The organism is Phenylobacterium sp., from assembly GCF_036723115.1.
Taxonomy (GTDB): Bacteria; Pseudomonadota; Alphaproteobacteria; order Caulobacterales; family Caulobacteraceae; genus Phenylobacterium.
The window spans coordinates 1-53,418 of record NZ_DAIMHV010000002.1 but is presented as its reverse complement, the minus strand read 5'-3'; the positions used below and the strand labels follow the sequence as shown (position 1 = coordinate 53,418).

The 53,418-nt window shown below is 70.0% G+C and carries 61 protein-coding genes and 1 riboswitch (1 of these 62 only partly in view); of the genes, 31 read left to right on the top strand and 30 right to left on the bottom strand.

Annotation, left to right across the window (positions count from 1 at the left end; all coding sequences use genetic code 11):
- The 7 genes from V7D28_RS00665 to V7D28_RS00635 form a co-directional block, all read left to right on the top strand.
- A protein-coding gene (locus tag V7D28_RS00665; protein ID WP_333585419.1) for an arsenate reductase ArsC crosses the window boundary here: on the top strand, positions 1-499 show its 3' portion. Its footprint begins 5 nt before the window's first position; the window shows 499 of its 504 coding nt (coding positions 6-504); the start codon falls outside the window, past its left edge; it ends in the stop codon at positions 497-499.
- Positions 500-525: 26 nt separating this feature from the next.
- Positions 526-1,590 (top strand): ACR3 family arsenite efflux transporter, encoded by a 1,065-nt coding sequence (gene arsB / locus V7D28_RS00660; RefSeq protein ID WP_333585418.1) that lies wholly within the window; start codon positions 526-528, stop codon positions 1,588-1,590.
- Between the two features lie 72 nt (positions 1,591-1,662).
- Positions 1,663-1,756: riboswitch (glycine riboswitch) on the top strand.
- 168 nt (positions 1,757-1,924) lie between these two features.
- On the top strand, positions 1,925-3,034 hold the full coding sequence (gene gcvT, locus V7D28_RS00655; RefSeq protein ID WP_333585417.1) for a glycine cleavage system aminomethyltransferase GcvT: 1,110 nt from the start codon (positions 1,925-1,927) through the stop codon (positions 3,032-3,034).
- 18 nt (positions 3,035-3,052) lie between these two features.
- Positions 3,053-3,418: a glycine cleavage system protein GcvH gene (gene gcvH, locus V7D28_RS00650; RefSeq protein WP_333585416.1), complete on the top strand. Its 366-nt coding sequence runs from the start codon at positions 3,053-3,055 to the stop codon at positions 3,416-3,418.
- A 5-nt stretch (positions 3,419-3,423) separates the two neighbouring features.
- On the top strand, positions 3,424-4,770 hold the full coding sequence (gene gcvPA, locus V7D28_RS00645; RefSeq protein WP_333585415.1) for an aminomethyl-transferring glycine dehydrogenase subunit GcvPA: 1,347 nt from the start codon (positions 3,424-3,426) through the stop codon (positions 4,768-4,770).
- Complete coding sequence (gene gcvPB / locus V7D28_RS00640) at positions 4,767-6,350, top strand: aminomethyl-transferring glycine dehydrogenase subunit GcvPB (RefSeq protein ID WP_333585414.1); 1,584 nt, start codon at positions 4,767-4,769, stop codon at positions 6,348-6,350. Before gcvPA ends, gcvPB begins: the two co-directional genes overlap by 4 nt.
- 132 nt (positions 6,351-6,482) lie before the next feature.
- The gene (locus V7D28_RS00635; protein WP_442957881.1) at positions 6,483-6,887 is read left to right on the top strand and encodes a hypothetical protein; all 405 of its coding nucleotides are present in this window, start codon (positions 6,483-6,485) and stop codon (positions 6,885-6,887) included.
- A gap of 82 nt (positions 6,888-6,969) precedes the next feature.
- Here the strand turns inward: V7D28_RS00635 and V7D28_RS00630 are convergent, their stop codons facing one another.
- The 8 genes from V7D28_RS00630 to V7D28_RS00595 form a co-directional block, all read right to left on the bottom strand.
- Complete coding sequence (locus V7D28_RS00630) at positions 6,970-7,464, bottom strand: F0F1 ATP synthase subunit B family protein (protein ID WP_333585413.1); 495 nt, start codon at positions 7,462-7,464, stop codon at positions 6,970-6,972.
- 10 nt (positions 7,465-7,474) lie between these two features.
- A complete protein-coding gene (locus tag V7D28_RS00625; protein ID WP_333585412.1) occupies positions 7,475-8,068 on the bottom strand; it encodes a F0F1 ATP synthase subunit B family protein in 594 nt (197 codons plus the stop codon).
- Between the two features lie 95 nt (positions 8,069-8,163).
- Complete coding sequence (locus V7D28_RS00620) at positions 8,164-8,391, bottom strand: F0F1 ATP synthase subunit C (protein WP_293321260.1); 228 nt, start codon at positions 8,389-8,391, stop codon at positions 8,164-8,166.
- A gap of 56 nt (positions 8,392-8,447) precedes the next feature.
- Positions 8,448-9,200: a F0F1 ATP synthase subunit A gene (locus V7D28_RS00615; RefSeq protein WP_333585411.1), complete on the bottom strand. Its 753-nt coding sequence runs from the start codon at positions 9,198-9,200 to the stop codon at positions 8,448-8,450.
- Between the two features lie 3 nt (positions 9,201-9,203).
- Entirely contained in the window at positions 9,204-9,707 is a 504-nt protein-coding gene (locus V7D28_RS00610; protein ID WP_333585410.1) for an AtpZ/AtpI family protein, read from the bottom strand.
- 68 nt (positions 9,708-9,775) lie between these two features.
- Positions 9,776-13,219 (bottom strand): chromosome segregation protein SMC, encoded by a 3,444-nt coding sequence (gene smc, locus V7D28_RS00605; protein WP_333585409.1) that lies wholly within the window; start codon positions 13,217-13,219, stop codon positions 9,776-9,778.
- 29 nt (positions 13,220-13,248) lie between these two features.
- Positions 13,249-13,866, bottom strand: coding sequence for a DsbA family protein (locus tag V7D28_RS00600; RefSeq protein WP_333585408.1), 618 nt, complete (start codon positions 13,864-13,866; stop codon positions 13,249-13,251).
- Between the two features lie 108 nt (positions 13,867-13,974).
- Positions 13,975-14,520, bottom strand: a complete 546-nt coding sequence (locus V7D28_RS00595; protein WP_333585407.1) for a DUF721 domain-containing protein — start codon at positions 14,518-14,520, stop codon at positions 13,975-13,977.
- 68 nt (positions 14,521-14,588) lie between these two features.
- On the opposite strand from V7D28_RS00595, the gene mutY reads away from it, so the two are divergent.
- Positions 14,589-15,659: an A/G-specific adenine glycosylase gene (gene mutY, locus V7D28_RS00590; RefSeq protein ID WP_333585406.1), complete on the top strand. Its 1,071-nt coding sequence runs from the start codon at positions 14,589-14,591 to the stop codon at positions 15,657-15,659.
- A 9-nt stretch (positions 15,660-15,668) separates the two neighbouring features.
- Here the strand turns inward: mutY and V7D28_RS00585 are convergent, their stop codons facing one another.
- The 4 genes from V7D28_RS00585 to ygfZ form a co-directional block, all read right to left on the bottom strand.
- The gene (locus V7D28_RS00585; RefSeq protein ID WP_333585405.1) at positions 15,669-16,757 is read right to left on the bottom strand and encodes a site-specific DNA-methyltransferase; all 1,089 of its coding nucleotides are present in this window, start codon (positions 16,755-16,757) and stop codon (positions 15,669-15,671) included.
- A gap of 96 nt (positions 16,758-16,853) precedes the next feature.
- The gene (locus tag V7D28_RS00580) at positions 16,854-17,528 is read right to left on the bottom strand and encodes a ribonuclease HII (protein WP_333585404.1); all 675 of its coding nucleotides are present in this window, start codon (positions 17,526-17,528) and stop codon (positions 16,854-16,856) included.
- Entirely contained in the window at positions 17,528-18,118 is a 591-nt protein-coding gene (locus V7D28_RS00575; protein WP_333585403.1) for a DNA-3-methyladenine glycosylase I, read from the bottom strand. Before V7D28_RS00575 ends, V7D28_RS00580 begins: the two co-directional genes overlap by 1 nt.
- Before the next feature lie 37 nt (positions 18,119-18,155).
- Positions 18,156-18,995 carry a CAF17-like 4Fe-4S cluster assembly/insertion protein YgfZ gene (gene ygfZ, locus V7D28_RS00570; protein WP_333585402.1) on the bottom strand — a complete coding sequence of 280 codons (840 nt, stop codon included), beginning with the start codon at positions 18,993-18,995 and terminating at the stop codon, positions 18,156-18,158.
- Positions 18,996-19,054: 59 nt separating this feature from the next.
- Between ygfZ and V7D28_RS00565 the strand changes: the two genes are divergently transcribed.
- From V7D28_RS00565 to V7D28_RS00540, 6 genes are all read left to right on the top strand, one after another.
- The gene (locus V7D28_RS00565) at positions 19,055-20,038 is read left to right on the top strand and encodes a glycosyltransferase family 9 protein (protein WP_333585401.1); all 984 of its coding nucleotides are present in this window, start codon (positions 19,055-19,057) and stop codon (positions 20,036-20,038) included.
- Complete coding sequence (locus tag V7D28_RS00560; protein WP_333585400.1) at positions 20,022-21,356, top strand: dihydroorotase; 1,335 nt, start codon at positions 20,022-20,024, stop codon at positions 21,354-21,356. Before V7D28_RS00565 ends, V7D28_RS00560 begins: the two co-directional genes overlap by 17 nt.
- A gap of 120 nt (positions 21,357-21,476) precedes the next feature.
- Positions 21,477-21,818: a YciI family protein gene (locus V7D28_RS00555; RefSeq protein ID WP_333585399.1), complete on the top strand. Its 342-nt coding sequence runs from the start codon at positions 21,477-21,479 to the stop codon at positions 21,816-21,818.
- A 5-nt stretch (positions 21,819-21,823) separates the two neighbouring features.
- The gene (locus V7D28_RS00550) at positions 21,824-23,101 is read left to right on the top strand and encodes an RNA polymerase sigma factor (RefSeq protein WP_333585398.1); all 1,278 of its coding nucleotides are present in this window, start codon (positions 21,824-21,826) and stop codon (positions 23,099-23,101) included.
- Between the two features lie 6 nt (positions 23,102-23,107).
- On the top strand, positions 23,108-24,880 hold the full coding sequence (locus V7D28_RS00545) for a feruloyl-CoA synthase (RefSeq protein WP_333585397.1): 1,773 nt from the start codon (positions 23,108-23,110) through the stop codon (positions 24,878-24,880).
- Positions 24,880-26,424, top strand: a complete 1,545-nt coding sequence (locus V7D28_RS00540) for an acetolactate synthase large subunit (RefSeq protein ID WP_333585396.1) — start codon at positions 24,880-24,882, stop codon at positions 26,422-26,424. The genes V7D28_RS00545 and V7D28_RS00540 overlap by 1 nt, the downstream gene beginning before the upstream one ends.
- An 89-nt stretch (positions 26,425-26,513) precedes the next feature.
- On the opposite strand, the gene V7D28_RS00535 is transcribed toward V7D28_RS00540, so the two are convergent.
- Positions 26,514-27,848: a hypothetical protein gene (locus tag V7D28_RS00535; protein ID WP_333585395.1), complete on the bottom strand. Its 1,335-nt coding sequence runs from the start codon at positions 27,846-27,848 to the stop codon at positions 26,514-26,516.
- Between the two features lie 429 nt (positions 27,849-28,277).
- Here V7D28_RS00535 and V7D28_RS00530 point away from each other — a divergent pair, with 429 nt between their 5' ends.
- Genes V7D28_RS00530 through V7D28_RS00510 form a run of 5 tightly spaced genes read left to right on the top strand, consistent with a single transcriptional unit; the run spans position 28,278 to position 32,005 of the window.
- Positions 28,278-29,063 (top strand): enoyl-CoA hydratase, encoded by a 786-nt coding sequence (locus V7D28_RS00530; RefSeq protein ID WP_333585394.1) that lies wholly within the window; start codon positions 28,278-28,280, stop codon positions 29,061-29,063.
- Positions 29,060-30,025 (top strand): oxidoreductase, encoded by a 966-nt coding sequence (locus V7D28_RS00525; protein ID WP_333585393.1) that lies wholly within the window; start codon positions 29,060-29,062, stop codon positions 30,023-30,025. The genes V7D28_RS00530 and V7D28_RS00525 overlap by 4 nt, the downstream gene beginning before the upstream one ends.
- A complete protein-coding gene (locus tag V7D28_RS00520) occupies positions 30,022-30,879 on the top strand; it encodes an SDR family oxidoreductase (RefSeq protein WP_333585392.1) in 858 nt (285 codons plus the stop codon). The genes V7D28_RS00525 and V7D28_RS00520 overlap by 4 nt, the downstream gene beginning before the upstream one ends.
- A gap of 2 nt (positions 30,880-30,881) precedes the next feature.
- A complete protein-coding gene (locus tag V7D28_RS00515; RefSeq protein WP_333585391.1) occupies positions 30,882-31,364 on the top strand; it encodes a GNAT family N-acetyltransferase in 483 nt (160 codons plus the stop codon).
- On the top strand, positions 31,361-32,005 hold the full coding sequence (locus V7D28_RS00510; RefSeq protein ID WP_333585390.1) for a GNAT family N-acetyltransferase: 645 nt from the start codon (positions 31,361-31,363) through the stop codon (positions 32,003-32,005). The genes V7D28_RS00515 and V7D28_RS00510 overlap by 4 nt, the downstream gene beginning before the upstream one ends.
- Before the next feature lie 87 nt (positions 32,006-32,092).
- Here the strand turns inward: V7D28_RS00510 and V7D28_RS00505 are convergent, their stop codons facing one another.
- Genes V7D28_RS00505 through V7D28_RS00495 form a run of 3 tightly spaced genes read right to left on the bottom strand, consistent with a single transcriptional unit; the run spans position 32,093 to position 33,554 of the window.
- Positions 32,093-32,746, bottom strand: coding sequence for a glutathione S-transferase family protein (locus V7D28_RS00505; RefSeq protein WP_333585389.1), 654 nt, complete (start codon positions 32,744-32,746; stop codon positions 32,093-32,095).
- A complete protein-coding gene (locus V7D28_RS00500) occupies positions 32,743-33,216 on the bottom strand; it encodes an SRPBCC domain-containing protein (protein ID WP_333585388.1) in 474 nt (157 codons plus the stop codon). Before V7D28_RS00500 ends, V7D28_RS00505 begins: the two co-directional genes overlap by 4 nt.
- The gene (locus V7D28_RS00495) at positions 33,213-33,554 is read right to left on the bottom strand and encodes an ArsR/SmtB family transcription factor (protein ID WP_333585387.1); all 342 of its coding nucleotides are present in this window, start codon (positions 33,552-33,554) and stop codon (positions 33,213-33,215) included. Before V7D28_RS00495 ends, V7D28_RS00500 begins: the two co-directional genes overlap by 4 nt.
- 107 nt (positions 33,555-33,661) lie before the next feature.
- Here V7D28_RS00495 and V7D28_RS00490 point away from each other — a divergent pair, with 107 nt between their 5' ends.
- Positions 33,662-33,949 (top strand): DUF3175 domain-containing protein, encoded by a 288-nt coding sequence (locus V7D28_RS00490; protein ID WP_333585386.1) that lies wholly within the window; start codon positions 33,662-33,664, stop codon positions 33,947-33,949.
- Positions 33,950-34,002: 53 nt separating this feature from the next.
- Here V7D28_RS00490 and V7D28_RS00485 read toward each other — a convergent pair whose 3' ends face one another.
- The 3 genes from V7D28_RS00485 to V7D28_RS00475 form a co-directional block, all read right to left on the bottom strand.
- Positions 34,003-34,332 (bottom strand): hypothetical protein, encoded by a 330-nt coding sequence (locus tag V7D28_RS00485; RefSeq protein WP_333585385.1) that lies wholly within the window; start codon positions 34,330-34,332, stop codon positions 34,003-34,005.
- 115 nt (positions 34,333-34,447) lie between these two features.
- Entirely contained in the window at positions 34,448-35,383 is a 936-nt protein-coding gene (locus V7D28_RS00480) for an SDR family NAD(P)-dependent oxidoreductase (protein WP_333585384.1), read from the bottom strand.
- Positions 35,384-35,418: 35 nt separating this feature from the next.
- The gene (locus tag V7D28_RS00475) at positions 35,419-36,675 is read right to left on the bottom strand and encodes an MFS transporter (protein ID WP_333585383.1); all 1,257 of its coding nucleotides are present in this window, start codon (positions 36,673-36,675) and stop codon (positions 35,419-35,421) included.
- A gap of 266 nt (positions 36,676-36,941) precedes the next feature.
- On the opposite strand from V7D28_RS00475, the gene V7D28_RS00470 reads away from it, so the two are divergent.
- The 7 genes from V7D28_RS00470 (at position 36,942) to V7D28_RS00440 (ending at position 41,236) form a co-directional block, all read left to right on the top strand.
- Complete coding sequence (locus V7D28_RS00470) at positions 36,942-37,490, top strand: GNAT family N-acetyltransferase (protein WP_333585382.1); 549 nt, start codon at positions 36,942-36,944, stop codon at positions 37,488-37,490.
- A 32-nt stretch (positions 37,491-37,522) separates the two neighbouring features.
- Complete coding sequence (locus V7D28_RS00465) at positions 37,523-38,101, top strand: DUF1285 domain-containing protein (protein WP_333585381.1); 579 nt, start codon at positions 37,523-37,525, stop codon at positions 38,099-38,101.
- Complete coding sequence (locus V7D28_RS00460; protein WP_333585380.1) at positions 38,098-38,742, top strand: CoA pyrophosphatase; 645 nt, start codon at positions 38,098-38,100, stop codon at positions 38,740-38,742. The genes V7D28_RS00465 and V7D28_RS00460 overlap by 4 nt, the downstream gene beginning before the upstream one ends.
- Positions 38,735-39,013: a hypothetical protein gene (locus tag V7D28_RS00455; protein ID WP_333585379.1), complete on the top strand. Its 279-nt coding sequence runs from the start codon at positions 38,735-38,737 to the stop codon at positions 39,011-39,013. Before V7D28_RS00460 ends, V7D28_RS00455 begins: the two co-directional genes overlap by 8 nt.
- The gene (locus V7D28_RS00450) at positions 39,010-40,260 is read left to right on the top strand and encodes a CCA tRNA nucleotidyltransferase (RefSeq protein ID WP_333585378.1); all 1,251 of its coding nucleotides are present in this window, start codon (positions 39,010-39,012) and stop codon (positions 40,258-40,260) included. The genes V7D28_RS00455 and V7D28_RS00450 overlap by 4 nt, the downstream gene beginning before the upstream one ends.
- Positions 40,261-40,263: 3 nt before the next feature.
- A complete protein-coding gene (locus V7D28_RS00445; protein WP_333585377.1) occupies positions 40,264-40,971 on the top strand; it encodes a glutamine amidotransferase-related protein in 708 nt (235 codons plus the stop codon).
- A 133-nt stretch (positions 40,972-41,104) separates the two neighbouring features.
- The gene (locus tag V7D28_RS00440; protein WP_333585376.1) at positions 41,105-41,236 is read left to right on the top strand and encodes a hypothetical protein; all 132 of its coding nucleotides are present in this window, start codon (positions 41,105-41,107) and stop codon (positions 41,234-41,236) included.
- An 8-nt stretch (positions 41,237-41,244) separates the two neighbouring features.
- Here V7D28_RS00440 and V7D28_RS00435 read toward each other — a convergent pair whose 3' ends face one another.
- The 3 genes from V7D28_RS00435 to V7D28_RS00425 are packed head-to-tail and all read right to left on the bottom strand — an operon-like array spanning position 41,245 to position 43,272.
- Positions 41,245-41,880 carry a DUF1131 family protein gene (locus tag V7D28_RS00435; protein ID WP_333585375.1) on the bottom strand — a complete coding sequence of 212 codons (636 nt, stop codon included), beginning with the start codon at positions 41,878-41,880 and terminating at the stop codon, positions 41,245-41,247.
- Positions 41,881-41,930: 50 nt separating this feature from the next.
- Complete coding sequence (gene hemF, locus V7D28_RS00430) at positions 41,931-42,806, bottom strand: oxygen-dependent coproporphyrinogen oxidase (protein ID WP_333585374.1); 876 nt, start codon at positions 42,804-42,806, stop codon at positions 41,931-41,933.
- Positions 42,799-43,272, bottom strand: coding sequence for a tRNA (cytidine(34)-2'-O)-methyltransferase (locus V7D28_RS00425; RefSeq protein WP_333585373.1), 474 nt, complete (start codon positions 43,270-43,272; stop codon positions 42,799-42,801). Before V7D28_RS00425 ends, hemF begins: the two co-directional genes overlap by 8 nt.
- Before the next feature lie 235 nt (positions 43,273-43,507).
- Here V7D28_RS00425 and petA point away from each other — a divergent pair, with 235 nt between their 5' ends.
- The 3 genes from petA to V7D28_RS00410 are packed head-to-tail and all read left to right on the top strand — an operon-like array spanning position 43,508 to position 46,236.
- Positions 43,508-44,062: a ubiquinol-cytochrome c reductase iron-sulfur subunit gene (petA, locus tag V7D28_RS00420; protein ID WP_333585372.1), complete on the top strand. Its 555-nt coding sequence runs from the start codon at positions 43,508-43,510 to the stop codon at positions 44,060-44,062.
- A gap of 5 nt (positions 44,063-44,067) precedes the next feature.
- On the top strand, positions 44,068-45,387 hold the full coding sequence (locus V7D28_RS00415) for a cytochrome b (protein ID WP_333585371.1): 1,320 nt from the start codon (positions 44,068-44,070) through the stop codon (positions 45,385-45,387).
- 6 nt (positions 45,388-45,393) lie between these two features.
- Positions 45,394-46,236, top strand: a complete 843-nt coding sequence (locus V7D28_RS00410) for a cytochrome c1 (protein ID WP_333585370.1) — start codon at positions 45,394-45,396, stop codon at positions 46,234-46,236.
- A 113-nt stretch (positions 46,237-46,349) separates the two neighbouring features.
- Here the strand turns inward: V7D28_RS00410 and V7D28_RS00405 are convergent, their stop codons facing one another.
- Complete coding sequence (locus tag V7D28_RS00405) at positions 46,350-47,138, bottom strand: hypothetical protein (RefSeq protein ID WP_333585369.1); 789 nt, start codon at positions 47,136-47,138, stop codon at positions 46,350-46,352.
- Positions 47,139-47,222: 84 nt separating this feature from the next.
- Here V7D28_RS00405 and V7D28_RS00400 point away from each other — a divergent pair, with 84 nt between their 5' ends.
- On the top strand, positions 47,223-47,750 hold the full coding sequence (locus V7D28_RS00400; protein WP_333585368.1) for an adenine phosphoribosyltransferase: 528 nt from the start codon (positions 47,223-47,225) through the stop codon (positions 47,748-47,750).
- 177 nt (positions 47,751-47,927) lie between these two features.
- Here V7D28_RS00400 and V7D28_RS00395 read toward each other — a convergent pair whose 3' ends face one another.
- The 7 genes from V7D28_RS00395 to V7D28_RS00365 all read right to left on the bottom strand — a co-directional run.
- The gene (locus tag V7D28_RS00395) at positions 47,928-48,398 is read right to left on the bottom strand and encodes a VOC family protein (RefSeq protein ID WP_333585367.1); all 471 of its coding nucleotides are present in this window, start codon (positions 48,396-48,398) and stop codon (positions 47,928-47,930) included.
- Between the two features lie 75 nt (positions 48,399-48,473).
- Complete coding sequence (locus V7D28_RS00390) at positions 48,474-49,166, bottom strand: dienelactone hydrolase family protein (protein WP_333585366.1); 693 nt, start codon at positions 49,164-49,166, stop codon at positions 48,474-48,476.
- Entirely contained in the window at positions 49,163-49,834 is a 672-nt protein-coding gene (locus tag V7D28_RS00385) for a dienelactone hydrolase family protein (protein ID WP_333585365.1), read from the bottom strand. Before V7D28_RS00385 ends, V7D28_RS00390 begins: the two co-directional genes overlap by 4 nt.
- Positions 49,835-49,911: 77 nt before the next feature.
- Complete coding sequence (gene ychF / locus V7D28_RS00380) at positions 49,912-51,009, bottom strand: redox-regulated ATPase YchF (RefSeq protein ID WP_333585364.1); 1,098 nt, start codon at positions 51,007-51,009, stop codon at positions 49,912-49,914.
- A gap of 57 nt (positions 51,010-51,066) precedes the next feature.
- Complete coding sequence (gene pth / locus V7D28_RS00375; protein WP_333585363.1) at positions 51,067-51,681, bottom strand: aminoacyl-tRNA hydrolase; 615 nt, start codon at positions 51,679-51,681, stop codon at positions 51,067-51,069.
- Between the two features lie 39 nt (positions 51,682-51,720).
- Complete coding sequence (locus V7D28_RS00370; RefSeq protein WP_333585362.1) at positions 51,721-52,335, bottom strand: 50S ribosomal protein L25/general stress protein Ctc; 615 nt, start codon at positions 52,333-52,335, stop codon at positions 51,721-51,723.
- Between the two features lie 149 nt (positions 52,336-52,484).
- The coding region (locus V7D28_RS00365; RefSeq protein WP_333585361.1) for a hypothetical protein at positions 52,485-53,418 on the bottom strand (934 nt) is incomplete at its 5' end.

Sequence of the window (53,418 nt, the reverse complement as noted above, 5' to 3'; positions counted from 1 at the left end):
TCTGACCGATCCGGCGCCGCGGCGCGTCCTCTTTCTCTGTACGGGCAATTCGGCGCGATCCATTCTCGCCGAGGCCCTGCTCAATGCGCTGGGGGCCGGGCGCTGGATCGGCCATTCCGCGGGGTCCATGCCCAAGGGTCAGGTCCATCCCGAAAGCCTCAAACTGCTGGCCGCCCGGGGTCATGATGTTTCGGGCCTGCGGTCCAAGAGTTGGGACGAGTTCGCCCCGCCCGGGGCGCCGGAGCTCGATCTGATCATCACCGTCTGCGACAACGCCGCCGGAGAGGTCTGTCCCATCTGGCCCGGGCGCCCCGCGGCCGCCCACTGGGGGCTGCCCGACCCCGCCGCCGCCGAAGCCGACGCCGCCCCGGCGGCCTTCGCTAGGGCCTACGCCCAGCTGGAGGCGCGTATCGTCGCCCTGACCGCGCTGGACCTGACGCGGGACACCGCGCAGCTGAAATCCGCCCTGCAGCAGATCCACCAGGACGCCCCGCTGTGAGATCTTCGCAGGCCTCTCCCCCCAGAATGCCGGTCTTCGAGCGCTACCTGACGCTCTGGGTGGCGCTGTGCATCGTCGCCGGCGTGGCCCTGGGCCAGATCTTCGCCCCGGCCTTCCAACGGGTGGCGGCCCTGGAGGTCGCCCAGGTGAACCTGCCGGTGGCCGTGCTGATCTGGGCGATGATCATCCCCATGCTGGTGAAGATCGACTTCCGCGCTCTGGCGGGGGTGGGGCGGCACTGGCGCGGCATCGGGGTCACCCTGTTCGCCAACTGGGCGGTCAAGCCCTTCACCATGGCCCTGCTGGGCTGGGTGTTCATCGGCTGGCTGTTCCGCCCTCTGCTGCCGGAAGCGGAGATCGCCAGCTATATCGCCGGCCTCATTCTTCTGGGCGCCGCGCCGTGCACGGCCATGGTGTTCGTCTGGAGCAATCTGACCCGCGGCGATCCCCCCTTCACCCTGAGCCAGGTGGCGCTGAACGATGCGATCATGGTGGTCGCCTTCGCGCCCATCGTCGGCCTGCTGCTCGGCCTGTCGGCCATCGTCGTGCCGTGGGAGACCCTGCTGCTTTCGGTGGCCATCTACATCGTCGTGCCGGTGATCATCGCCCAGGGGCTGCGCCTCTGGCTGGCGCAAGGCGACGGGGTCGGCCTCGAGCGGTTCCTGCGCGGCGTGCAGCCGGTGTCGATCATGGCCCTGCTGGCCACGGTGGTCCTGCTCTTCGCCTTTCAGGGCGAGCAGATCCTGCGTCAGCCCGGGGTGATCGCCCTGCTGGCGGTCCCCATCGCCATCCAGACCTATTTCATTTTCGGCCTGGCCTATCTGCTCAATCGGGTGACGGGCGAGGCCCACTGCATCGCCGGGCCTTCGGCCCTGATCGGCGCGAGCAACTTCTTCGAGCTCGCCGTGGCCGCGGCCATCAGCCTGTTCGGACTCAATTCCGGCGCGGCCCTGGCCACCGTGGTGGGCGTGCTGATCGAGGTCCCGGTGATGCTGACCCTGGTGGCGGTCGTGAACCGGAGCAGGGGCTGGTACGAGCGCGGGGGTCGGGTGGCGCGCGTGTCAGGGGCGAACCCTCCGGCGCGCGACTGAGCACTTGGCCCCGCCCTGCCGCAGCGCACACTTTGCGCGTTGACTCCCGCCGGGGGATCGCGGAGTTTCCGAGCACTCCTCGCGGGAGAGACCGGGTCGGCGACGCCCCGGCGCCGAAGGCGCAACCGCCCCGGAAACGCTCAGGCAAAAGGACCGCGAAGGGCTGATGAACGCTGGAAAGAAGCTCGCCGAAAGGTAGGGCTCGCCGAAGGAGCAGTGGGTCGGATCCCCTCGCGGATCGCCCCTAAATCTCTCAGGCTCAGGGACAGCGGGGGCGCGGGTCGACGGGGCGGTCATGCGCCCGGACGCGCCGAATCATCAGCTGGAGATCGCCTTGGCCGACGCCGACCTGAAAAAGACCCCGCTCTACGAGGCCCATCTCGAGGCGGGCGCGCGCATGGTGCCCTTCGCCGGCTACCATATGCCCGTCCAGTACCGGGACGGCGTGCTCAAGGAGCATCTGTGGACCCGGGAAAACGCCGGCCTGTTTGATGTCTCCCACATGGGTCAGGCCCGCCTGCGCGGCGTCTCCCCCCTGTCGGCCTTCGAGGAGGTGACGCCCGGCGACTTCATCGGCCTCAAGCCCGGCAAGCAGCGCTACTCCGTCCTTCTGAACAAGAAGGGCGGGATCATCGATGATCTGATGGCCGGGCGTCCCGATGACGACGGCCTGTTCGTGGTGGTCAACGGCGCCTGCAAGGACAACGACTTCAAGGTCATCGACGACGAACTGGCCGGCCAGGTGCGCATCGACCGCCTGGAAGACCGCGCCCTGCTGGCCCTGCAGGGGCCCAAGGCCGCCCTGGTGCTGGCGCAACACGCTCCCGACGCCGCGCGCCTGGTCTTCATGGAGACCGCCGCCATGACCGCCTTCGGGACCGACGCCATCGTGTCGCGCTCGGGCTATACGGGCGAGGACGGCTACGAGATTTCGGTGCCCGGCGGCGAGGCGCCCCGAGTCTGGGCGACGCTGCTGGCCGATGAGCGGGTACGGCCCATCGGTCTGGGCGCCCGCGACAGCCTGCGCCTGGAGGCGGGGCTGCCCCTCTATGGGCACGACCTGGACGAGACCGTCTCTCCCATTGAGGCGGGCCTCGCCTTTGCGGTCTCGAAGAAGCGCCGGGACGCCCGCGATTTCCCCGGCGCGGCCCGCATCGCCCAGGAGCTGGCCGGCGAGGTGTCGCGCAAGGCCGTGGGCCTGACCATCACCGGCGCCCCGGCCCGCGAGGGCGCGGAGATCGCCGATGCTTCGGGCCAGGTGGTGGGGGTGGTGACCTCCGGCGGGTTTTCCCCCACCCTTGGCCATCCCATCGCGCTCGGCTTCGTGCCCCCGGCCCTGGCCCAGGTGGGAACCGAGTTGCAGGTGATCGTGAGGGGCAAGGCCCAGGCCTGCGTGGTCGCGCCTCTGCCCTTCGTCCCCCATCGCTACGTGCGCAAGATCTGAGAGAAGGAACTGCGAAGCATGCGCTTCACCAAGGATCACGAATGGGTCTCGCTGGACGGCGACGTGGCCACTGTGGGCATCACCGCCTATGCCGCCGAGCAGCTGGGCGATGTGGTGTTCGTCGAGACGCCTGACGTCGGCAAGGCCGTGAAGTCCGGCGAGGGCCTGGCGGTGGTGGAATCGGTCAAGGCCGCCTCCGACGTCTACGCCCCCCTGTCCGGCGAGGTCGTGGAGGCCAACGGCGCCCTGGGCGAGGCCCCCGAGACCGTCAACGCCGAGCCCGAGGCCGGCGGCTGGTTCGCCAAGATCAAGGTCGCCGACAAGGCCGAGTACGAGTCCCTGATGGACCGCGCCGCCTACGACGCCTTCCTGGAGACGCTCTAGACCCCATGCGCTACCTGCCGCTCACCCCCGCCGACCGCGCCCAGATGCTGGGCGTCATCGGCGCCGCCTCCATCGACGAGCTGTTCGTCGATGTTCCTGCCGCCGCGCGCCTTCCCGGCCCCGTGGACCTGCCCCTGCACGCCGGGGAACTGGAGGTCGAGCGGGAGCTGGCGGGGCTGGCGGCTCTGAACCGTTCGGCTGGGGCCGGGCCGTTCTTCTGCGGGGCCGGCGCCTATCGCCATCATGTTCCGGCCACGGTGGACCATGTGATCCAGCGGTCGGAATTCCTCACCAGCTACACCCCCTACCAGCCGGAGATCGCTCAGGGGACGCTGCAGGTCCTGTTCGAGTTCCAGACCCAGGTGGCCGCGCTCACCGGCCTGGATGTGGCCAACGCCTCCATGTACGACGGCTCCACGGCCTGCGCCGAGGCCGTGATGATGGCCCAGCGGGTGACCCGCCGGGAAAAGGCCATTCTCTCGGGCGGGCTGCATCCCCACTACGCCGCCACCACCCAGACCATCGCCCATGCCGAGGGCATGGAGATCGTCCGCCAGCCCGTGGCCATCGACGCCGAGGCCGAGGTCATCGCCGCGATCGATTCGGAGACCGCCTGCGTGGTGGTGCAGAGTCCCAACGTCTTCGGCGTGGTCACCGACGTGACGAAGATCGCCGAGGCGGCCCATGCGGCCAGGGCCCTGCTGATCGTCGTCACCACCGAGGCGGTCAGCTACGGCCTGCTGAAGTCTCCGGGCGAGATGGGCGCCGACATCGCCGTGGCCGAGGGCCAGTCCATCGGCAATGCGCTGAACTTCGGCGGTCCCTATATCGGCCTCTTCGCCTGTCGGGAGAAGCTGGTCCGCCAGATGCCGGGCCGCCTGTGCGGCGAGACCGTGGACGCCGAGGGCCGCCGCGGCTTCGTCCTGACCCTCTCCACCCGCGAGCAGCATATCCGCCGGGAAAAGGCGACCTCCAACATCTGCACCAATTCGGGGCTCTGCGCGCTCGCCTTCACCATCCACCTGACCCTGCTGGGCGAGGTGGGTTTGCGGCGGCTGGCGGAGATCAACCACGCCAAGGCGCGCCGCCTGCGCGACGCCCTGGGGGCGGTGAAGGGCGTCGAGGTGCTGACCCCGCGCTTCTTCAACGAGATCGCCGTGCGCCTGCCCATGAATGCCGCCCAGGCGGTGGACGATCTGCTGGCCGACGGCGTGGTGGCGGGGGTGCCCTTCTCGCGCCTGGACCCCAAGGCCGGCCTCGACGACGTGCTGCTGTGCGCCGCCACTGAGACCACCCTGGACGAGGATATTGACGCCTTCGCCCAGGCGCTTTCCCGGAGGACCTCCGCATGACCATGCAAAATGTCGGTCGGCCCACCCGGCCGGAGGATGTCCAGCCCCTGGAGCCCGGCTTCGCCTCCCTCACCGGCGGGCGCGCCCTGCTGCAGGACGAGGCGCTGATCTTCGAACGGGACGGCTGGAGCAAGACCGGCGTGGATCTGCCGGAGGCTTCCGCCGACGCCTCGGACCTGGGGGACCTGGTTCGCCGCGCCCCCATCGGCCTGCCGGGCCTGTCCGAGCCTGAGGCCATGCGCCACTATGTGCGCCTGTCGCAGAAGAACCACGCCATCGACCTGGCCCTCTATCCCCTGGGCTCGTGCACGATGAAGCACAATCCGCGGCTGAACGAGAAGATGGCCCGGCTGGCGGGCTTCGCCGACCTGCACCCCCTGGCGCCGGTCTCCACCACCCAGGGCGCCCTGGCGCTGATGGACCGCCTGGCCCATTGGCTGAAGACGCTCACCGGCATGCCGGCGGTGGCCCTGTCGCCCAAGGCCGGCGCCCATGGCGAGCTCTGCGGCCTCCTGGCCATCCGCGCCGCGCACGAGGCCCGGGGCGACGCCGCGCGTCGGCGCGTTCTGGTGCCCACCTCGGCCCATGGCACCAATCCGGCCACGGCGGCCTTTGTGGGCTATTCGGTGACCGAGATCGCCCAGACCGAAGACGGGCGGGTGGATCTGGCTGATCTGGCGGCCAAGCTGGGGCCGGACGTGGCCGCCATCATGGTGACCAATCCCAACACCTGCGGCCTGTTCGAGCGGGACATCATCGAGATCGCCCGTCTCACCCATGAGGCCGGGGCTTATTTCTACTGCGACGGCGCCAACTTCAACGCCATCGTCGGCCGGGTGCGCCCGGGCGACCTGGGCGTCGACGCCATGCACATCAACCTGCACAAGACCTTCTCCACCCCCCATGGGGGCGGCGGGCCGGGCGCTGGCCCGGTGGTCCTGTCGGAAGCCCTCGCCCCCTTCGCGCCCGCCCCCTGGGTGGTGCATGGGGCCGGGGGGCTGCATCTGGTGGAGGAGACGGTGGCCGAGGCCGCCCAGGCCTTTGGCCGCATGAGCGCCTTCCACGGCCAGATGGGCATGTTCGTGCGCGCCTACGCCTATATGCGCAGCCACGGCGCCGACGGTCTGCGGCAGGTGGCTGAGGATGCGGTGCTCAACGCCAACTACATCAAGGCGCGGCTCTCGGGTGTGATGACGGCGGCCTTCCCCGACGGCCCCTGCATGCACGAGGCCCTGTTCGACGACGCCTGGCTGGAAGGCACCGGGGTGACCACGCTCGACTTCGCCAAGGCGATGATCGACGAGGGCTTCCACCCGATGACCATGTACTTCCCTCTGGTGGTGCACGGGGCCATGCTCATCGAGCCCACCGAGACCGAATCCAAGCAGGAGCTGGACCGCTTCTGCGAGGCGCTCATCGCCTTGGCCGGCGCGGCCAAGGCCGGGGATTCCGAGCGGTTCAAGGCCGCTCCGCACCTGGCCCCTCTGCGCCGCCTGGACGAGACCTTGGCGGCGCGCAAGCCGCGCCTCACCTGGAAGCCCGAGGCGGGTGTGGCGCCGGCGCCGCTGGCGGCGGAATAAGCTGCGCGGGAGGCGCGATCAGCGCCTCCCGCCACCTTTAAGTCACTCAGGCGTGTTCACATATGAGGTGAGCGCGCGGGGGCCCTGCCTCCCCGAACGGGCCGGATCGCGCGCGATCCCAGGTTATTGCGCGTGTCCCTCGTCCCCAGCGCCCGGCTTGATGGCCGTCCCGCCTCGCACGATCTGTTCGGCCGTCTGGCCGGACGGGCCGCCCGGCTCGCCCTCATGGCGCTGGGCGGGCTGCTGGTGATCCTGGGCGCCCTGATCGCCCCCCTGCCGGGACCCATGGGGCTGCCGGTGGCGGTGGTCGGGATGATCCTCATCCTGCGCAATTCCTATCGGGCCAGGCGGGCCTTCATCCGCGCCCAGCGCGCCCATCCGCGCCTGCTCCATCCGATCCGGCGACTGCTGCGCCGGCGGCCGGAAGTGGCGCCGGTGGCCTGGCAGATGGTGCTGCGCCTCGAGCGGCTTCTCACGCCGCGCCGCTATCGCATGGCCGCCCGGGCTCGCCGGCCTTTCCGCCGCCGCAACGCCTGAGGCGCTGAAACAAAAACGCCGCCCTGGCGAACCGGGGCGGCGTCTTGAGGCTGGCTTTCGGGCCGTTCGTTCGGGCCGTTCGCTACTGCAGCTTGGCGGCCAGCTGGCCCAGGGCCTTGTCCACCAGGGGGTCGGAGGTCGCGCCAGCGATGCGGCCGGCCAGGACGCCGCGGGCGGCTTCGGCGGCCATTTCGGCGGCGGCGGCCTTCACCTCGGCCGCGGCCTGGGCCTCGGCGGTGGCGATCTTGCGCTCGGCCATCTGGGTGCGACGGGCGATCTGCTCCTCAAGCTTGACGGCGGACTCCTTGCGCAGGCGCTCGGCGTCCTCCTGGGCCTGGGCCAGCATGTCGCGGGCCATCTTCTCGGTCTCTTCCCGCTGGGTCTTGATCTCGGCCAGCAGGGCCTGGGCCTCGGCCCGCAGGCGCTGGGCCTCGTCCAGCTCGGCCTGGATCTTCCCGGCCCGGGCGTCGAGCGCCCGGCCCATGGCCGCAGGGACCTTCAGATAAATCAGCAGGCCGAAGAACAGCAGGACCGCGACGAGGACCCAGAATTCCGGGGCGATGAAAAACTCGGACATCGGCCTCTCCTTAGGCGGTCTGGGCCAGGGCGGCCTCGACCTCGGCGCGGGTCGCCGGCGTACCGCTCAGCTTCTCGACGATGGCTTCAGCGGTTTCGGCGGCCACGGTGCGAACATTGGCCATGGCCTGTTCGCGGCTGGCCTGGATGGCGGCCTCGGCGGCGGTCAGGCGTTCGTTAAGCTTGGCCTCTTCGGCGGCGTTGCGCGCATCGGCCTCGGCCTTGGCGGCGGCCTTGGCCTCGGCGGCGGTCTTCTGGGCGCGGGCGCGGGCCTGGGCCAGTTCGGCCGCGGCCTCGGCGGATTGGCGCTCGGCCTCGTCGCGCGCGGCGCGGGCCTCGGCGAGATCGCCCTCGATCTTGGCCGCGCGGGCCTCGATCGCTCCGCCCACCCGAGGCAGGAAGAGCTTGGAGAGAACGACATAGAGGATGACGAAGACGATGAGCAGCCAGAAGACCTGGCCCGGCCAGTAGCCGAACTCGAACTGGGGCAGGCCCGAGGCGTGCTCCTCGCCCGCCGTCATCTCGTGCAGGTCGTGGCTCGGGGTCGTGTGCGGGGTTTGCACCACCGCGCCGCCCGGATCGAGCTCAGGGGAAGTCTGGGCCATCACGGCGCTCCGTTAAGTCTGCGCTTCCGTCACGTGGGTTATGCGAAAGGCGGGCCGTGCGACAGCCCGCCCCCCAACGCACGGATGGTGTCGCCTTAGGCGGCGAACAGGATCAGCAGCGCGACCACGAAGGCGAAGATGCCCAGGGCTTCGGTCAGCGCCATGCCCAGGAAGAGCATCGGACGCTCGCCGGCCGAGGCCGACGGGTTGCGCAGGGCGCCGTTGAGGTATTGGCCGAACATGGTGCCGAGGCCGATACCGGCGCCGATCATGCCCAGCATCGCCAGGCCAGCGCCGATGTACTTAGCAGCAAGGGGATCCATCGAAGTGCTCCGTTTAAGCGATGGGGTCGGGTAACGGGGTGAGTTGTCGGTCGTGATCAGTGGCTATGCAGGTTCACGACGTCGTTCAGATAGACGCAGGCCAGCACGGCGAAGACGAACGCCTGCAGGAACGCGACCATGAACTCCAGGGCGGTGATGGCCACCGTGCCGGTCAGGGTGACCAGGGCGCCGACGACGCCCAGCGCGCCCAGCGCGCCCAGCGAGACGACGAAGCCGCCGAACACCTTCAGCACCACGTGGCCGCCCACCATGTTGCCGAACAGACGAAGGGCCAGCGTCACCGGGCGGACCAGGAAGGAGATGATCTCGATCACCACCACCAGCGGCAGCACGAAGAAGGGCACGCCGGAGGGGACGAAAAGCTTGAAGAAGCCCAGGCCGTTGCGGGCGAAGCCCACGGCGATGACCACCGCGATCACCAGGACGCCCAGGGTGGCGGTCACCGCCAGCTGAGAGGTCGAGGTGAAGAAATAGGGCACCATGCCCAGCAGGTTCATCGCCAGGATGAAGGCGAACAGGGTGAATATGAAGGGGAAGTAGCGCTTGCCTTCGTGGCCGATGATCGAGTCGGTCAGGTCGTGGATCAGCTCATAGAGCATCTCCCCCACCGACTGCAGGCGCCCGGGAACCACGGCGGCCTTGGCCGAGGCCGCGGCGAAGAACAGGGTCACGCAGGCCGCGGAAATCATCATCCACAGGGCCGAATTGGTGATCGACAGATCGAAGCCGGCAACGGTGGGAAGCTCGAGAACCTGCTGGATCTCGAACTGGTGCATCGGGTCGGCCACGCCTCAGTCCCTCTCGTTCTGGCCAGGCCCCGCGGGCCAGCCGTCATCTTCATCGTCTTCGTCGTCGAAGGGGACCGAGGAAACCGGTCCGGCCTTCGCCGCCGCCTGCGCGCTCATGCGTCCCGCCGAGCGCGCGATCAGAAACACCGCAAGGCCGGTACCCACAAGGACCCCCAGGAGCAAGCCCCAGGGAGAGGTTCCGACCCATTGATCGAAGACCCAGCCAAGGCCAAGTCCCCCCAGGACGCCCCCGATCAGCTCGGCCACAAGCTTGTAGCCGGCGCCGATCGCGCCCGTATCGAACTGCGCCTTCCGCGTCCTCGCCTCCCGCGCCGCCTTGACTGCATCCAGTCTGGCGTCGAGGCGTTTCAGCGCCTCATCGTGCGGATCGTGCGGTTGCGACATGAGCGGATGACGCCTTCCCGGGGGCGCGGGCGGCCCCGCGGCGCCCCTGGTTCGATCGCGGCGGAACCTAAAGGTGAGCAGGTGCAGCGTCAAGGCGCTCACGCCCCACTCTAATTGTTTGATTTCGCTCGCCTATCGGCCTAAAGGCCTGGATTCGTGGCCCAGGCCCTCTATTCGGCCGCCAGAGCTTCGGCCTGACGGAGGTCCACCGACACCAGCTGGGACACGCCCCGCTCGGCCATGGTGACCCCAAACAGCCGGTCCATGCGGGCCATGGTGACCGGATTGTGGGTGATGGCGATGAAGCGGGTCTGGGTGCGCCGGCGCATCTCGTCCAGCATGTTGCAGAACCGGTCCACATTGGCGTCGTCCAGGGGCGCGTCCACCTCGTCGAGCACGCAGATGGGGGCCGGATTGGCCAGGAAGACGGCGAAGATCAGGGCGGCGGCGGTCAGGGCCTGCTCGCCGCCGCTCATCAGGCTCATGGCGGCCATGCGCTTGCCCGGCGGGCAGGCATAGATCTCCAGTCCGGCTTCCAGGGGATCGTCGGATTCCACCAGCCGCAGCTCGGCCTGCCCCCCTTCGAACAGGGTTTCGAACAGGGTCTTGAAGTGGCCGTTGATGACGTCGAAGGCGGCCACCAGCCGTTCGCGGCCCTCGCCATTCAGCTCGTCGATTCCCTCGCGCAGGCGGGCGATGGCGCCGGTCAGGTCGGCGCGCTCGGTCTGGATCGTCTCCAGCCGGGCGGCGCTCTCGCGGGCCTCGTCCTCGGCGCGCAGATTGACCGCGCCGATGGATTCCCTCTGGCGTTCCAGTTGAGTCAGATGGGCCTCCATGCCCCCGGGCTCGCTGGGAATGGCCACCGCCTCGTCGGCCAGCCGCCGGGCCAGGGCCTCCGGCTCGCAGCGGGCGGTCTCGCGGATCTGGTCGGCGATCTCGATCAGCCGCTCGCGGGCGGCCTCGGCCCGGGCGTCCAGGGCCGCGCGGGCCTCCCGCGCCGCCGCGGCGGCCGATTCGGCGGCGCGCAGGGCCCGTTCGCCCTCGGTGCGGGCGGATTCTCCGGCCGCCAGGGCGTCTCGTGTCTGGCTGCGCCGGGCCTCGGCCGCCGCCAGCTGATCCAGCAGGTCCTGTCGCCGCGTCTCCAGACCCGCCGGCGCTTCCCGGGCCTGATCCAGGCTCGCCACGGCGCGGGTCCGCGCCCCCTCCAGCTCATCCAGGCGCCGGGCGGCGGCGTCGGCTCGCCGGCGCCAGTCGTCCCGGTCGCGGACGAGCCCCGCCAGGCGCCGGGCGCGGCTGTCGCGCTCGCGAATCTCCAGTTCCAGGGCCGAGCGGGCGCCCGCAGCGGCCTCGCGGGCGGGCAGGGCGGCCTCACGGGCGGCCTGAAGCTGCTCGGCCAGGCGGGTCTCGGGGGCTGCGGCGCCCAGTTCGGCCTGCACCTGGGACAGGGCGGCCTCGGCCTCCTGCGCCTCGGTCTCCAGCCGGGTGAGGGTTTCGGTCAGGGCCTGGCCCTGGGCTTCCCGGCGGGCGGCCTCCCGCGCCAGGCGCTCCGTCGTCAGGCGCGCCTGGGCCAGCCCCTGTTCGGCGGCGGGCAGGTCGCGCCGGGCGGCCTTGGCGGCGTCCTCGGCCAGCCGGACAGCGTCCTGCGCGGCCGCATGCGCGGCCTTGGCCTCGGCGGTGCGCGGCGCCAGGGCTTCGATCTCGGCCTCCACCTCGGCCAGCCGGGTCTTCTGTTCCAGGCGGACGGCGGCGGGCTTTTTGGCTTCGGCCTTGGCGGTGAAGCCGTCCCAGCGCCAGAGGTCGCCTTCCCGAGACACCAGCCGCGCGCCGGGCGCGATCTGCTGGCGCAGGCGCGGCCCGTCGGCCTGGCTCACCAGGGCCACATAGGCCAGGCGCGCGGCCAGCTCCGGCGGGGCCTGGACAAGGTCGGCCAGGGGCCTGGCGCCTTCGGGCCAACTCGCCGGCGGCGCCTCGCCCCCGGCCCAGTGAGCCGGGGCGGCGGGGTCCAGGGCGGCTTCCAGATCATCGCCCAGGGCCGCGGCCAGGGCCATCTCATAGCCGCGCTCTGGGCGCACCGCGTCCAGGGCCGGCGTGAAGCCGCCGCGCAGCTGCGGAGCCACGATCTGCGCCAGGGCGCGGGCCTCGGCGGTCAGGCGCGACAGCTGGTCCTCCAGCCGGCGGGCGGCCTCACGCCCCTGGGTTTCGGCGGCCTGGGCGGCGCCTCGGGCCTCATCGGCGGCTTCGAGGGCGGCGCGGGCCTCGGCCAGGCGTGCCTCGGCGCTCTCCAGGGCGGTCCTGGCGGGCGCCAGGGCGGGGTCCTCCAGAGGCCCCAGCCGCTCCAGCTCCTGCTGCGCCCGGTCGCGGGCCTGGGCGGCGCGGCTCGCCCGGCCCTGAGCCTCGGAAAGTCTGGCCGCGCCCGCCCGGCGCTGGGCCTCGGCGGCGGCGACGGCGGCGGCCAGGCGCTCCACCTCGGCGTCGGCGGCCTGACGCTGGGCCTCTGCGGCTTTCAGGGCGGCTTCCAGCTCCGGCAGGCGTTCGGGCGCCTGGGCCGCGCCCTCCTCCAGGGCGGCCAGCTCCTCAGCCAGGCGGGCCAGGGCCGCGGCGGCGTCCTCCACCATCTGGGTCTCGCGGGCGCGGTCGGCGTCCAGGCGCACGAGCTCGGCCTCGCCCCGGGCGACTTCGGCGGCCAGGGCCTCGGCGTCGCGCTCCAGCCGGTCCCGGTCGATGGCCAGCTTGCCTAGCACGGCGGCGGCCACGGCTTCGGCCTCGCGCAAGGGGGCCAGGGCGGCGTCGGCTTCGGCGGCGGCGCCTACGGCCCGGGCGGCGGCCCGGGCGGTCTCCTCCACGGCGGCGGCGGCCTGGCGGGCTTCGGCGCGCAGGCCCTCGGCCACCTGGCGCGCCTCGTTCCAGCGGGCATAGAGCAGGGCGCCCTGCAAGGCGCGGATCTCCGCCGACAACTTCTTGTAGCGGTCGGCCTGGCGGGCCTCACGCCGCAGACGGTTGAGGCCCGCCTCCAGCTCCTGGGTCAGGTCGTCCAGGCGCGACAGATTGGTCTCCGCCGCCCGCAGGCGCAGCTCGGCCTCGTGGCGCCGGGAATGCAGGCCCGAAACCCCGGCCGCCTCTTCCAGGATCAGGCGGCGGTTCTGCGGCTTGGCGGCGATCAGCTCGGAAATCTGCCCCTGGCGCACCAGGGCCGGCGAATTGGAGCCGGTGGAGGCGTCGGCGAACAGGAGCTGCACGTCGCGGGCGCGCACCTCCTTGCCGTTGATCCTGTAGGTGGAGCCCGCGCCGCGATCGATGCGCCGCACCACCTCCAGCACCGGATGATCGTTATAGGCCGCCGGCGCGCGCCGCTCGGCGTTGTCGATGGTCAGGGTGACGTCGGCATGGTTGCGCGAGGGCCGCTTGCCGGAGCCCGCGAAGATCACGTCGTCCATGCCGCCGGCCCGCATGGCCTTTGCGGAATTGGCGCCCATGACCCAGCGGAGCGCCTCCAGCAGGTTCGACTTGCCGCAGCCGTTCGGGCCGACGATCCCCGTGAGCCCCGGCTCGATCCGGAACTCGGTAGGATCGACAAAGGACTTGAAGCCCGAAAGCCTCAGTCGCTGGAATCGCACGGCGCCCGCCGACCTTTCCCGGCCCTGGCCTAGCGCGAGGCCGCGGCGATGGCGGCGTCGAGCTCGGCGATGCTCATATCGCCTTCCTTGACCACCTTGCCGTTGATCACGAAGGTCGGGGTCGCCTGGATCCGGTGCTCGCGCTGGTTCTTCTCCATGCGGGCGTTCAGGGCGCGCAGGCCGGCCTCGTCGGAGATGCAGGTCTGGAACTGCTGCTCGGTCATGCCGGCCGACCGGGCGATGCGCAGCAGGGTCCCGCGGATGTCGCCGCTGGTGAACATTTCCCGCTGGCTGTGGAAGATGGCGTCCACCACCTCGAAATAGCGGTCTTCTCCGGCGCAGCGGGCCAGCAGGAAGCCTGCGGCGGCCACTTCCACCGGCGGCGTCAGGAATTCCCGGAACGTGTAGTGCACCTTGCCGGTGTCGATGTACTTGGTCTTCAGCGTCGGGAAGACGTCGTTGTTGAAGGTGGCGCAGTGGACGCAGGAGAGCGAGGCGTACTCGATCATCTTCACCGGCGCATTGGGGTCGCCCAGGGTCATGTCGCCCTCGGCGGCGCCGGCGGCCGACTGACCTGAGCAGGCGCCCAGCGCCAGGGCCGCGGCGCCCGCGGCGGCGATCAGGAAGCGACGGCTGAAGTTCAGCATGTGGGACGGCCCTTTCGTGCGGTGTCCGGAACAGGAATTAAAGCGCGATTCCTCACGCGCGGCCCATGCGACCGTTAAGACCTGATGAACGGTCCCGCGGGACCAAAGTCAACGCTGGTCGGCGCGGCGCAGCACATTGCGCCCCAGGCGCATCAGGGCGTCCTTCAGCGGGCCGGGAGGCGCCTGGGCCAGGCCCTGGGCCAGCTCCGCCTCCTGGGCGGCGTCCAGGGGGCGCGCGGGCCTGGGCCTGGGCTGTTCGGCCTTGGGCCGAGGCCGCAGGGGGCCCTGGACGATGCGCAGCTTCTCCACCGCCCCGGTCCCCAGGAACAGGTTCACCCGGCCGAGGATCTCCGGGGCCTGGTGCTGGATCAGGGCCGCGGCGGGTCCGGCCACGCGAATCTCCAGGGCCGCGCCGGCGCCGGCCCGACCCTTGACCAGCTTCACCGGCTCGGTCACCCGCGCGGTCTGCTCGCCCACGATCTCGCGCCAGCGGGCCTGCAAGGCGCCGGGGCCCTGGCCGAAGCGGGCGTCCAGTTCCGCGATCAGCTTGCGCAGGGCGCGCCCGGCCGGCGGGGCGGGGCGGGGGGCCGGCCCCGTCCGCCGCCGCGCCAGTATGGCGCGGGCCTCATTCATGTCGGGCAGGGGGCGTCTCATGCGGGGTCCAGGATACACGCTCCGGCGCGGGGGATTAAGAGCCCTGCCCAAACCGCCCGCCGTGGCCTATGTCTGAACCCGTGACTCCCGAAGTGATCCGCGCCCGCCTGCTCGCCTGGTATGACGCCGAGGCCCGCCGCCTGCCCTGGCGCACCGGCCCGGCCGAGGGGCGGACCGGCCTGCGCACCGATCCCTATCGCGTCTGGCTGTCGGAGGTGATGCTGCAGCAGACCACCGTCCCCCACGCTGCGCCCTATTTTCTGAAGTTCACCGCCCGCTGGCCGACCGTCGCCGACCTGGCCGCGGCGCCCGACGATGAGGTCATGGCCGCCTGGGCGGGGCTTGGCTACTACGCCCGGGCCCGCAACCTGCTGGCCTGCGCCCGCGCCGTGGCCGCCCGGCACGGCGGAGTCTTTCCCGACACCGAGGCGGGGCTGTCGCGCTTGCCGGGGCTTGGCCCCTATACGGCCGCCGCCGTGGCGGCCATCGCCTTCGACCGGCCGGCCAATGTGGTCGACGGCAATGTGGAGCGGGTCATGGCCCGGCTGTTTGCGGTGGAAGAGCCGCTGCCGGCCGGCAAGGCGGAGCTGAAGCGTCTGGCGGCGAGCCTGGTGCGCGAGGATCGCCCCGGCGACTGGGCCCAGGCGCTGATGGACCTGGGCGCCACGGTCTGCCGACCCAAGGGCCCGCTCTGCGACCGCTGTCCTCTGGCGGAGGGCTGCGCGGGCCTCGCCACCGGCGCGCCGCAAACCTATCCCCGCAAGAGCGCCAAACCTGAGCGGCCCCACCGCCACGGCGCGGCCTTCTTGCTGACGCGAGGCGATGCGGTCGGTCTCGTGCGCCGCCCGCCCAAGGGGTTGCTGGGCGGCATGCTGGCCCTGCCGACCACCGACTGGCGGGCCTCAGCCTATACAGAGGTCGAAGCCCTGACGGCCGCGCCTCTTCCGGCCTCCTGGCGCTCGGCGGGAGAGGTGGGACACGTCTTCACTCACTTCAGCCTGACCCTGCGCCTGTGGAGGGCCGAAGCCGCAGAGAATGCCTGCGTCGAAGGGCTCATCTGGACGCCCAGGCGCGATCTGGACGCCTTGCCCAGCCTCTTCCTAAAGGCGGTCCGGACGGGACTGTCCAGCCTGATCTGAAGGGGGGTCCTAAGCCGCGACGGCGGGGATTTCCTTGCGGACCCGTGTGCGCAGGACGTCGATGGGGGCGAGGCCGGCGTCGGTCTTGAAGTGCCAGTAGGTCCAGCCGTTGCAGGCCGGGGCCGACTGGACCATGGCGCCCACCTTGTGGATGGAGCCGGTCAGTTCGCCCACCACTAGGCTGCCGTCGGCGCGCACCCGCGCGGCCCGCTCGCCCTTGGGGCAATAGAGCACGTCGCCGGGACGCAGCAGGCCGGCCTCGACGATCTGGCCGAAGGGCACCCGCGGCTCGGCGCGCTTGGAGCCGGTCACCTGCAGGTCCTCCGGCGAGACGGGGATGACCTTGGAGATCCGCTCCCGGGCCACCGCCACATAGGCGTCCTCCCGCTCCAGGCCGATGAACCGCCGACCCAGCCGCTTGGCCGCCGCCCCCGTGGTGCCGGAGCCGAAGAAGGGATCGAGGATCAGATCGCCCGGCTTGGTGGAGGCCAGGATCAGGCGGTGCAGCAGGGCTTCGGGCTTTTGCGTCGGATGGGCCTTGGCGCCGCTGGCGTCCTTGATGCGCTCGTCGCCGGTGCAAAGGGGGAAGGTCCAGTCCGAGCGCATCTGCAGCTCGTCATTGGCCATCTTCATGGCGTCGTAATTGAAGGTGTAGCGCCGCCCGCCGCGGGACTTGGCCGCCCAGATCAGGGTCTCATGCGCATTGGTGAAGCGCGTGCCCTTGAAGTTCGGCATGGGGTTGGACTTGCGCCACACCACGTCGTTGAGGATCCAGAAGCCCAGATCCTGCAGCACCGTGCCGACGCGGAAGATGTTGTGATAGCTGCCGATCACCCACAGGGCGCCGTCGTCCTTCAGCACCCGGCGGCACTGGGCCATCCACTCGCGGGTGAAGGCGTCATAGGCCGCAAAGCTCTCGAACTGGTCCCATTCGTCATCGACGGCGTCGACCTTGGAATTGTCCGGCCGCAGCAGGTCGCCGCCCAGCTGAAGGTTGTAGGGCGGGTCGGCGAAGACCAGGTCCACCGAGCCGGTGGGGAGCTTCTTCAGCTCCTCGATGCAGTCGCCCTGGATGATGGTTTCGGCCGGAAAGGTCATGACGCCCCTCGAATTCACAGAAGGGAATCGTCCTCCATCGTAGTGAAGGGGGCGTTTCGAAACGTGGTGAACAGAGGGTTAAGCCAGAACGGGCCGTCAGGCTTCCATCCGTTCGTCGGCCTCGCCGTCGCCGTCGCCCACCTCGCCGCGCAGCGCCTTCTGGACGGGGGTCCAGCCCAGTCGGTGGATCTCGCACGGCCCCAGGCGCTGCAGGGCCTCCATATGGACCGGCGCCCCATAGCCCTTGTGTCCGGCGAAGCCGTAGCCGGGATAGAGGCCGTCCATCTCCACCATCAGCCGGTCCCGGGCCACCTTGGCCAGGATGGAGGCCGCGGCGATGGACAGGGACTTGCCGTCGCCGCCCACCACCGTCTTCACCGCACACGGCAGCTTGAAGGGATAGTTGCCGTCCACCAGGGCGAAGACCGGCTGGACGGCCATGGCCTCGATGGCCCGGCACATGGCCAGGCCCGAGGCGTGCAGGATGTTGAGCTCGGCGATCTCGCTCACCGAGGCGAACCCCACGCCCCAGGCGAGGGCGCTCGTCTGGATCTCAATCTCCAGGGCCGCGCGGGCCTTGGCGGTGAGCTTCTTTGAATCGTTAAGGCCCGCGGGGATGCGTTCGGGGTCCAGGATCACCGCGGCGGCCGAGACCGGCCCGGCCCAGGGTCCGCGCCCGGCCTCATCCACCCCGCACACCGGGGCGGGGCAGGCGCGCTCCAGCATCAGGTCGGGACCGGCGAGGGCGAAGGGGGCGGACCTGGGGGCCATCAGCGGCTCATAGCCGCCACTTCGGCGTGACGGAAGCAGCAGGTCAGGTGGTCATTGACCATGCCCACGGCCTGCATGAAGGCATAGACGATCACCGGCCCCACGAACTTGTAGCCGCGGGCCTTCAGCGCCTTGGAAATCTCCACCGCCAATGGGGTCTGGGCGGGCACCTGGCCGATCTGATCCCAGGCGTTCTGGATGGGCGCTCCGTCGGTGAAGCTCCACAGGAAGGCCGACAGGTCTTCGCCCTTCTCCCGCTGGTCCAGATAGATGCGGGCCCCGGCGATGGCCGCGTCGATCTTGGCGTTGGACCGGACGATGCCCGCATCGGCCATCAGCCGGGCGCGGTCGGCCTCTCCGAACCGGGCGACGATCTCGGGATCGAAACCGGCGAAGGCCGCCCGAAAGGCCTCGCGCTTGCGCAGGATGGTGATCCAGGAGAGACCCGCCTGGAAGCCGTCCAGCACCAGCTTCTCCCAGAGCGCCCGGGAATCGTACTCCGGCACGCCCCATTCCTGGTCGTGATAGGCCTCATAGAGCGCGTCGCCCGCCATGCCCCGCCAGCCGCATCGAATCGGATCTGCGTCCATGGCCCCAGTGTCGCGGCGGGCGGGTCGGCCCGCAAGTTCAGGCGGCGGGTCCTGTCTCCGTCGCCGCCTCGAACCAGGCGGGCCTCACCACCTGGACGGGGCGCCCCTCCACGGTGAGGTCTGCGCCGGCGATGCGGTCCAGGCGCAGGGCGGCCATGGCCAGGCCTTCGCCGACGCTCAGCACCTCGCCCGCCCGCAGGTCCCCGGCCAGGACTTCGGAGCCCGGCTCAGGGGGCTGGCCTGTGAAGGCCAGGGGCAGGAAGCGGGTCTTCACCGTCCCGCGGCGCTTCATGCGCGAGGTGGTCTCCTGCCCGACGAAGCAGCCCTTCCTGAAGTCGATCCCGCCCAGCAGGTCGAAATTGGCCTCGATGGGATAGGTCTTCTCCACCCCCCAGTCGGCCGGACCGGGGACGCCCAGGCCCAGCCGGTGGGCCTCATAGGTGGCCGCCTCGGCCCCTTGCGCCTGGGCCGGCGTCTCTGCGCCGTAGCCGCGCCAGCCCAGGGCCGGATGGCGCGGATCGGCCAGCCAGCCTGGACCAGGCGCCGGGCCATCGCCCGGGAAGAGGACGGCGATCTCAAGGTCCAGGGCATCCAGGGTCACCTTGGCCCGCAGGCGGTAAAGGGTCAGGCGCTGGAGCAGGGCGGGCCGGTTCTCGGCGGCCACGTCCAGCCAGCAGCCGTCCTCCCGCCCGATCACGAACAGGTCGTAGAGCAGCCGTCCCTGGGGGTTAAGCAGGGCGGCGAAGCGGATCTCGCCCGGCGCCAGGCTCTCCACATCCTGGCTGATCAGATTGTGCAGGAAGTCGCGCCAGTCGGCGCCGCCCAGGGCGATCAGGGCGCGGTCGGGGAGGCGGGCGTGTCGAAGGGGCGTGGCCATGGCTACGACTTAAGGGCGAGCCATCTCGCGCGCCAGCGCCGCTGCGCTATAACTGTCCAATGACGCAGGGTTTTTTCCCGATTCTGTTCATCCTGCCGCGGGGTCTGGCCGACGCCGTGCTGGCCTCGGGCTTGATTGCGCGCCTGCATCACGAAATCCCCCACGCCCGCTTCACCCTGGTGGCGGACGCCGCCTCGGCCCCCCTGCTGGTGGACACGCCCGGCCTGGAGGAGGTGATCGTTCAGGATGGAACAGGCTTCGGCGCCTGGCTGCCCCTGTGGCGTTCGGCGCGGCGCAGGCGGTGGGGCCTGGTGGCGGACCTGCGGGGCTCGTCCCTGCACCGCGTCCTGAACACCCGCCGCCGCGCCATCCTGCGGCCATCGCGCTACGCCAATCACCGCCTGGTGGAGCTGGCCGCGGCCCTGAAGCTGGAGGATGAACCCCCCGCGCCGCACATCTTCCTGGCGCCGGAGACCCGCGCCGAGGCCGCCGCCATCACCGCGGGCGACGGCCCCATCCTGGCCCTGGCGCCGGGCGCCGACTGGGTGGGCAAGGCCTGGCCGGCCGAACGCTACGCCCAGCTGGCCATCCGCCTGCTGGGCGCCGGCGGACCCCTGGCGGGGGGACGGCTGATGGTGCTGGGCGGGCCGCAGGATGTGGCCCTGGCCCATGCCCTGCGTCATGTGACGCCCAAGGACAGGTTCATCGACCTGGTGGGAAAGGCCGATCTGCTCACCGCCCAGGCCTGCCTTGCCCATGCCCGTCTGTTCGTGGGCAATGAGGGCGGGCTGACCCAGATGGCCGCCGCCGCCGGGGCGCCGACCCTGGCCCTGTTCGGCCCCTCGGATGAGGCGCTGATATCCCCCTGGGGCGAGGCCGCCCGGGTGGTGCGTGGACCGCGGAGTTTCGAGCAGATCCGCCAGCAGGATCCTGGCCTCAACCAGACCCTCTGCCACATGATGGACCTGACCCTCGACACGGTGGTGCAGGCGGCCTACGACCTGCTGGCGCAGACGGAGGCGAGCCATGGCCGAGACCTATGACCTGATCGTCCACGGGGGCGAGGTGGTGAACCATGACGGCCGCGGCATGGCCGATGTGGGCGTCCGCGACGGCAAGATCGCCGCCATCGGCGACCTCTCCCAGGCCTCGGCCGGCGAACGGTTCAACGCGACGGGCCTGACCGTCCTGCCGGGCGTGATCGACACCCAGGTCCACTTCCGCGAGCCGGGCCTGGAGTGGAAGGAGGATCTGGAGAGCGGCTCCCGCGGGGCGGTTCTGGGCGGCGTGGTGGCCGTTTTCGAAATGCCCAACACCGAGCCCGCCACCACCGACGCCGACGCCATGGCCGACAAGCTGGCCCGCGCCCGGGGACGCATGCACTGCGACCACGCCTTCTATGTGGGCGGCACCCATGAGAACGCCGCCTTCCTGGGCGAACTGGAACGCCTGCCCGGCTGCTGTGGGGTCAAGGTGTTCATGGGCGCCTCCACCGGCACCCTGCTGGTGCAGGACGACGAGGGGGTGGAGCAGGTGCTGCGCCACGTGAACCGCCGCGCCACCTTCCATTCCGAGGACGAGTACCGCCTGGCCGACCGTCGCGGCCTGGCCCGCACCGGCGATTGGACCAGCCACCCTGAGGTGCGCGACGTCCAGGCCGCCGTCCAGTCCACCGAGCGACTGCTGCGCATCGCCACCCGCCTGGGCAAGCGCATCCATGTGCTGCACGTGACCACCGCCGACGAGGTGGAGATTCTCGCCCGCCACAAGGACGTGGCGACGGTGGAGATGACCCCCCAGCACCTGACCCTCGAGGGACCCGAAGCCTATGAGCGGCTGAAGGGCTTCGCCCAGATGAACCCGCCCATCCGCGACGTCCATCACCGGGCGGGCCTGTGGCGGGGGCTGGCGTCCGGCGTCACCGACGTCATCGGCTCCGACCATGCGCCCCATACGCGGGAAGAGAAGGCCCGGCCCTATCCGGCGTCTCCCTCCGGCATGCCCGGCGTCCAGACCCTGGTGCCGGTGATGCTGACCCATGTGGCGCAGGGACGGCTCACCCTGGAGCGCTTCGTCGATCTCACCAGCCACGGCGCCATCCGCGTCTTCGGCATGGCCGGCAAGGGGCGGTTGGCCCGGGGCTATGACGCCGACCTGACCATCGTCGATCTGAAGGCCCGCCGGACCATCACCCACTCAGCCCAGGCCAACCGCTCCGGCTGGACCCCGTTCGACGGCTTCGAGGCCCAGGGCTGGCCCATGGCCACCATCATCCGCGGCCGCATCGTCATGCGCGACGACGAGGTGGTGGCCGAAGGGACCGGCGAACCCGTACGCTTCGGGGAAACCCTGGCCGGCTGAGGCCGACGGCTCACGGATAAAAAAAGCGCGCTGCCCCCTGTCCTGGCTCGCCCGCCTCGCGCGTCTCTGGGCTGACGTCGCGCTTGGCGTCGGTCAAGCTGCCCATCGGAGGGGCGAGCCATGCAATACCTTCTGCTGATCTTCGAGGACGAAAACGCCTATTCCGCCGCGCCGGACCTTCAGGCGGTGGTGGCTGCGCATATGAGGCTGGTGGCCGAGATGAAGGAGACGGGAGCCTTCGTGGACGGCTCGGGGCTTCAGCCCGCGACGACGGCCACCACCGTGCGGCGCGCCGGGGACCAACGCAGCGTTCATGATGGGCCGTTTCCCGAGAGCCGAGAGCAACTGGGCGGCTACTATCTGATCGAGGCCCCCGATCTCGACGCCGCCCTGGCCTGGGCGCGGAAGGTCCCTGTGGCTGACGGGGGGGCGGTCGAGGTTCGGCCCCTGGCCAGCTACTAGCTGAAATGGAGCCGGCTGATCTCGCGCTGGCGCGGGCGGTGCGCGAGGCGGGCGATCGCCTGCGCGCCGCCCTGGCCTCCCGGCTGAGGGACTTCGATCTGGCTGAGGAGGCGCTGGCCCAGGCTTGCGCCGCCGCCCTGCCGGCGTGGCGGCGCGACGGCCCGCCAAAGGATCCGGCCGCCTGGCTCTATGCCTCGGCTCGCCGCAAGGCGCTCGACCACTTTCGTCGCGCAACGGTTCGGCGCGCCCACAGGGAGGATGAACGGGCGGCGCAGCCGACGCCGGAAGACGTGGTGCTCGCAGCCTTCGAGCCCATTCCCGACGACCGCCTGAGGATGATCTTCGTCTGTTGCCATCCGGCGCTCGCCGTCGAAGCCCGCCTGGCCCTGACGCTGCGGACTCTTTGCGGTCTCTCCACGACTCAGATCGCCGCCGCCTTCCTGACCAGCGAGGCGGCGATCGCCCAAAGGCTGACCCGGGCCAAGCGCAAGATCCGGGACGCCAGAATCCCCTTCGAGACCCCCGGACCTGACCAGTGGCCGTCACGGCTGAATGCGGTGCTCGCCGCTTTGGAGATCGCCTACGCCCAGGCCTATGAGCGCGCCGAGCTGGCCGACCGGAGCGAACTTGCGGCGGAGACGCGGAGACTGAGCGCGCTGTTGGCGGAGCTCATGCCTGCCGAACCGGAAGTCCTGGGCCTCGGGGCTCTGATCAGCTTTGCCGAAAGTCGCAGGCGAGCGCGGCTGGACGGGGCGGGGCGTCTTGTTCCCCTCGACCGGCAGGACCCGCGGCTCTGGGACATGGCTGAAATCCATCGGGCCGCCGACCTTCTGAGCCGCGCCGCCGCTCTCGGCCGCACTGGCCCGCTCCAGATCTTGGCGTCCATCCATGCCGCCCACGCCTCCCGGCTTCGAACGGGCGTCACGCCGTGGAACGACATCCTTCACCTCTACGACGGACTGGTCCGCCTGAGGCCCGGCCCGGTGAGCGAGGTTCATCGGGCGCTGGCCCTTATGGAAGCGCAGGGGGCCGCGCCGGCTGCGGCGGAGTTGCGCCGCCTGGGACATGACGGCCGGCTGGACGACTTCCTGCCCTGGCGGCTGGCGAGCGCCGAGGCCGAGGCCCGGCTGGGGGGGGCAGAGGTCGCCGAGATGCATCTCAGAGCCGCTCTTGAACGCGTCCACACGCCCGCCGAGCGGGGCCATATCCAGGACTGGCTGGTCCGCATTGGCCCGGTCGGTCGCGGCGGCAGGCTTTCCAAACCTACCGCCAGACGTCCATAAAGTCGCATGGACGCAGAGCTTCGCATCAAGACGGCACCTTTCCGCGATCCGCGCTATGCGCCCCGCCGTCTGGAGGTGGAGCGCCGGGGGGACGGGGTCCTTGTCCTGGCCAATCCGACGCCCTTCTCCCATCGTTTCCAGACCGCTCTGGACGCGCTGAACCATTGGCGCGAGGCGGCGGCCGACCAGGTCTGGCTGGCCGAGCGGGCCGGGGAGGGCTGGCGCACCCTGACCTATGGCCAGGCGTGGGCGGCGATCACCCGTCTGGCCGGCGGCCTGGCGGCGCGCGGCCTGACCGGCCAGCGCCCCATCCTGATCCTGGCGCACAATGGCGTCGACCATGCGCTGCTGATGTATGCGGCCCTGAGCCAGGGAACGCCGGTGGCGCCGGTCTCGCCGCAGTACGGCCTGGCGGGCGCAAATCTGGCGCGGCTGACCCATGCCTGTGAGGTCCTGAAGCCGGCCGCGGTCTTCACCGAGGACGCCCAGCTCTTCGCCACGGGCCTTGCGGCTGATTGCCTGGCCGGCCTGCCCGTGATCGCCGCAGCCCGTCCGGCGCCCGGCCATATCGCTCTCGGCGAGCTTGAAGACGCGCCCGTTTCGCCCGCGGCGAGGCCGGAGGATCACGCCAAGTATCTGCTGACCTCGGGCTCCACCGGCCTGCCCAAGGCGGTGATCGTGACCCACAGGGCCCTGGCGCTCAACTCGGCGCAGATCGCCGCCTGTTTCGACGACGACGAGCCGCCGGTGATGGTGAACTCCGCCCCCTGGAGCCACAGCCTGGGGGCCAATTCGATCCTGCACATGGCCGCCACCCGGGGCGGAACGCTTTATATCGACGCAGGCCAGCCCACGGCGGCGCGCTTCGCCGAGACGGTGCGGAACCTGCGGGAGATCGCGCCCACCTATCACAACATGGTCCCAGCCGGCTGGATGCTGCTGGTGGACGAGCTGGAGAAGGACGCCGAGCTCGCGCGCACCTTCTTCTCGCGCCTGCGCCTCATGCAGTATGGCGGCGCCAGCCTCGGCCAGGATGTCAGCGACCGCCTTCAGGCCGTGGCCGTCCGCACGGTGAGCGAGAAGATCAGCTTCGCCAGCGGCTACGGCGCCACCGAAACGGGCCCCACCGCCTGCAATGTCCATTGGCCCAACGACCGCATGGGCCTGATCGGCCTGCCGGTCCCGGGCACGGCGGTGAAGCTGGTCCCGGCGGCGGGCAAGCTGGAGTTCCGCGTCCGCGGCCCCCAGATCACCCCCGGCTATCTTGGGCGGCCCGAACTGTCGGCCCAGTCCTTCGACGAGGAGGGCTTCTATATCCTGGGGGACGCCGCCCGGCTCGTGGACGAGGACCGTCCGGAGGAGGGGCTCGCCTTCGACGGCCGCATCTCCGAGAACTTTAAGCTGGCCAGCGGCACCTTCGTGCCCGTGGGCGAGGTGCGCATCGCCGCGGTCTCCGCCGTGGGCGGGGCGGTGAGCGATGCGGTGGTGTGCGGCGAAGGGCAGGCCGCCCTGGGGCTGATGTTCTATCCCGATCCTCGGCGTCCCCGCGCCGAGGTGGAGGACGCGGTGCGCGCAGGGCTGGCGGCGCACAACGCTCGCGCCAAGGGCGGCGCCCGGATCGCCCGCGCCCTCGTCCTGCCCGACCCCCCGGACGGCGCCTCTGGCGAGATCACCGACAAGGGCTATATCGCCCAGTCCCTGGCGCGCACCCGCCGCGCCGGCGCGCTCGCCCGGCTGTTCGCCGATCCCCCGCCCCCCGACGTGATGGTGTTTGACTGATGAACGGCGCCGACGCCCTGATCGAGACCCTGCTGGCCAACGAGGTGGACGCCTGCTTCGCCAATCCCGGCACCAGCGAGATGCAGTTCGTCGCCGCCCTGGACGGCCAGCCCGCCATGCGCCCGGTGCTCTGCCTGTTCGAGGGCGTGGCCACGGGGGCGGCCGACGGCTTTGGCCGCATGGCCGACCGGCCAGCCTGCACCCTGCTGCACCTGGGGCCGGGTTATGGCAATGGCCTGGCCAATCTGCACAACGCCCGGCGCGCCTTCACGCCGCTGATCAACGTGGTGGGCGATCACGCCACCTATCACCGTCAGTATGACGCCCCCCTGAACTCCGACATTCCCACCATCGTCGGCCCCAATTCCCTGTGGGTGAAGTCCGCCGACAGCGCCGATGCGGTGGCGGCCCTGACCGCTGAGGCGATCACCGCCAGCTATGGCCCGCCCGGGGGGCCGGTCAGCCTGATCCTCCCCGCCGACTCCGCCTGGACGGAGACGGGCAAGGGCGCGGTCAAGGCCGCGCGGCCCGAGCGCAAGGTCCCGCCAGGGGCGGCGATCGAGGCCGCCGCCCGGGCGGTGCGCGCGGCGAAGCAGCCGGTGATCCTGATCGGCGGCCAGGCCTGCCGGGCCGAGGGGCTCGCCCAGGCCGCCCGGCTGGCGGCCCATGGCGTCCGCGTCCTGGCCGACACCTTCGTGGCCCGGCAGGCTCGCGGGGCCGGCGGCTTCCAGCCGGGTCGCATGCAGTATTTCGGCGAGGCCGCGTTGGCCGACCTGGCGGGCAGCGACTTGATGCTGCTGGCCGGTACCAGCCAGCCGGTGGCCTTCTTCGCCTATCCCGACCGTCCGAGCCTGCTGGTCCCGGAAGGCTGCAAGCTGACCACCCTGGCCGAGCGGAGCGAGGATGCGGTGGCGGCCATGCGCGACCTGGCCGACGCCCTCGGCGCGCCGGCCCAGGGTCCGGTGCAGCCCTTGAAGCGGCCCGACGCCCCGCCCACGGGCGCCATGACGCCCCAGGCGGCGGGCGCCTCCATCGCCCGGCACCTGCCTGAGGGCGCGATCATCTGCGACGACTCGGTGACCTCCGGCGGCGGCGTGGCCAGCCAGACGGGCGCCGCCGCCCCGCACGAGGTGCTGGCGCTCACCGGCGGGGCCATCGGTCAGGCTATTCCCCTGTCCATCGGGGCGGCGGTGGCCTGTCCGGGACGCAAGGTGCTGTCCCTGAACGGCGACGGGGCGGCCATGTACACGGTCCAGGGCCTGTGGACCATCGCCCGGGAGAATCTGGACGTGACGGTGGTGGTCTTCGCCAACCACGCCTACCGCATCTTGAACATCGAACTGGGACGCACCGGCGCGGGCAAGGCCGGCCCCTCCGCCGCCAAGCTGCTGGATCTGGGCGATCCACGCATCGACTGGGTGGCCATGGCCAAGGCCATGGGCCTGCCGGCGGTGCGCTGCGAGACCGCTGAATCCTTCGAGACCGCCTTCGCCGGCGCCATGCGCCAGACCGGCCCCATGTTCATCGAGGCCGCCATAGGCTGACCTCGCCGCCCGGCGGGTGGCGTCCGCTGCAAAGAAAAGGGCCCGCGGGTTGCGCCGCGGGCCCTTGATTGTTCAGCCGGTCGCCGAGATCAGGTGTTGCCGGGCAGCTTGCAGCCGCCGGCGATCCCCTTGGCGAAGGCGCAGCCCAGGGCTTCCACCGGAGCGATGGGGTTCTGCTTGTACTGCAGCATATAGCCGGCCAGGCCGTCGGAGCAGGCCACTTCCACATAGGCCGAGCCGTCGGCGGTCTTGCCGACCATGCGCTGGGCCGAGACCTCGCAGCTGTCGCGACCCATCTTCTTCAGGTCGGCGGTCAGCACGGGATAGGTGTCGGCTTCCTCGTTGAGACCGCAGCGGTAGCCGGCGATCGGGGCGTAGGCGCAGCTGAACACTTCGCCCGAGCCGTCGAGGTTGAACACCCCCACGCCGCCGGGACGGCCGTTGGCGCAGACCAGTTCCACCGCATCCTTGCCGCGGGGCGAGGGGAAGGCGGCGTAACGCTCGACGTCGCAGTTGAAGCCGGCCTTCTTGGCCAGTTCGGTGTAAAGGGCCGCCTGCTCGGTGGCCGCCTCACGGGCGTCGGTCAGGGTGCAGCCGCCGAGGATGCCCTGGGCCCGCGCGCAGTCCCAGGATTCCGCCAGCTGGCCGGCGGCGGCGACCTTGTAGATGTAGCCCTTGCCGTCCTGGCAGGAGGCTTCGAAATAGTTGGAGCCGTCCGTGGTGGCCCCGACGAAGCGACGGTCCTTCACCGCGCAGGACTTCTGGTCGGCGGCGGCCATCTGGTCGACCACGCCCAAACGGGTGGCGGCGTCGGTCAGCTCGCATTTGATGTTGGCGTCGGCCTGGTCATAGATCAGGCAGTTGGTGGCCTCGACCTTGGTGTCGGCCGTGGCCGGATAGCCGGTGTTCAGCACGTAGCCGGTGACGCCGTCCTGGCAGGCCACCTCGAAGAAGGTGCTGGTGGCGCCGCGGCCGATGGCGCGGCTGTTGGCCACCGGGCAGGCGACCCCGCCCTTGGCGGCCAGCGCGGCCAGATCAGCCTGAGGGTTCTGGTTGCCGGGCAGTTGGCAGGCCAGGGTGGAGGGCTTGCCGTCGGGAGTCGGCGCGCCGGCCTCAAGGCAGGTGTAGAAGCTGGTCTCGCCCCCCTGGACGGCTTCCATCACGAAGCCCATGCCTTCCTGGCAGTCGAGTTCGTAATACGAGGTGGAGGTCCGGGCGCGCCGATCCTCGTTCTTGCCGATGAAGCGGGCGTCCGCGATCTGGCAGTTCAGGCCGGCGGCCTGGGCCAGGGCCGGGGCCTCGGCCATGCCCTGGGTGCGGGCCTTTTCGGTCACGCCCGCATCGCGGGACTGCGACATCACCACGGCCGGCGCCAGGGCGGCCACGGCCAGGGCTGCGGCCAGCCCGATTGTCTTGCGCCTCATGTTCAGGTCATCTCCTGGGGGTGGTTCCTCTGCGCGGACATAAGCCTCCGGCAGGCGAAGGGGTCAAGGTGGCGTCTGGCCCTGGCCGAACTGTGGCGAAGATTCAGAGGCCTTTTGTCGCGGCGGCGTTGTTCGCCGCTTCTCCGGGTCAGGGGCGAGAACTCGCCCGGCGCCGGGCTCGCCTGACCTGTTGATCGCGGCGCGTCGGCAGATTTCGCGGCGGCCCAGACTTAAGCTTCACTGTGGCGGACCTCCGGAATTCATGAGTCGCATGATGCGGTGAGCAATATGAACGGGGGCTGACCTGCGCCGTGACAGGGCCTGCCCGCCCCTTGGCATCCGTCCCGGCGCTCCGCCTGCCATGCCCATCGACGCCGGCCCCGCCTGGGCCTAGTCTTTACGCAGTAAGAAGGATCGGAGGATCAGGAAATGAGCCAGCATGTCATCCGGGAGGCGTCGGAAGGCGTCCTGACCCTCACCCTTAACCGCCCCGACAAGAAGAACGCCCTGACGCGGGACATGTATCAGGCCCTGGGCGACGCCATCGACGAGGCCGAGTTCGACCGCAACGTTCATTGCGTCCTGATCCAGGCCGAGGGGGACATGTTCACCGCCGGCAACGACATCTCCGACTTCGCCGCGGTCAACGCCGGCGAAGGCGCGGCCAATGAGGCGCGCCGCGGGGGCAATCCCCTGCTGGCCGCCCTGGGCCGGGCCAAGACCCCCCTGGTGGCCGCCGTGAACGGCCGCGCCGTGGGCGTCGGCGTGACCATGCTGCTGCATTGCGACCTGGTCTATGTGGACGAGGACGCCCTGCTCACCACGCCCTTCGTCAATCTGGCCCTGGTGCCGGAGGCCGCCTCCAGCCTGACCCTGCCGGCCCGCATCGGCCATGCGCGGGCCTTCTCCATGTTCGTGCTGGGCGAGGCGGTGGACGCCCGCAAGGCGGTGGACTGGGGGATCGCCAATGAGGTCGTGCCCCGGGGCGAACTGCGCGCCCGGGCCCGGGCGGCCGCCGTGGCCGTGGCCCAGCGTCCGCCGGCGGCGGTGGCCATAACCAAGGCCCTGATGCGCGATCCCGTGGCCCTGGCCGAGCGGATGGACCGCGAGGGCCGCCACTTCTCCGACCAGCTCAAATCGCCTGAGGCGCGGGAGGCCTTCGCCGCCTTCCGCGAGAAGCGCCGTCCCGACTTCAGCGCGGTCGCCGGCCGATGAGCCTGGCCGGTTCGCGCTACGGCGCCTTCACGCCCGCGCGGATCGTGGCCGCCGACCATGATCTGGGCGGGCGCAACATCATCGTCACCGGCGGGGCCAGCGGCATCGGGCTGGAGACCGCCCGGGCGCTCGCCGGGGCCGGGGCCGACGTCATGCTGGCCGTGCGCGACCGGGCGGCGGGCGAGCGGGCGGCGGTGGCCATCAACGAATCCATCGGCGCCGACCGGGTGGTGGCCGGCACGCTGGATCTGGCCAGCCTGTCCTCCGTGGCCGCGTTCGTCGACGCCTGGGGGGAGCGCCCGCTGGACGTGTTGATCAACAATGCCGGGGTCATGGCCTGCCCGCTGGACTACACCTCCGACGACCTGGAGATGCAGATCGGGGTCAATCACTTCGGCCACTTCCTGCTCAGCCTGGGTCTCGCCCGGGCGTTGATGAACGCCGCCGAGGAGGACCGCGCCGCCCGTGTGGTGGCCTTGTCATCCATCGGCCATCGGCGCAGCCCGATCCACTTCGACGACATCCACTACCGCCAGCGGCCCTATGACAAGTGGGAGGCCTATGGTCAGTCCAAGACGGCCAACGCCCTCTTCGCCGTGGGCTTCGACGCCCGCTTCGCCGAGCATGGGGTCAACGCCAACGCCGTCATGCCCGGGGGCATCATGACCCCCCTACAGCGCCACCTGACGCAGGATGAGATGTCCGCCCTCGGCTGGATCGACGCCGAAGGCAAGGTGCGCGAGGGCTTCAAGACGCCGGAGCAGGGGGCCTCCACCTCGGTCTGGGCGGCCGTGGCCGACGAACTGGAGGGCGAGGGCGGCCTCTATCTGGAGGACTGCTCGGTGGCCCTGCCCTGGACGCCGGAAAAGCCGCACCAGGGGGTCATGGACCATGCCCAGGACCCGGAGGCGGCCGACCGCCTCTGGACCATTTCCGAACAAACCGTGGGAGCTTCCCTATGAGCCTGCAAGGCAAGACCCTGTTCGTCACCGGCGCCAGCCGCGGCATCGGCCTGGCCATCGCCCTGCGCGCGGCCCGGGACGGCGCCAATATCGCTATCGCCGCCAAGACGGCCGAGACCCACAAGCACCTGCCCGGCACCATCTATTCCGCCGCCGAGGCGATCGAGGCGGCGGGCGGCAAGGCCCTGCCGCTGGTGGTGGACGTGCGCGACGAGGCCAATGTGATGGACGCCGTGGAACAGACGGCGGCGAAGTTCGGCGGCATCGACATCTGCGTGAACAACGCCTCGGCCATCCAGCTGACCGGCACCCTGGCCACCGACATGAAGCGCTATGATCTGATGAACCAGGTCAACGCCCGGGGGTCCTACCTCACTTCCAAGGCCTGCATTCCGCACCTGAAGCGCAGCCCCAATCCGCACGTCCTGATGCTCTCGCCGCCCCTGGACATGAGCCCCCGCTGGTTCAAAGGCCATGTGGCCTACACCATGGCCAAGTTCGGCATGAGCATGTGCGTGCTGGGCATGGCCGAGGAGTTCCGCGAGGACGGGATCGCCTTCAACGCGCTCTGGCCGCGCACCGGCATCGCCACGGCGGCCATCCAGTTCGCCCTGGCCGGCGAGGAGGGCATGAAGAGCTGCCGCACCACCGACATCATGGCCGACGCCGCCTACGCCATCTTCAACAAGCCCGCGCGGGAATTCACCGGCAATTTCCTGATCGACGACACCTTCCTCTATGCCGAGGGCGAGCGGGACTTCGACAAGTACCGGGTCGATCCCACAGCGCCCCTGATGCCCGACTTCTTCGTGCCGGAGGATTCGGCGCCGCCGCCCGGCGTGAAGATCGGCTGACCATGGGGCGTCTCAGCGTCCGCCCGGCCGCGCCCGCCGATGCGCAGGCGATCTTCGGCTTCATCCAGGGCCTGGCCGAGTACGAGCGGCTCGCCCACGAGGTGACCACCACCGAGGCCGAGATCGCCGCCCATCTGTTCGGGGCCAATCCGCGGGTCTTCTGCGAGCTGGCCGAACTGGATGGGGCGACGGTGGGATTCGCCCTGTGGTTCTACAGCTTCTCCACCTTCCGCGGGCGCCACGGCGTCTATCTGGAGGACCTGTTCGTGCTGCCCGAGGCCCGGGGCGCAGGGGCGGGCCGGGCGCTGCTGAAGGCGCTGGCGGAGCGCTGCGTGGACGAAGGCCTGGCGCGGCTGGAATGGTCGGTGCTGGACTGGAACGCCCCGGCCATCGGCTTCTACGACGCCCTGGGCGCGGCGACCCTGTCCGACTGGACGACGCGCCGGCTGGAGGGCGAGGCCCTGAACCGGCTGGCGGCGGCATGAGCGCCCCGCCGATCACCGTGCTGGCGGTGACGCCGGAAGAGGCCGCGGCCATTCGCGCCGCGGTGCGGGCGGTGGACGACCGGGTGCTCGCCGGCCCTGCGCATGTGGAGGGGCTGCTGGCCCTGCTGTCGGACCCGCGGGTCTCCGACCCCATCTACGACCTGCCGCGTCCCTTCACCCGGGAGGGGATCGCCCGCTGGGTGGAGGAGAGCCGCCTGGCCCGTGAGCGGGGGGAACGCATCCTGTCGGTCACCCTGGACGAGGCCGGCGAGGTGGCCGGCTATTCCTGCATCAGCGTCTGGCCTGAGCGCTCCGCCGCCGAGATCGCCGGCGCGGCCCGCTTCGACCGCCAGAACGCCGGCCGCGGCCGGGGCGGGGTGGGCGCCGCCGCGGCCTTCATGTTCGAGACCCTGGGCGTGCGGCTGATCGGCTTGACCGCGGCGCTGGACAACATCCGCTCCATCAAGGCCATCGACGGCGCGGGGTTCGTGCGCATGGGGGAGCGGCAGAGCGTGCGGCCCGACGGGACGATCCGGCGGAGCCTCTATTGGGAGCTCACAAGAGAGCAGTGGCTGGCGGGGCGAGGACCGGCCCCCGACCACGAACCCTGGAGCCTGATGCGATCAGACGGAACGGTCTGATCGATGAATCAGGCTCTGAATTCAGAGACTTGAGCGCGTTTCGATCCGATAACCGGTTCCCACTTATCGGAACGTGCTCTAGGCGGTTCAATCCCGTTCCGGCGCTCCCAGCGGGAAGTAGTGCCGATAGGGACGCGCCTCGTTCACCGCCCGTGCGAAGGAGGGGCGCTCCAGGAGGCGTTGGCGGTAGGCCGTCAACGCCGTGCACGCCTCCGGGATCGGATAGGTCCAGTCGGCATAGAAGAGCGACGGAGCGGCGGCGCAGTCGGCCAGGGTGAAGGTCTCCCCCGCCGCCCAGGTGCGACCTCGCATGCGCTCGTCCAGCCAGGCATAGCTGGTGTCCAGCATGGCGCGGGCCTCATCGACCCCCAGCGGATCGCGCTGGTCGGCCGGGCGCAGGGAATCGTAGACGAACTTGCCCTGCGGGGTCATGACGTAGTTGTCGAAGACGCGGTCCAGCATCCGCACCTCCAGCGCCAGGTCGGGATCATCCGGGATCAGCTTCACCGGCCCCGGATGACGGACCTGGAGGTACTCGATGATGACCGAGGCCTCGAGCACGACGCGCTCGCCCTCGCGCAGGATAGGGAAGCGCTTCATCGGCCAGAGCGCGGCGAATTCTTCCCCGACGCCCGGCTCCTCCAGCATGCGGTAGGTGAAGGGGACTTCGTTCTCATAGAAGGCGATCAGCACCTTCTGGCAGTAGGACGAGAAAGGGTGGGCGAAGAATTCCAGGGTCATGCGAACGCCCGGGCCTCGCGGCCCTCCAGAAGGGCGATCAGGTTTTCGATATGCCAGGTCGTGCCGTGCTCGCGGCCCCGCACCGCTTCGACGCCGCCGGTGAAGTAGGAACCCTGTTCGGTGTGGATCAGCCGGGTCTTCTCGCCCTCGGCCCGGAACTCCAGGGTCTGAAGGGAGACCGACAGCTTCTCGTCGTTGTGGAACATGTCGTAGACCAGCACGATCCGCTCGTTCTCGACGATGTCGTGGTAGGTCGCCTGGAAGTCGGTGATCCGGCCGTCGGGCCAGCGGGCGTGGAACCGCTCCTTGCCGCCCACGCGGAAGTCGAAGTCGCGGTTCAAGGTCTCGATCTCGGCCGGCGCCTTGAACCAGGCCATCTTCGCCTCAAGGGTCGAATAGGCGGCGAAGACCCGCGCTGGCGCGGCCGCCAGCCGCCGCTCGATGGTGAAGGTGGCGTTGATCAGCGTCATTGGTCGCCCTCCTTGGGCGCGGTCTCGGCCAGATAGGCCTCCAGTTGGTCGTACTGCTGCTCCCAGAAGCGCCGGCGCTCGCTCACCCAGGCTTCGAGCTGGGCGATCGCGCCCATCTCCAGGCTGCAGGTGCGCACGCGGCCCACCTTCTGGCTCTTCACCAGCCCCGCCTCCTCCAGGACTTTCAGGTGCTGGACCACCGCCGAGAGGGTCATGGGTAGAGGCTTGGCCAGCTCGCTGACCGAGGCCGGCCCGAGGCTCAACCGCTCCACCATGGCTCGGCGGCCGGGATCGGACAGCGCCTGGAAGGCGAGATCGAGGGGTTTTTGCTGTAGCATTGACTTAAGTGTCTAACCGCGGTCGTCAAAAGTCAAGTGTCCGCTTCAGTGATTGGCGGAAACTTCCAGCCGCGGAGCCGGGTTCTTCGGGGCCAGGAGGAAAGCCGATGACCCAGAAATCCGAGCGGTGGTCGCAGGACGTGACCGAACACAGCGATGCGTTGGACCTTGAGGAGGACGTCTTCACCCTGGACGACCCGGCCAGGATCGCCGCCTCCCTCAAGCGCTCGGCCGAGCAGAGCCACCGCAAGAAGGGCACGCCCTTCCAGTCGGCCATGTCCATGCTGACCTTCTATATCAACCGGGCCGGCGACAACCTGCCCGCCGAGCGCCGCCGCACGCTGGAGGCGGCGAAGGACGAACTGCGCAAGGCGTTCGGCCGGAAGACCGATTGAGGCGCCGCTGGGCGGACGTCGCCCGGAGCGAATCCGGCCCAGGCGCGACGCCGTCAGCGGCCGGCTTCGTCCACGGCGATGGCCACCGGCTTGCCGCGGGAGAAGGGCTCCCATCCGGCTTCCAGGCCCGAGGCGATGGCCGTCGCCACCAGCTCCGTCGGGATCTGCGAGGCCTGCAACTGCCGCACGCCGAACTTCGGCTCCTTGCCCGCCGGGAACTCCAGGATGGCCTCGCGCTGACCGTCGCGATGACGCACGGCGATGGCCATGCCCCGCCGCTCGGCCAGGTCGCTGGACCACTGCGGCTGCCGCTGCAGCCGCCACACATAGGGCTCGCCGCCGACCTCGAGGTCGAACTCTTCGGACTTCTTGCTGCGTGACATGGGGCCCGAGTTAGCCCGCCAGGGGCTGAAGCGCCACTCCTGACGCGACAAAGAAAAGGCCCCGGCTCTTCTCGAACCGGGGCCTCTCCGTCTTGGTCTGATCGACCGCTAGCGCTTAGGCGCCCTGCTTGGCCGGGGCCGCGCCGCCCTGGCTGGCCAGGGGGCCGCGCGACAGCGGGAAGAACTTATCGCTCATGGCCGGCATGGCTTCCGACAGGATGGTGTCGACGCTCCAGCCCTCTTCCTTGGTCTGGGTCGAGATCGGACGCGGCTGCGAGTAGAGGATGATGTTCTCACCCGAGGCGCCGAAGACCTGGCCCGAAATGTGGGCGGCCGAGGGCGAGACCAGGGCCACCGACAGGCGGGCGGGCTGGTCGGGACGGATGGCCGCGGCCATGGCCTCGCGGCGCTTGGCGGCGGCTTCGTCCTTCACCGGCACCGACTGCGTCATGCGGGTCCAGGCGACCGGCGCCAGGCAGTTGGATCGGACGTTGTTGCGCTCGCCTTCCATGGCGATGATCCGCGACAGGCCGGCGATGCCCATCTTGGCCGCGCCGTAATTGGCCTGGCCGATATTGCCCAGCAGCCCCGAGGTCGAGGTGAAGAACATGTAGGCGCCGTCGTTCTGGTTGCGGAACAGCTCGATCGTGGCGCGGGCCACGTTGAACGAACCGCGCATGTGCACGTCGATGACCTTGTCCCAGTCGTCTTCCGACATCTTGTGGAACATCACGTCACGCAGAATGCCGGCGGGATTGATCACCGCGTGCAGGCCGCCGAACTCGTCCATGGCCTGTTCGACCATGCCCTGGACGGCCTTGTAGTTGGTGACGCTGTCGGAGTTGGAGACCGCCTTGCCGCCGGCGGCGCGGATCTCCTGGGCCACCTGTTCGGCGGGACCGGCGGAGCCTTCGTCCTCGCCCTTCAGGCCGCCGCCCAGGTCGTTGACCACGACCGCGGCGCCCTGCTGCGCGGCGATCAGCGCGCACTCCCGACCAATGCCGTTGCCGCCCCCGGTGACGAGGACAACTTTTCCTTCCAATACGCCCATGGATCTATCTCCCTAAAAGAAAATTTCGCGAAGTGTTATTCGAGGCGGTCAGCCTTGCGCAAGGCGGGAAACAGTCTGGCCCAGAGTGCGGTGACCACCAAGGCCCCTGCGCCGCCCACCACGGCGGCGGTGACCACCCCCATGAACTTGGCGAAGACGCCGGCCCGGAACTCCCCCAGTTCGTTGGAGGCGCCGATGAACAGGGTCGAAACCGCCGCCACCCGGCCGCGCATGGGATCAGGCGTGACCAGCTGCACCAGGGTCTGGCGCACGAAGACGCTGAGCATGTCGGCGCCCCCCAGGACGGCGAGGGCCGCCACCGACAGCCACATGGACTTGGACAGGCCAAAGACGATGGTCGCCGCGCCGAACACGGCGACGCCGGCGAACATCATGGCCCCGGCATGGGTTCGGATGGGGCGGGCGGCCAGCAAAAGGGCCACCAGGGTCGCGCCGATGGCGGGGCTGGCCCGCAAGATGCCGAAGCCCTGCTCGCCCACATGCAGGATGTCGCGGGCGAAGACGGGGAGAAGCGCCGTAGCGCCCCCCAGCAGCACGGCGAACAGGTCGAGGGAGATGGCGCCGAAGACGATCTTCTGGCGCCAGACATAGACCAGGCCTTCCTTGATCAGGGTCCAGCGGGAGCCCGGCTGGATCGCGGGCTTGGTGTTGCGGCGGATCAGAAAGACCGCCAGGGCGGCCAGGGCGTAGAGGCACAGGGCCGTGCCGTAGGCCAGGGTGGTGGAGACCGCCAGCAGCAGGCCGCCGATGGCCGGGCCGGCGATGGAGGCGGTCTGCCAGGCGAGGGAGTTCCAGGCGATGGCCCGCGGCAGCAGGATGCGCGGCACCAGCATGGGGCCGAGCGCCGTGCCCACCGGCGACATGAAGGCCCGCGCCGCCCCGAAGGCCGCGGCCACGGCCAGCAGCAGGGGCACGCTGGCCACCCCCTGCCAGGTGGCGTAGGCCAGCACCGCCACGCTGAGCAGCTCGGCCCCGTAGCAGATCAGCAGCACCTTGCGGCGGTCGTAGCGGTCGGCGGCCTCTCCCGCGGGGAGGGTCAGCAGGAAGACGGGGATGAAGGTGGCCAGGCCGATCATGCCCACCATGAAGGCCGCATCGGCCACGGACATGGTGCGGCGCGCCAGCTCATAGATCTGCCAGCCCAGGGCCACGCTCTGGATCTGCACGGCCAGCGAGCCGGCCCAGCGCGACAGCCAGAACAGGAGATAGTCCCGCTCCGCCAGAAGCGCCCGGGCGGAGGTCGGCGGCGGGGGGACGGACGACTCGGACATGGCGGTCTCGCAAACGGGGCGGCAACTTGGCGCGCCAGGCGCGGCGCCGCAACGGCCTTGCCGCGGCCATTGACGGGGGGGCGGCGAAGCCTTATCGGGCCGGTTTCGGCGACGTGATCGTCGAGGCTGACCGCGAGGGGCGCCATGCGTGCGCTGCGACGAACGGAGCGCGCCCGCCGCGCCATCTGACACCCGCCGGGACCGCGACCGCCGCGGCCGGCTTCGTCCTGCCCTTCGTCAGCCTCCGAAAGCCTCGCAAAGTCCCCATGTCCGCTCCCCTTGTCCCGGCCCCGGGACCAATGGCCTGCCCCCCGCCCTTCGACATCCGGCCTGAAGGCCCAGGCGACGCCCCGGCGATCGACGCCCTGCTGGACCGCGCCTTTGGTCCCGGCCGGTTCGCCAAGGCCTCAGAGCGGGTGCGCGAGATCGCGCCCCTGCGGCCTGACCTGTCCTTCTGCGCCTGGGAGGGCGGCCGGCTGGCCGGCGTGGTCCGCCAGTCGGAGATCGTCGTGGGCGGCGTCCCGCTGATTTTTCTGGGTCCCCTGGCGGTGGAGTCCGGTCTGCGGCGCCTGGGCGCGGGCGCGCAGCTTGTGGAACATGCCTGTCAGGCCGCCGCTCGGGCCGGGGCGCGGGCCGTCCTGCTGGTGGGCGATCCGCCCTTTTTCGGCCGGTTGGGATTTTCCGCCGAGGCCACCGGGGCCATCGTGATGCCCGGACCGGTCGATCCCCGGCGGCTTCTGCTTCGCCCCCTGGCGCAAGGCGGGGACCGGGACATGGCCGGAAACCCGCTTCAGGGCGCCGTAGCGGCGCCTTGAGACGCCTGACGGGCGCGCCTACCTTGCCTGTCATGAGCGAGATTGTCAGCGAGGGGCCCCTGGAGGGCGTGATCGCCGCCGCCCGGCAGGCGCCTGGCCGCGGCCTGCCGCCGGTCCACCTGTGGAACCCGCCCCATTCCGGCGAGATCGACATCGTCATCCGCAGCGACGGCCGCTGGGTGCATGAGGGCGCGACCATCCACCGCGAGGCCCTGGTGCGCCTGTTCTCCACCGTCCTGCGCAAGGACCCGGTCGGCTACTGGCTGGTGACGCCGGTGGAGAAGATGAAGATCAGGGTCGAGGACGCACCCTTCCTGGCCATCCGCCTCGACCGCCGCGTCGACGCCGAAGGCGCCGCCCAACTGGTCTTCCAGACCAATGTGGGCGACGAGGTGCTCGCCGGCCCCGATCATGCGATCCGGGTGGAGGTCGACGCCCAGAGCGGCGAACCGCGTCCCTATCTGCATGTGCGGCGCGGACTGGAGGCGCTGATCGCCCGGCCGGTCTTCTATGAGCTGGTGGACATGGCCGAGACCCGCGATGGGGTCCTGGGCGTGGCCTCCGGCGGCGCCTGGTTCCCGCTGGACGGGACGGGGGCCTCGCCTCCGTGAGCCCGACCTCGCCCCTGGGCGAACTGCGTGAGTGGATCACCCAGCGCCTGGACCCCCTGGAGGATCGCGATCCCGTGGATGGGATCGTCCAGTCCGACTTCGACCTGCGACCCGACCGGATACCCGCCGGCGGCCCGCCCCTGACGCCGGCTGCGGTGCTGGTGGGGCTGGTGCCGCGGGACTATGGCTATTCGGTCCTGCTCACCCGTCGATCCGACACCCTGCGGCGGCACACCGGCCAGATCGCCTTTCCCGGCGGTCGGCGCGATCCCGGCGAGACCATCTGGGAAACCGCCCTGCGCGAAACCGAGGAAGAGGTGGGCCTGGCCCGCAGCCACATCACCCTGGGCGGCCTCTCAACCCCCTATCGCACCGGCACGGGCTATCTGGTCACCCCGGTGGTGGGCTTCATCGAGCAGGGCTTCTCTCTGACGCCCAACCCCGACGAGGTGGCCGAGATCTTCGAGACGCCCTTCGGATTCCTCATGGACCCGACCAATCACGAGGAGCACGAGCGGGAGTTCTCCGGCCAGAAGCGGCGCTTCTACGCCATGACGCACGAGAACAGGTTCATCTGGGGGGCCACGGCGGGCATGCTGAGGGCCCTTTACGACCGGCTTTATGGAGGCGCCCTTGCTTAGCCTGTTCCTGGTGCGCGCCCTGCTGGTGGCCACCCCCTTCGCCGCCTGGTTCCTCTGGGCGGCCTGGGCCAGGCGGCGGGGCAAGGAGATCGGCGCCACCCCCTGGGCCTGGCTGGTGGCGGTGGGCGGGCTGCTGTTCGGCCTTTCGCTGATGATCACCACCGTGTTCCAATCGGACAACCGCGGCGAGACCTATGTTCCCGCCGAAGTGACAGAAAGCGGCCGCGTCACGCCAGGCCGCTTCGAGGAGAAGGAAACCACCCCCCGATGACCGAGACCCTGGGCCAGAAGTCCTGGATGACCGCTCCGGCCGCCGCCGCCGTGATGGACGCCCTGGAGGCCCGGGGCGGGCGCGACTGCGTGCGGGTGGTGGGCGGCGCGGTGCGCAACGCCCTGATGGGCCGGCCGGTGGACGATGTGGACCTGGCCACCACCCTGGATCCGCCGGCGGTGATCGAGGCCCTGACGGCTGCGGGTCTGAAGGCCGCGCCCACCGGGATCGACCACGGCACGATCACCGCCGTGGCCAAGGGCCAGGGTTTCGAGGTCACCACCCTGCGCCGGGATGTGGAGACCGACGGCCGCCGCGCGGTGGTGGCCTTCACCACCGACTGGGCCGAGGACGCCCAGCGGCGGGACTTCACCTTCAACGCCCTCTATGCCGACCGCGAGGGCAGGGTGCATGACCCCCTGGGCTCCGGGATCGCCGACGCCCGGGCCGGACGGCTGGTCTTCATCGGCGACCCGGCCGAGCGTATCGCCGAGGACTATCTGCGAATCCTGCGCTTCTTCCGATTCTACGCCTGGTACGGCAAGGGCGCGCCGGACGCCGCGGGCCTGGCCGCCTGCGCCGCCGCCCGGGACCTGCTGAAGGACCGGCCCGGCGAGCGCATCTCCAAGGAGCTGCTGAAGCTCCTGGCCGCCGATGATCCGCGGGCCGCTGTGGGCCTGGTGCAGGAAACCGGCGTGCTGGGCGTCGTCCTGCCGGCCGTGGGGGGGCTGGAGGCCTTCGAGAACCTGGTGGAGATCGAGAGCGAGATGCTCTTCGAATGCGACCCGCTCCTGCGGCTCGCCTGCCTGCTGCCAGCCGATCAGATCGCCGTGGCCCAGACCGCCGAACGCCTGCGCCTGTCCAACGCCGAGCGGGACCGGCTGGTGGCCGCCAAGGGCCAGGGGTTGCGGATCACCAGCTGGATGAGCCCGCGGGAGTCCCGCCGGGCGGTCTACGCCCTGGGGGCGCAGACCTTCCATGATCGGGTCAAGCTCGCCTGGGCGGCCTCCAACCGCACCGCCACGGCTCCCCAGTGGCGCGGCCTGCTGGCCCTGGGCGACAGCTGGCGTCCCCCGGCCTTCCCCCTGACCGGCGATGACGTGGTCCATGCCGGGGTGCCCAAGGGGCCGATGGTGGGCGACGTCCTGCGCGAAGTGGAGGACTGGTGGATCGACCACGACTTCATCGACGACAAGTTCTCGGCCATCGAAAAACTCAAGGCCGTGGCCCAGGGCATGGCCTACTAGACCGTGCGGCTCGGCATTCTGAAGACCGGCGCACCCCCCGAGGCACTGCAGGAACGGTTTGGCGACTATCCGGCCATGATGCGCCAACTGCTAGGGCAAGAGGCGCATGACTATGTGGAGTTCGCCGTCGACGCCGGGCGGCTGCCGGCCTCGCCGGAGGCCTGCCAGGCCTATCTGGTCACCGGCTCGTCCGCCGGGGTCTATGAGGATCTGCCCTGGATCGAACCGCTGAAGGACTTTCTGCGGCAGGCCCGCGGGCGGTCGCGCCTGGTGGGGATCTGCTTCGGCCATCAGATCATGGCCGAGGCGTTCGGCGGGCAGGTGATCAAGTCTCCCAAGGGCTGGGGCGTGGGCCTGCACGCCTATGAGGTCCTGGCCGCCGAGCCCTGGATGGAGGGCGACGGGCCTGTGGCCCTGGCCGCCTCCCACCAGGACCAGGTGGTCCGGCCGCCGGCCGGCGCGCGGGTGCTGGGCGCCAGAGCCTTCACCCCCTACGCGATGCTGGACTACGGGGACGGGGCGATTTCAATGCAGCCCCATCCGGAGTTCGCCCCGGACTATGCGCGGGCGCTGATCGAGGCGCGACGGGGCTCCCGCTATAGCGATGGGCAGGCCGACGCCGCCGTGGCCAGCTATGAGGCGCCGGACGACCGGCAGAGGGTAGGGCGTTGGATATCCAATTTTCTGGAGGGGTCCAGCGCCACGGCGTGACCTATCGATTGAACCGCAGGCGGCCGCGATCCCTTAAGGAAGGGAATGCTGTCCTGCGGACACAGGCTCCAAACTCAGACACTTGAGCGCAGCCCCACTTATCGGAACGCGCTCCAGGGAAAGGAAACTCGCCGTGGCCTCCGCCAAGCTCATCTTCATCGCGCTGAGCGCGGTCTCGGCCCTGTTCGTGGCGGGTATCGAGGAGGAGGCGGGAAATCCTGACCCCCTGACCTCCAGCCAGGTGGCTGACCTGCTTCAGCGCTGAAGCCCGCGTCAGGCTGCCGGCGCCGTCCACACAAAGGCCGAAAGCCGCGCCGAGGCCTCAAGGGTCTCGGGGCTGGGCATGACGTCGTCCGGCCCCTGGAAGCCTGCGGTCTCGAAAACGTAGCCCAGCTGGGGCGCGCCCGGGCGATGGCAGACCACGCGGCCGGACAGGTCCTCCATCCCGGGCTGGCAGTCCTCCGGCGCGAAGCCCGCGGCGGCCCAGTCGGCTCCGAGGGGCTCGCCCAGGGCGCCCACCACCGGGCCGCCCCGGCCGATGATCCGCCCCAGCAGGCCCGCCGTGGCGCCCGGCAGCAGGTCCAGCGCCAGGCCGTCGTCCCGGCGAACCGTGATCATCTCCACAGGGGCGTCGCCGTCCACCGTGCGGACCTGGACCCGCGCCCCGGGAAACAGGCTTTCGATCCGACGCCGGTCCAGGGTCGTGGCGCTGCTCAGTTCGCCCGCGCCGGCCTCGCCGAAGGTCAGCAGGACCGGGCCGACCACCGGGGCCGCCTTGGGCGGCGGCGGGGCGGGCTCCGGGTCGACCTCCCCGCGCTCGCAACCGGCGACGAACAGGGCCAGCGCCGCTCCGACGGCGGCGCGGCGGGCTGCTACGCTCAAAGACACTCGCATGACCGACTGTCGCACGCCGGACGTCCGCGGGGCAAATCCCCACGCCTCACAGGCGCGTGCGGCCATTAAGGCCAGCTGACCATGGGCGGCATGGAGGAAAGGATCGAGGTGATGTTCCCGCCGGTCTTCAACCCGAACATGGTGCCGCGGTCATAGAGCAGGTTGAACTCCACGTAGCGGCCGCGCCGCACCAGCTGTTCCTGCCGGTCGGCCTCATCCCAGGCCTGTCCCATGCGACCGCGAACGATCTTCGGATAGACCTCCAGGAAGGCGCGACCCACATCCTGGGTGAAGGCGAAGTCCCGCTCCCAGTCCCCGGAATTGTGGTGATCGTAGAAGATGCCGCCGATGCCCCGCGGCTCATTACGGTGGGTAAGGAAGAAATACTCGTCGCAGCGGGCCTTGTACGGGGCGTACCAGCTGGGGTCGTGGGCGTCGCACGCCGCCTTCATCGCCCCGTGGAAGGCCTGGGCGTCGGGGTTGTCCTGGGTGCGCTGATAGTCCTGGGTGGGGGTCAGATCGGCCCCGCCGCCGAACCAGCTCTGGCTGGTGGCCAGGAAGCGGGTGTTCATATGCACGGCCGGCACGTGCGGATTTCGCATATGGGCGATCAGGCTGATGCCGGTGGCGGTGAAGCTTGGGTCCTTGTCGGCGCCGGGCATGGTGGCGGCCATTTCCGGACTGAACTGGCCATGGACCAGGCTGATATGGACGCCGCACTTCTCGAACAGGCGCCCGCCGCGCATGAACCCCATGACGCCGCCCCCGCCGGCCGGTCGGTCCCAAGGGGTCAGCTCGAACCGCCCGGGCGCGCCGGGATAGAGCGCGTCGGGCGCCTCGTCCTCCAGGGCCTCGAACGCGCCGACGATGCTGTCGCGCAGTTGATCGAACCAGGCGCGGGCGCGCGTGTTCCAGGAGTCGAGCGTGGCTTTGTCAGTCATGGTTCCCCGGCTTAGGAAATCCGCCGGTCTGACGCAACGCTTCGGAAACCGCGATCGCCGCCGTGACGGTGAGGTTAAGGGACCTTGCCTCCGGCGCCAGGGGAATCACCACCCTGGCGTCCGCCGCGGCGTGAACTTCCGGCGGCGCGCCCGAGCTCTCCCGACCGAACAGCAGGGTGTCTCCGGGCTGGAAGACGAAATCGTGCAGAGGGGTGGCGCCCTGTGTCGTGAAAAGCACCAGCCGGCCCTGGCCGCGCTCCGGCGCGGCGAGGAAGTCCTCGAAGCTCGCCCTGCGTGTCCAGCGCGCCAGGCGCCCGTAATCCAGGGCGGCGCGACGCACCGCCTTATCGGATAACGGGAAACCACAGGGCTCGATCACCTCGAGATCGACGTCCAGACAGGCGGCCAGCCGGAGGGCTGCGCCGACGTTTTGCGGAATGTCCGGTTGAAAAAGCGCCAAACGCATTCTAAGCGATCCAGCCAACGGGATTAGTCGGGGCTGTAGACGAATCGCGACGCGTCGCCACGTTGGCTTGGCGGTGATGCAATGCGAAATTCGAGCAGACCCAGTCGGGTTCCGAAAAGGCCATACCAGAGCCGCTGGTCGGGCCGAAGGCGGGGCGTCGCGATTTTCTTGTCGTGAGCGTCCGAACGGGCGGCGTCCCTATGGGGCGTCACCGCAATCGAAGGGTAGCTTAAAGGTGGCTGACACCGTCGTGGGCGAGAATCCCGATCCTCATGCCGCGGGCGAAGACCCGAACCGGCGCGATTTCATCCACATCGCCGCAGGCGCGGCCGCGGTCGGCGCCGTGGGCGCTCTGGCCTGGCCGTTCATCGACCAGATGAACCCCTCGGCGGACACCCTGGCCCTGGCCTCGGTCGACTTCGATCTCACCAAGGTGGCGCTGGGCCAGCAGGTGACGATCAAGTGGCGGGGCAAGCCGCTCTTCGTCCGGCGCCGCACCGAGGCCGAGATCGCCGCGGCGGTGGCCGACGACGCCGCCAACCTGCCCGATCCGCAGCGCGACGAGGACCGTCACAAGCCCGGCAAGGCCGAATGGCTGGTGGTCGTGGGCACCTGCACCCACCTGGGCTGCGTGCCGACCTTCGGCGGCGGCGACTATGGCGGCTGGTTCTGCCCCTGCCATGGCTCGCACTACGACACGTCCGGCCGCATCCGTAAGGGCCCGGCCCCGACCAACCTGGTCGTCCCGGACTACGAGTTCCTGTCTGACACGACGGTGAAGGTGGGCTGAGGAAGATGAGCGGACATTCCACTTACGAGCCCAAGACGGGCTTTGAGCGCTGGCTCGACACCCGCCTGCCGATCGTCCGGCTGGGCTGGGACAGCATCGTCGATTTCCCGACGCCCAAGAACCTGAACTACTGGTGGACCTTCGGGGGCATCCTGGCTGTGTGCCTGGGGATCCAGATCGTCACCGGCATCGTGCTGGCCATGCACTATGTGCCGCACGTGGACCACGCCTTCGCCTCGGTCGAGCGCATCATGCGCGACGTGAACTACGGCTGGCTGGTCCGCTACATGCACTCCAACGGGGCCTCGATGTTCTTCATCGCGGTCTACATCCACATCCTCCGCAACCTCTACTACGGCTCCTACAAGGCCCCGCGTGAAGTGCTGTGGATCATCGGCTGCGTGATCTACCTGCTGATGATGGCCACCGCCTTCATGGGCTACGTCCTGCCCTGGGGTCAGATGAGCTTCCACGGCGCCGTCGTGATCACCAACCTGTTCGGCGCCCTGCCGATCGTGGGCGAGTCGATCACCACCTGGCTGTGGGGCGGCTTCGCGGTCGACAATCCGACGCTGAACCGCTTCTTCTCGCTGCACTTCCTGCTGCCGTTCATGATCGCCGGCGTGGTGGGCCTTCACATCTGGGCCCTGCACGTTCCGGGGAACAACAACCCGGCCGGCGTGAACGTCCAGTCCAAGGCCGACACCGTGCCCTTCCACCCGTACTATACGGTGAAGGACGGGTTCGCGATCGCGGTCTTCCTGATCCTGTTCGCCACCTTCGTGTTCTTCAATCCGAACGCCCTGGGCCACGCGGACAACTACATTCCCGGCAATCCCCTGGTGACCCCGGCCGAGATCGTTCCGGAATGGTACTTCCTGCCCTTCTACGCGATCCTGCGGGCGGTGCCTGACAAGCTGGGCGGCGTGATCCTGATGTTCGGCGCAATCGCGGTGCTGTTCATTCTGCCCTGGCTCGACACCTCCAAGGTGCGCTCCATGCGCTACCGGCCGACCGCGAAGCTCTACTTCCTGATCTTCGTCCTGGCCTGCCTGGTGCTGGGCTACTGCGGCGCGAAGCTGCCCGACGCGCCGGTGATCCCGGGCCTGTCGACCTTCGTCCTCTTCGACGCCGACCTGAACACGTTCGTGTGGCTCTCGCGCTTCGCGACCCTGTACTACTTCGCCTACTTCGTGGTGGTCCTGCCGATCCTCGGCCTGACCGAGAAGCCGCTCCCGCAGCCGGCCTCGATCTCCACGCCTGTCCTGTCGCATCCCGCGGCCACGCCGGCCGGGGCGGTCGCCGCGCCTGAGAAGAAGGGTTGAGCCCAGATGCTGCGTAAAAGTATCGCCCTGGCCGCCCTCGGCCTGGCCTTGGTGGCGGGTCCGGCGCTCGCCGCCGGCAACGCCAAGCACCCCCGCAATGTGGACTTCAGCTTTGAAGGCCCGTTCGGGAAATTCGATCAGGCCCAGCTGCAGCGCGGCTACAAGGTCTATCGCGAGGTCTGCGCCGCCTGTCACGGCATGCACCTGCTGTCGTTCCGCAACCTGGGTCAGAAGGGCGGGCCGTTCTATGACCCGGCCTATACCAACCCCAACGACAACCCGTATGTCCGGGCGATCGCGGCGGAATACCAGATCAACGATGTGGACTCCGAAACCGGCGACATCGTTCAGCGTCCCGGCACCTCGGCCGACCGCTTCCCCGACCCGTACCCCAATGAGGCGGCGGCGCGGGCCGGCAATGGCGGCGCCCTGCCGCCGGATCTGTCGGTGATCGTCAAGGCCCGCCACTATGGTGCGGAGTACATCTACTCGCTGCTGTCGGGCTATGTGGACCCGCCGGCGGGCCTGCAAGTCTCGCCGGGTCAGTACTACAACCCCTATATGCACGGCGATCTGCACGCCTATTGGACCGGCGAAGGCCATGCGCCGAAAGGCGGCTTCATCGCCATGCCCCCGCAGCTGGCGCCGGACAAGGTGAGCTTCGACGACGGCACGCCGTCGACCATCGACCAGCAGGCCAAGGACGTCGCGGCCTTCCTGGCCTGGGCCGCCGAGCCCAAGATGGAGGAGCGCAAGGCCTTCGGCTTCGGCGCCATGATCTATCTGGTGATCTTCGCCGGCCTGCTCTATGCGAGCTACCGCCGAATCTGGCGGAACGTCGCCCACTAGGCGCGAGGTTAAAGACCAAGGTTGAAGGGCCCGTCGGAGCGATCCGGCGGGCCCTTTTCTTAGAGCCTGATTCAGAGACTTGAGCGCGTTTCGAACCGATAACCGGTTCCCACTTATCGGAACGGGCTCGAGGGCGCGATCAAGTCCAGGCGGCCCGCAGGGAAGTCGAACCTCAAGCGCCAGCGTCCCAGGACCGAAAGCCCGACGGCGCCGTCGGTGGCGGCGGTCTCGTCGGCCAGGCCCGCCGGAAGACCCTCGAAGATCTCGCCGCCCAGGGACAGGGCCCGCAGCTCGGCCCGGCCGCCGCCATAGGGGGCCAGGGTCGCCGCCTCGCCCCCGGGAACCGCCGCCAGCCGCGCGGCCAGCCGCAGTGGGGCGTCGAGCCCTGTAGCCGGGGTCAGGCTCACCGTCCGCCCCCGCGGCCCGTCGCTGACCGCCGCAGGGATCACAGGCGCGCCATCGCGCCAGACCAGCGGAAGGGAGACTGCGCCGGAGGAGGGCGCGCGCCTTCCGCCGGGCGAGAGGCTCAGACGGCAGTCGCCTGAGCTCACCTCCAGCACAAAATCCCGCAGCACATCGGCGCCGATCACCCCGGCGATGGGGGTCGGGAAGGCTCGGGTCCGGGCGTCCAGGTCCACCACCGCCAGCGGGACCTGGGGCGCCTGCAGCCCGGCCAGACGCACGGCGCCCTGCACCTGTTCGCCCTCGAGCCCCGCGCTCTGGGCGCGGGTGTTATGGAGCTGGGAGACTGGCGCGCCGGTGTCGATAATAAAGTCGCCGGCCACCTCGGCTACGCTGGCGGCGGCCACCAGCACCCCCTGGTCGCGCCAGCAGGCGATCTCGCCGGCAAGGGCGGGCCCGGCGGCGGCGAGCGCGGAGGCGAAGGTGGCGGCGCGGATCATCATCGCGGGCGGTTGTCCTGGCGGCCATAGCCAGAACCGCACGCCATCGGCCATAACAGAGGCGCTCGACCAAGGGGAGGGGCCATGGACCTGCGCGAGGCGATCCGTACGATCCCGGACTATCCCAAGCCGGGGATCCAGTTCCGCGACATCACCACCCTGCTGGCCGACGCCCGCGCCTTCCGGCGCGCTGTGGACGAACTGGTCCAGCCTTTCGCGGGTCTGAAGATCGACAAGGTGGCCGGCGTCGAAGCCCGCGGCTTCATCCTCGGCGGGGCGGTGGCCCACCAGCTCTCGGCGGGCTTCGTGCCGTTGCGCAAGAAGGGGAAGCTGCCCCATCGCACGCGCTCGGTGGCGTACGCCCTGGAATATGGCTCCGACGCGCTCGAAGTCCACCTGGACGCCGTGCGCCCCGGGGAGCGGGTGATGCTCGTGGACGATCTGATCGCCACTGGCGGCACCGCCCTGGCGGCCCTGGACCTGCTGCGCCAGGGCCGGGCCGAGGTGGCGGCGGCGGTTTTCGTGGTGGACTTGCCGGACCTGGGCGGCGCCCAGCGCCTGCGGGACGCCGGCGTGCCTGTCTCGACCCTGGTGGCCTTCCAAGGCCACTAGATGGGCCGCAGCAGCAGCCCTTCCGGTCGGGGCCGGATGGACAACCGATCGACACCGTCTATCTAGCCGCCCCGCGAGCGCGTTCCGATAAGTGGGACCCGGTTATCGGATCGAAACGCGCTCAAGTCTTTGAGTTTAGAGCCTGATTCAACGATCAGGCGGTTCCGTCTGATCGCATCAGGCTCTAGCCGCAGCCTCCAGGGGCGCGATATCCAGCTTGACCATCTGCATCATCTGCTCGGTCACACGACGAACCACCTGGGGATCGGGGTCGCTCATGAGCTCCCCCAGCCGGCGCGGGACGATCTGCCAGGACAGACCCCACCGGTCGCGCAACCACCCGCACTGTTCGACGACGCCGCCCTCGCTCAGCGCGTCCCACAGACGATCGATCTCCGCCTGGGTGTCGCACTGGACCATGATCGAGAAGGCGTGGTTGAAGGGGTCCAGGGGACCCGCCTGCAGGGCGCGATAGGCTTGCCCGCCCAGGGTGAAGCTGAGGGTGCGGACGCTGCCCGCCGGCCCGCCAGGGCTCTCAGCCATGACGGCCGCTCCCCCCGTGATCTCCGAGTTCGGGATGAGCGAGGTGTAGAGGCTCACAGCCTCGTCCATGTCGCGCTCAAACCAGAGATGCTGAATGACGTCCATTGAACCTGCTCCCCTGATCGTGGGCCGATCGCCTTTTCCCAGGACGATCCGCAGGCTGGGTTTCCGACAGCCGCCTCAGGCGCCTTCGCCGCGTCCGCCGCCGTTGCGGGCGAAGATCTGTAGGGTGCGCAGGCGGGCCAGGCGGGCGGCGTCGGGGACATAGTCCTTGCGCCGGTCGGAGAAGAAGCCGTGGCCCGCGTCATAGAGATAGATCGGCAGGTCGGGATGGCGGGTGCGGATCTCCTCGACCCGCTCCAGGGGGATGGAGGCGTCGGTCTTGCCAAAGTGCAGGATGGTGGGACAGCGCGGGGTCTCGTCCAGCAGTTCGCTGATGCGGCGGCCATAAAAGCAGGAGGCTGCCGCCACGCCCTCGCACCGCGCCGCCGTCAGCCATGCCGCGGCCCCGCCCCAGCAATAGCCGGCCACGAAGACGGGACCCCCCAGGGCGTCGATGGCCGCCTGGGCGTCGGCGGCCACCAGGTCCCAGGGGGCGGCCTGGGACAGGGCCACCGCCCGCTGCATGTCGGCCGGCTCGTAGCTGGCCTGGAAGCCCGGCTGCTGGCGGTCATAGAAGGCCGGCGCGATCACCTCATAGCCGTCCTCGGCGAAGCCGTCGGCCAGTTCCTGAATGTGGTCGGTGACCCCGAAGATCTCCTGGATCAGCACCAGGCCGCCCCGCCGGGCGTCGTCCGGACGGACATGGTAGGCCTGAAACTCGAACCCATCGGCCTTGCTGGTCAGGGCGATGGTCTTTCCGCGACGGCTCATGCGCCCTCGAACAGTTCGCGGGTGCGCTTGCGAGCCAGGTCTGCGGCCTCCTCGTGATAGCGCTCAGGGCTCTCATTGTTGAAGCCGTGGCCGGCGCCCTCATAGATATAGACGGGCACGTCGGGATGGGCGGCCTTCACCGCCTTCTCCACCTCGTCGGCGGGGATGCCGGGGTCGGTGTGGCCCAGATGGACGATGGTCGGGCAGTTCAGCGGGATGTGGGCGTTGGCCTGCACCATGCTGCCATAATAGCTGGAGGCTGCGGCGATGCCCTCCACCTTGGAGGCGGCGAGCCAGGCCAGGGATCCGCCATAGCAGTAGCCCACCACGAACACCTTGCCGCGGGGCTTCAGGAAGTCCCGGGCCGCGGCGATATCGGCCATGGCCTGCTCCAGGGGCGTGGCGCGGGCATGGGCGATGCCGGCGGCGATCCCGTCCTGGTCATGGGCCACGGAAAAGCCGCGCTCGCGACGATCGAACATGGCCGGGGCCACCGCCTCGTAGCCGGCCTTGGCCCAGCGCTCCACATCGGCCCGGACATATTTGTCGATGCCGAAGATCTCCTGCAGCACGATCACCCCGCCCTTGCGCGGGGTGAAGGGGGCCTCGTGATAGGCCGACAGCGAAAAGCCGTCGTGGCCGCTGGTCAGAGTGATGGTGTCGCCCATGCGTCGTCTCCCTTTGGCTCGCAAGCCTAGAGCACGAACGGGGCAGACGGAATTGGATCGTGCGGCGGAGGTCCGCCTCAGACGTTGAAGCGGAAGTTCATCACGTCGCCGTCGTGGACCACATAGTCCTTGCCTTCCTGGCGCAGCTTTCCGGCCTCCCGCGCGCCGGCCTCGCCGTTGAACCTCACATAGTCGTCGAAGGCGATGGTCTCGGCTCGGATGAAGCCCTTCTCGAAGTCGGTGTGGATCACGCCCGCGGCCTGCGGCGCCGTGGCGCCCACGGGAATGGTCCAGGCGCGGGCCTCCTTGGGACCGGCGGTGAAATAGCTCTGCAGGCCCAGAAGCTTGTAGGCTTCGCGGATAAGGCGGTTGAGGCCCGGTTCGTCCAGGCCCAGGGTCTCCAGGAACTCGGTCCGCTCCTCGGCGTCCAGCAGGGCGATCTCCGCCTCGATCTGGGCGGAGATGACCACCGTCTCGGCGCCGTCGCGACGGGCCTTTTCGGCGACCTTTTCCGAAAGGTCGTTGCCGGTGGCCGCAGAGGCCTCATCCACATTGCACACATAGAGGGCGGGCTTGGCGGTCAGCAGCTGGAGCATGCGCCAGCCCTTCTCGTCCTCGGCGCTGACCTGGGCGGCGCGGGCGGGGCGGCCCTCATTGAGCTGCTCCAGGGCCAGCTTGACCAGCTTCAGGGTGGCCGCGCTCTCCTTGTCGCCCACCTTGGCGCGCTTCTCGAGGTTGACCACCCGCTTTTCGAGGCTCTCCAGGTCGGCCAGCATCAGCTCGGTCTCGATGATGTCGAGATCGGCGATGGGATCGATCCGGCCTTCCACATGGGTGATGTCGTCGTTCTCGAAGCACCGGGCGACGAAGGCCACGGCGTCGCAGTCGCGGATATTGGCCAGGAACTGGTTGCCCAGGCCTTCGCCCTTTGACGCCCCGCGGACCAGGCCCGCCACGTCGACGAAGTTCATGCGCGAGGGGATGATCTCCTTGGAGCCGACAATCTTCGCCAGGGCCTCCAGGCGCGGTTCGGGGACGGCCACGTCGCCGACATTGGGCTCGATGGTGCAGAAGGGGTAGTTGGCCGCCTGGGCCGCCGCCGTCTGGGTGAGCGCGTTGAACAGGGTGGACTTGCCGACATTGGGCAGGCCGACGATGGCGACTTTCAGGGCCATGGAGTCCTCGAACCGGGGTTTCGCGCGCTCTCTTAAACGACGTCGCTTGGGTTGTCCTCAGCCGCCGCGCAGCTGACGGGGGTCGGCCTTCTCGGCCGGCGCCAGGCGCATCACCTCGGCCTGGTATTTCTCGTCCTCGCCGGCCACCAGCAGGGGGGCGGCGTCGGCGCAGGCCCGCAGCAGATCGGCCAGCCAGACCTGCTCGGCCTTGTGGAAATCCGACAGGACGTGACCCTGGACCAGCTCCTTGTGCCCGGGATGGCCGGTGCCGATGCGGGCGCGCCGGAAGTCGGCGCCCACCTGGGCCGTGATCGAGCGCACGCCATTGTTTCCCGCGGCCCCGCCGCCGGTCTTCATCCGGAAACGGCCCGGCGCCAGGTCGATCTCGTCATAGAAGACCACCAGATCGGCCGGCGTCAGCTTGAAGAATTTCAGCGCCTCGCCCACGGCGCGGCCGCTTTCGTTGTAATAGGTCTGAGGCTTGAGGATGAGCGTCCGGACGGGCCCTTGGGGCGACTCGATGGTCCCCTCGCAGGCCAGGGCCTGGAACCGCGACCGCTCGGGGCCGAACCCCCAGCGGCGCGCGATTTCGTCGACGGCCATGAAGCCCACATTGTGCCGGTTGCCTGCATAGCGGGGACCCGGATTGCCGAGGCCGGCGAGGATCAGCATGCGACCCTCCGAGGCAGGCGGTCGTCGGAGGCGGAGGCCTTAGGCCCCCGCGGACTCCGAACCTTCGTCGGCGGCGGCGTCAGCCGCGGCCTGGGCCGAGGTGCCGGCCACCGTGGCGATCACGAAGTCGCGGTCGACGGTGGGCTGGACGCCCTTGGGCAGCTTGAAGCTGGAGATGCGGATGGTGTCGCCGATCTCGAGGCCGGTCAGGTCCATGACCAGCTCCTCGGGAATGGCGTCGGCCGGGCAGGACAGCTCCACATCGTGACGCACGACATTCAGCGTGCCGCCACGCTTCAGGCCGGGCGAGGCCTCGTGGTTGGTGAAGTGCACCGGCACGGCGATCTTGATCTGCTGGTGCTCGTCGACCCGGTAGAGGTCGAAGTGCCACGGCTCGTCGGTCACCGGGTGCATGTCCACGGCCTTGGCGATGACCGGCTGGGTCTCGTCGCCATACTTCAGGGTCACCAGGTGGCCCAGCAGCTTGCCGGTATAGAGCGCCTTGCGGAACTCGTTGGCGGCCACGGCGATGGCCACCGGCTCCTTGGAGCCGCCATAGAGCACGCCGGGCACCTTGCCGCTGCGGCGCACGCTGCGCGCGGCGCCAGTACCGGTCTGCTCACGAACTTCGACGTTCAAAACGATATCGGCCATAGCCATGCCTCAAAACGAAACCGCCGCGCGAACCCGCGCGGCGAGGGTCGCGATCCCTTAGGGGACCGGAAGGTGCGCGTAAATACACAGAAGTGGCGCGCCATGCAACGGCGGCGGCGCGCCAATCTGGAGTCTTTTCTGCTCCGGCGTCAGCGGGCCGCGCTGGCGTTCTCCGGGGTGGTGGCGGCCGTGGCCACCTGGACGGGCTCGGCCTTGGCGTCGAGGGCCGAGACGCCGGCCCCCTTCATCAGGCACTGGCCGGTGTCCATCAGGGCGTGCTGGCCCAGGCAGAAGACGTCTTCATAGTGCGGCTTGGACACGGCCAGGCACTGATACAGGTTCAGCTTGGCCATGTTCAGACAGGAGGCGGAGGTGGGCTCCACCATCACCGCCTTGATCAGGTCGGCGCGTTCCTCGCCGGCTTCGCCCAGCACCGCCAGGGCCGCCACGGTCAGGCTGCGGACCACCATGCGGCTGTAGGGCGCCTGGGCCGGGCTGGCCGTGAGGCTCATGGGCGAAGCGCCCACGGCGGCCTCCTGCAGGCGGGCGGTCTCGGAAATGTCGCCCACCAGGGGGGTGGCCGACAGGGCCTTGGCCTGGGACAGGCGCAGGGGGCGATTCTCGACGTCGGCCTTGGACCACCGGGCCCGCTGGATGTCGTAGGCGGCCTGCTTCACGTCGGTTCCGAGCTTGAAGAGGCGGCGGCCTTCCTCGCCATAGGCGCCCACCACCAGGCCCGCGGCCTCGGCGGCGCCGGGCAGGGTGGCGGCATAGGCCGGATCGGCGATGAGATTGGCGCTCATCTGGGCGCGGGCGGCGGGATCGGCGGCGAACTTGCGGACGGCGCCGACGAATTCGGGGCTCTGCAGGGCCGCGACCGCGCCATAGGCCACGGCGCCGCGCAGGAACTGCTCGGGCTCATAGGCGACGCCCGTGCGCAGGGATTCGGCGATAGAGGCGCCGTTCTCGAAGGCCGGCGAAATGGTGGCCGACTTGGTCATGTAGGCGCGGTAGGCCGCAGCCTGCTCCACCAGGGAGGGCGCCAGGGCCAGGGGCGGCGGCGGCGGCGGGGCCGGTTCAGGC

Bases quoted from the DNA above. Each gene is read 5' to 3' on its own strand.
- V7D28_RS00385 (WP_333585365.1), bottom strand. From the start codon at position 49,834: ATGGGCGACACCATCACTCTGACCAGCGGCCACGACGGCTTTTCGCTG.
- V7D28_RS00415 (WP_333585371.1), top strand. From the start codon at position 44,068: ATGAGCGGACATTCCACTTACGAGCCCAAGACGGGCTTTGAGCGCTGG.
- V7D28_RS00595 (WP_333585407.1), bottom strand. From the start codon at position 14,520: ATGAGACGCCCCCTGCCCGACATGAATGAGGCCCGCGCCATACTGGCG.
- mutY (WP_333585406.1), top strand. From the start codon at position 14,589: ATGTCTGAACCCGTGACTCCCGAAGTGATCCGCGCCCGCCTGCTCGCC.
- gcvPA (WP_333585415.1), top strand. From the start codon at position 3,424: ATGCGCTACCTGCCGCTCACCCCCGCCGACCGCGCCCAGATGCTGGGC.
- V7D28_RS00470 (WP_333585382.1), top strand. From the start codon at position 36,942: ATGTCCGCTCCCCTTGTCCCGGCCCCGGGACCAATGGCCTGCCCCCCG.
- V7D28_RS00480 (WP_333585384.1), bottom strand. From the start codon at position 35,383: ATGGGCGTATTGGAAGGAAAAGTTGTCCTCGTCACCGGGGGCGGCAAC.
- V7D28_RS00425 (WP_333585373.1), bottom strand. From the start codon at position 43,272: ATGCGTTTGGCGCTTTTTCAACCGGACATTCCGCAAAACGTCGGCGCA.
- V7D28_RS00580 (WP_333585404.1), bottom strand. From the start codon at position 17,528: ATGGCCCCCAGGTCCGCCCCCTTCGCCCTCGCCGGTCCCGACCTGATG.
- V7D28_RS00500 (WP_333585388.1), bottom strand. From the start codon at position 33,216: ATGACGCTGATCAACGCCACCTTCACCATCGAGCGGCGGCTGGCGGCC.
- V7D28_RS00625 (WP_333585412.1), bottom strand. From the start codon at position 8,068: ATGGCCCAGACTTCCCCTGAGCTCGATCCGGGCGGCGCGGTGGTGCAA.
- arsB (WP_333585418.1), top strand. From the start codon at position 526: ATGCCGGTCTTCGAGCGCTACCTGACGCTCTGGGTGGCGCTGTGCATC.
- V7D28_RS00525 (WP_333585393.1), top strand. From the start codon at position 29,060: ATGAGCCTGGCCGGTTCGCGCTACGGCGCCTTCACGCCCGCGCGGATC.
- V7D28_RS00515 (WP_333585391.1), top strand. From the start codon at position 30,882: ATGGGGCGTCTCAGCGTCCGCCCGGCCGCGCCCGCCGATGCGCAGGCG.
- ygfZ (WP_333585402.1), bottom strand. From the start codon at position 18,995: ATGGCCACGCCCCTTCGACACGCCCGCCTCCCCGACCGCGCCCTGATC.
- V7D28_RS00540 (WP_333585396.1), top strand. From the start codon at position 24,880: ATGAACGGCGCCGACGCCCTGATCGAGACCCTGCTGGCCAACGAGGTG.
- V7D28_RS00565 (WP_333585401.1), top strand. From the start codon at position 19,055: ATGACGCAGGGTTTTTTCCCGATTCTGTTCATCCTGCCGCGGGGTCTG.
- V7D28_RS00450 (WP_333585378.1), top strand. From the start codon at position 39,010: ATGACCGAGACCCTGGGCCAGAAGTCCTGGATGACCGCTCCGGCCGCC.
- V7D28_RS00620 (WP_293321260.1), bottom strand. From the start codon at position 8,391: ATGGATCCCCTTGCTGCTAAGTACATCGGCGCTGGCCTGGCGATGCTG.
- hemF (WP_333585374.1), bottom strand. From the start codon at position 42,806: ATGACTGACAAAGCCACGCTCGACTCCTGGAACACGCGCGCCCGCGCC.
- pth (WP_333585363.1), bottom strand. From the start codon at position 51,681: ATGCTGATCCTCGCCGGCCTCGGCAATCCGGGTCCCCGCTATGCAGGC.
- V7D28_RS00370 (WP_333585362.1), bottom strand. From the start codon at position 52,335: ATGGCCGATATCGTTTTGAACGTCGAAGTTCGTGAGCAGACCGGTACT.
- V7D28_RS00505 (WP_333585389.1), bottom strand. From the start codon at position 32,746: ATGACCCTGGAATTCTTCGCCCACCCTTTCTCGTCCTACTGCCAGAAG.
- V7D28_RS00395 (WP_333585367.1), bottom strand. From the start codon at position 48,398: ATGGACGTCATTCAGCATCTCTGGTTTGAGCGCGACATGGACGAGGCT.
- V7D28_RS00530 (WP_333585394.1), top strand. From the start codon at position 28,278: ATGAGCCAGCATGTCATCCGGGAGGCGTCGGAAGGCGTCCTGACCCTC.
- V7D28_RS00575 (WP_333585403.1), bottom strand. From the start codon at position 18,118: ATGGACGCAGATCCGATTCGATGCGGCTGGCGGGGCATGGCGGGCGAC.
- V7D28_RS00390 (WP_333585366.1), bottom strand. From the start codon at position 49,166: ATGAGCCGTCGCGGAAAGACCATCGCCCTGACCAGCAAGGCCGATGGG.
- V7D28_RS00485 (WP_333585385.1), bottom strand. From the start codon at position 34,332: ATGTCACGCAGCAAGAAGTCCGAAGAGTTCGACCTCGAGGTCGGCGGC.
- V7D28_RS00400 (WP_333585368.1), top strand. From the start codon at position 47,223: ATGGACCTGCGCGAGGCGATCCGTACGATCCCGGACTATCCCAAGCCG.
- V7D28_RS00630 (WP_333585413.1), bottom strand. From the start codon at position 7,464: ATGTCCGAGTTTTTCATCGCCCCGGAATTCTGGGTCCTCGTCGCGGTC.
- V7D28_RS00600 (WP_333585408.1), bottom strand. From the start codon at position 13,866: ATGCTGAACTTCAGCCGTCGCTTCCTGATCGCCGCCGCGGGCGCCGCG.
- V7D28_RS00555 (WP_333585399.1), top strand. From the start codon at position 21,477: ATGCAATACCTTCTGCTGATCTTCGAGGACGAAAACGCCTATTCCGCC.
- V7D28_RS00405 (WP_333585369.1), bottom strand. From the start codon at position 47,138: ATGATCCGCGCCGCCACCTTCGCCTCCGCGCTCGCCGCCGCCGGGCCC.
- V7D28_RS00560 (WP_333585400.1), top strand. From the start codon at position 20,022: ATGGCCGAGACCTATGACCTGATCGTCCACGGGGGCGAGGTGGTGAAC.
- V7D28_RS00465 (WP_333585381.1), top strand. From the start codon at position 37,523: ATGAGCGAGATTGTCAGCGAGGGGCCCCTGGAGGGCGTGATCGCCGCC.
- V7D28_RS00545 (WP_333585397.1), top strand. From the start codon at position 23,108: ATGGACGCAGAGCTTCGCATCAAGACGGCACCTTTCCGCGATCCGCGC.
- V7D28_RS00510 (WP_333585390.1), top strand. From the start codon at position 31,361: ATGAGCGCCCCGCCGATCACCGTGCTGGCGGTGACGCCGGAAGAGGCC.
- V7D28_RS00410 (WP_333585370.1), top strand. From the start codon at position 45,394: ATGCTGCGTAAAAGTATCGCCCTGGCCGCCCTCGGCCTGGCCTTGGTG.
- V7D28_RS00550 (WP_333585398.1), top strand. From the start codon at position 21,824: ATGGAGCCGGCTGATCTCGCGCTGGCGCGGGCGGTGCGCGAGGCGGGC.
- V7D28_RS00495 (WP_333585387.1), bottom strand. From the start codon at position 33,554: ATGCTACAGCAAAAACCCCTCGATCTCGCCTTCCAGGCGCTGTCCGAT.
- V7D28_RS00490 (WP_333585386.1), top strand. From the start codon at position 33,662: ATGACCCAGAAATCCGAGCGGTGGTCGCAGGACGTGACCGAACACAGC.
- V7D28_RS00535 (WP_333585395.1), bottom strand. From the start codon at position 27,848: ATGAGGCGCAAGACAATCGGGCTGGCCGCAGCCCTGGCCGTGGCCGCC.
- gcvH (WP_333585416.1), top strand. From the start codon at position 3,053: ATGCGCTTCACCAAGGATCACGAATGGGTCTCGCTGGACGGCGACGTG.
- V7D28_RS00585 (WP_333585405.1), bottom strand. From the start codon at position 16,757: ATGACCTTTCCGGCCGAAACCATCATCCAGGGCGACTGCATCGAGGAG.
- V7D28_RS00475 (WP_333585383.1), bottom strand. From the start codon at position 36,675: ATGTCCGAGTCGTCCGTCCCCCCGCCGCCGACCTCCGCCCGGGCGCTT.
- V7D28_RS00520 (WP_333585392.1), top strand. From the start codon at position 30,022: ATGAGCCTGCAAGGCAAGACCCTGTTCGTCACCGGCGCCAGCCGCGGC.
- ychF (WP_333585364.1), bottom strand. From the start codon at position 51,009: ATGGCCCTGAAAGTCGCCATCGTCGGCCTGCCCAATGTCGGCAAGTCC.
- gcvPB (WP_333585414.1), top strand. From the start codon at position 4,767: ATGACCATGCAAAATGTCGGTCGGCCCACCCGGCCGGAGGATGTCCAG.